Raw genomic sequence first — 57,671 nt, 5'->3', positions numbered from 1 at the left:
TTTCTATAATTATAGAGCAAATTTTGTTTTGCTTATTTTGATAGTTTTTTTCGGCCTTTAATTCTTCATACGAATAGATTTTACCCCGTAATTATTCCAAATGATCCATTTTCTAAAAAATTCATGATTAATTCACGGGTTTGTGTATTGTTCATAATAAAAGTATGATTGGAATTTACTATAACAGGATCATTTTGTCCCTCTAAACGTGCGTATTCAGGGGGTACTTTCGCATCATACCGACCAGCTATAATCCCTATTTTAATGTTTGGCACAGGTACATGATGTACGTATGAAGTTTGATCTGAGCTAAGCTCAGCTAATGGTTTAATTGGAAAAGTAAGCATAGGAAACATTTTTGTCGATATCTTCGCTAATTTTGAACCTTGGTTGGGAGGAGCAAGCATAATAAGAGAACCAATATTTTTTAATTGTTCTTTCGAAAATTTAGAGAGAGCTTCTCGGGTAATAATCCCTCCAAGACTATGAGTAATAAAATTAATTTTTGCCCCGGGATTTTTTGCTAATAAATTTTTAATATACTGATTTAAATACGTCCCATGCTCTTGGATACTGTATTTATGAGAAGGATAACTATAGGTGTAAACCTCATACCCTTTTCTTTTTAAAAAATTTTTTAAGGGCCACATACTTATGGACGTACGCATTAAACCATGAACCAAGACGATTATTTCCTGGGCGTGTTGTGGCGTAACCTGCATTTTATAAGCACGAATACCCGGCTTGGTCTCCGGGGTAATTGCATGAACTGAAGCCACACTTAACATGCCACTAAATACTATGATTAGTTGAATGTATCGTCTTAATTTGTGAATGGTTTTGACCATTAATATCCTTTTATTAAAAATAACCTTCTTAATTTTATCTAATATAGCAGCTTCAAAAAACATTCCAACAAGAGGATATAAATCTTTTTTTGATAAAGTTGATGGATTTATTTCCTATTACAAGATACTCTATTTGTCCTTTTACAATGAATTCCATAACAAAAATTAAACCACTAATCAAGGAGTTTTTATGTTAAAAAAGGTGCTTTTTACTACTTTTTCCATAATGAGTTTTTCTGTCATTCTTCCCACATATGCCAATACAGATATGAGCTGTAAGATTCAAGTGGCTGTTTCGACACCGCCAATAACTTTTGACCAAAATGTTGCATTTAATGTTACGAATCAATTGGGATTGAGTAAATCAATTACATTAAATGGTGGAAGTTCCCCACAATATATTGAAAAATTACCTTGTATTTCAGAGCCATTAACCATAAGTGCTACTGTATATTCAACTCCGGTAAATGGCTGGTTACAAGGACCTGCTATTGGCCAATGCATTTTAAAAGCAGGCCCTGTTGTTTTAAATGGCCCTGAAAATAGTGTTTCTGTAGTATTTCCTTATGACTTTAATTGCAATTATTAGGATCTTCTTGTAATCCGACCCCTGGGGTCATCGTTACATTGATCTTAAACGATCTCAAGGTATGCCATATTTTGAGTTCCAAGATAACAAACACTTAACCATGCGAACAAATTGAAACAATCCTGTTCCATTTTTAATGTGAGTGCATTCTGGATTGTTTCACCATAACTCGCAACTCAGTGGGTTTGCCAAATCCGGCAAATAAGAAATAAACACTAAGCTGCTACATATATTATGCCTACATCGTTTCTAATGTAGGCATAATGTTTTATTTATCCTCATTCCTATTGCAACGCATTCCCCAATGGGCACCAAGACAACTAAACAATGCCCCAAGAAAAAATAACAAGAAGGCTAAAAAAGCACCTGAAGCAAGATCCGCAGGAGTCACATTCACCTCCACAACAGTGACTTTTTCACCATTTTCAGTTGAAGAAGAAATCTTGGTCGAGCCAACTGGAGTAGTTATTTGTGTAATTGGAACAGGAATTGCAATCACAGTACGAGCAATATTTGAATAAGCTACTACGTTTTGACTCAAAATCCCTAGCAATATAGCGCCTAAGATCAAAGATGAAACCCATGTAATAAACCCATACACAATACCTAAATGATGATGTTTAAAACAATGCAAGCGGCCTAGATAGCCTGTTATGTAACCACTTATGGCTGTAGCAACAATAACACAGATGATAACTCCCAGCATTCCACCAAGAGAGAATACAATTGAACCACTATTTACAGTCTTTAAAGAATTTAACCCTATAACTGCACCTAGAAGACCAAACAATAGGCCAAGCCCAAGGGCTACTAAGGCGCCAATAAAAATAGCGGTCCAAGAGATACATTTATTTGGATGTATATGGCAATGTTCATGCTCTAACGGTTTGTTACTTATCATTTAACCCTCCTTATCTCAATGATTGATGTGCTGATATCTCCCAGATAATAGATGAAGCCTGCTCCTGCTAATAAACATAACAGCTTTAGGGAAAATCTTCAGGTATTAAGTTGGGTATTCATTTAGGGATAATCATTTCCATAAAAATTACCCCATGTACCTTTGCTTTTCAAGCAAAAATTCAATAACTTACGCTAACCTGTACTTGATGCAGGGCAAAAGTGATCAATGAGCGTCGATCTCAGCAATTTGCTCTACATTCCGCACAATATTTTTAGCAATGGTATTAAGCGGTAAATCATTATCATCCTTACCAAAGGGATCTTCTAACTCTTCAGATAAAATTTCTAGACCCAGTAAAATGTAAACAATCATAACCATCATTGGTATAATAAAAAAGCCAAAAGTGTCAATCCAACCAAAAGGAAACATAAGTGCATAAAAAAGCAACGCTTGTTTTACAAAAAAAGCAAACGCGGGAGGCACTGGAGTATTAGCAATACGCTCACACCCTCCTAGCATATCCGTGAGATTCGCAAGATGAACATCTAAAGCCAGATATTGTTCCAATTGCAGCTTTTCTTCTTGCCGTAACTCATTAAGAATACGATACATACGTTTTGTGATCAAAAGAACAGGATGTTTGCCTTCAAATTCATGAATACATAATGAAAGTAATTCTGTTTGAACTGCGCTACCTTCTTTACGTAAATGTGATTTAATAACCACCGGTAGCCTCTGAAGTAATAAATAAAAGTCAGGATATTTATTCAACCCCACAAACGCATCGAACTTTAAACCCAAATTACGGCAATTATTGACAATAGAGCCCCATAAAACGCGACCTTCCCACCAACGCGCATAACTGGTATTGACTCTAAAACTAATAATAATAGTTAGAATAAAGCTAAAAATAAGATGAAACTGACCTAAATTATAACGGGTTGCACTTTCAAAAAAATAAGCAATGAATACCGCATAGAGAATAATAACGATTGAGACAGGCAGTAATTTTCGAAATACTTTTTCTTTATAAAACAAAAAAAGATGGGGTACCCAAGTTAAAAGATTATGCGATCTTTGCTTCATTCTAAAAAAACCTTAATTAGAAAATTCTATAGTGTAACTTGTCTATATTATCTAATCAAAGCTTCAAAGATATTGAATTTAATAGCAAAAAATAATTATTAATAAAATGTTAAAAAATTATCTCAGTGAAATTTAAAAGGCTTCCCTTAATTGACAACCGTCTCAGTAGATATTTTCTTTATCATTGAAAATAAGTGAAATTTTCGCAGTTGCTCCCCATTTCCAATCCAGCTAAGATAGAACGTCACTAAAAATCATAAGGAAGTTATCCATGAGTGATTTTTTTCAAACTCCGCCTTGTCTTGGCAATCAATACGATGATGATCGAATACTAAAGGCTTATCTTGAATGGAAACTTCCACCGTCCATGCTTACTGAGATTCAACCAGAGTTGCATCATTTAGGCCAACGCGCCATTGAAGATATCTATCAATTGGGCCAAGAGGCAGAAGCATATCCACCAAAACATATACCCTATGATCCATGGGGTAAGCGCATCGACCATATTGAAGTATCCCGAGCATGGAAAGAGCTCGACAAAATTTCGGCTGAAGAAAAATTGATTGCTATTGGCTATGAGCGTCGGCATGGTGCCTTCTCTCGCATTCATCAATTTGCAAAAATATATTTATTTCACCCCTCTTCAGCTATTTATACATGTCCTCTTGCAATGACCGATGGTGCCGCTAGAGCATTGGAACTTTATGCCGATAAACCATTAAAACATCGCGTACTTCCACATCTGATTAGCTCTGACCCAACTCAATTTTGGACTTCTGGACAATGGATGACCGAACGTACAGGAGGTTCAGATGTCAGTGGTACTTCCACAACTGCTAAACCTGAGGGCACTTACTTTCTTCTTAACGGCGACAAATGGTTTACTTCTGCTACAACATCACAAATCGCTATGACCCTTGCTCGTATCGAGGGCGCTCCTGAGGGAAGCAAAGGACTAAGTCTTTTTTATCTCGAACTTCGCGATCAAATGGGTAAACTCAATGGCATAAGCATTAACCGCTTAAAGGATAAATTAGGCACGCGCGCCCTACCTACCGCGGAGCTCACATTAAAAAATACGCGTGCATTATTGATCGGAGGTGCTGGTGATGGCGTAAAAAAAATATCCTCTTTATTTAATATCACACGCATCTACAATGCCTGTTGCGCTGTAGGTTATATGCGCCGCGCCATCGCACTTGCCCGTGATTATGCCACGAAACGCGTTTCATTTGGACATACCTTATCAAAACATGGTTTACACCTAGAAACCTTAGCAAATATGCAAATAGAGTTTACCGCAGCCTTTCATCTTGTTTTTCACGCCATTGAACTTTTAGGAAAAGATGAATTAGGTGAAGCATCACAGGCAGAACGAGCTGTATTAAGGTTATTAACACCTCTAGTAAAACTCTACTCAGCAAAACAAGCAATTTCACTAGCCAGTGAAGCGTTAGAGTCCTTTGGTGGGGCTGGATATATTGAAGATACAGGTTTGCCGCAATTACTACGAAATGCCCAAGTATTATCCATATGGGAAGGTACAACAAATATCTTAAGCTTAGATGTCTTACGAGCAATTCATAAAGAAAATGCAGCCGTTGCATTTCTCGAGGATATACATAAACGATTGGAGCAAATCAAACTCCAAGATCTCATTCAGTCTAAAGTAAAAGTCCAATATATTGCACAAAAATTACAAAATTATATCCACTCCCCACAGATCAACGATGAGGAGCAACAAACAGGCGCGCGTCAGCTTGCTTATTCTTTAACACAAATTTTTGCTGCAAGCTTATTATTAGAGCATGCTCAATGGGCTTTTTATAAAAACAAAGATTCCATCACGCTCACTACCGCCATCCGGTGGTGTGAAAAAAGCCTTTCTGAACCGTTTGTATTCTCAGAAACCCACAGAAAAAAATCATTAATTCTTGCTATGGACTATAATGATTTTTAAATTGAAAATAAAATAGGTATCAATATGGATTTATTAAAATGAATATCCTGGATTCACGCTTTTACTCTTTATCCTTTATACTTTTTATGTTATTTCAATCCTCCGTATCTGCAGCGGGAAATTCAATTAGTTTGGTGGGTAATCAAGGCTATGATCTGGTAACCTATCAAAAAAAAAAGCGGGCCCGTACGAGGAAATGGAAATCAGGTTGTGTATTATCAAGGTGTTGCTTACATCTTTGCATCCACAGAAAACAAAAAAATTTTTGCAGCAAATCCTGAAAAATATCTACCTGCCTATGGAGGATATTGTGCTTATGGGGTATCTGTCAGCCATAAAGTGATTAGTGATCCTCTTGCATGGAAAATAGTAAATGACAAACTCTATCTTAATTTGGACAAACAAATCCAAGAAATTTGGGCAAAAGATATGCCTGGAAACATCAAAAAAGCAGATGCACAATGGATAAAAATAAGAGATAAGAATCCTTCAATATAAATCTTGGTCATTGGTTCCCCTTGTCACACGTCGCTCCTTATATCAAAAAAGAAGGTTTTTTTTGGCTTAATCCAAGCTAAAAATCAATTTATATAATCATTGGATATACTTAAATCAACAACTGCTGTTGAAGGTTTTTTTCTTTTTGTTTTCGGTGATGTATGGCCTCATGCTCAAGGATAGATGTTGACTAAACAAAATAGGAATCACTTAGTACTCGATTAATGCTCATTATGTATCCTCTCAAATAAATTATACTATAAAGTATACTTATTGGAGTGTTATTATGCCAAATGGCGATGATATAGCTGAAATTCCATTATCACAACAAATTAATAAAGTAAGGAAGTTGCTACTAAAAGCGCTTAAAAATCAATTGGATGATCTTATAGTCACAAAACTTGTTGAACAAAAAACAGGAGTTCCTTTTATTGATTTTGGTAATGATCCTCCGCAAGTAGTCACTATTAAAAAAGTAATCAACTGTCTCTACCATGCTGAAGAAGGGTTTAAGTATTATGAAGGTATTGATAAAAATTCGATATTGGGAAAAGCCTTGGGCGCAAAAAAGTATATCCAGGCATTGATCCAAATTTATAAATCAATCGGGATGCTTGATGATGCATCTCCAGAAATAAGAAGAGTAATTGCAGATAACTATTATCTACTTGAGCCCATATATACACAATCTTACAAAATTATTAAAGAATCAGGTTGGGTGTCAGAGTTTATTGAAATGGATGTCACTGACAAGGCTTCCAAAGTGATTATGCAAGGCATGGATTTATTAGGTCCTGATGTCAATCAATGGAGTAATGAACACCCTCTTATATCTGCTTTTACAAAAATATCGAAATTAGTGGAATCGATTTCTTCACTTCAAGACAGGGAAATGGGGGAACAGGATAGAGAAAAGGCTATTGAGCTTATTCGTTTGATGTTAAATGATTTAGAAAAGAATGAATTTATTAATAAGTTAAATCTTACTGATTTAGAAAATTCAAAAGCAATTCAAGATTTATTTAATTGGTTTAAACACATTGAAGGGGATGGCTTTAACTTTACTCAGAATTCTTTGAAAAACTATATTTCTTGGGCCAATCATTATTTACCCTCATTAATTTTATTTACTGATCAACTAGAACAACAAAACTACCTAAAATCAGGGATCTTATCTGCAGAGTTATGTTCTCAGGTAGAGCGTATAAGCAACCAAGCAAATCAACTATTATCTGAACCGAACAACTTTGGTATTAGCGAGCAGATTATTTCGATTGAATCATTGCGAACTCTTAGGGAACAACAATTTAATAGCATTCAAGTTGAAAATGTGCGCTCTCTAGTCGCGATTGAAAATCAAAAAGCAGCCGCAACTGAGTTTTATCGAATTTTACAAAACTATAAGGGGGGATCTTTTGAAAGCATCCCAGAATCTGATCGTGTGTTATTACGAAAACTGTATCCCCAAATACAAATGGCGTTAGCGCATGTCGACTTGAATCTTGAAAATCAATTAGCAGCAGCTTTAAACAAAGTTGGCCAAGAAAAATACGAGCCCCAGTCAAGAGCATGGTGGCAAAATGCTGTAGGATATCTAGCGAATTATATTGTAAGTGCCGAAATTGATAAGTTATTAGGAGCAGAAAAAGCAATTGCTCAATTCATGTCAGGACAAAAAGCCGCAGAAGAATTTAAGATAATGATTGCAGAACACTCTCGTGACAATCTAATTTCTAAAAAGGTTAGAGAAGAACAACCCTCCCTTGAAAAAAAAACATCTCAGCGTATCTTCCTCATCAAGGATGAGTTAATGAAACACCCCCTTCCACCAGAGATTGTAACCCGAGAAATCATCCCCATATCTCCCAAGAATCTAGTTAATTTGCGTGGAACACTTACCGCAATTCAAGATTTGAAATTGTCAAGAACAGTCAGGGAAACAAGGACTAGTCTAGACACCCTCATCCATCGCCATCTATCAGAGTATCAATCCTTTTTTACGGAATTACCTTATCGAATTAATGAGCAGGATCCTGATTTGGTGAAACAAATTAAGAAAATTGAGATGAGTTTAACTGCGCTGGAGAATGCACTTAGGGATTTTGAAGGATTGGATCTTAGTTATGGTGTCATGATTCGATTGACCTATTTTATTGCAATAGCTTCTGCTGCTTCTCAACTAAAAAATACTATTGAAGAACTCTCACCAAATACCCAAAATGCACTTGCTCCAATATTACAACAGCTATTAGCTTATAGCAGGTCGTTTTCTGCAATGAGTTCTATAGATTCTAATCTCACTTCCCTGGAACAATTAAAAAAAGGAGGCAAACTCCAAACCCTGTCGGAGCAGCAAGTAACGACTGTACAAGAAAATGAAACCTCTCCTAAAGATTCTGAAAAAATGGATACTGGAACAGAAGTGCCACCAAAAAAAGAAAAATCCCAGGATCTCTTGAATTATGCTAATAAAATCGCCGAAGCACGGATGGGTTTATTAGAACGACTCAAAAAAACTTTATCTGCACCTTTAGCATCACAGTTGAATCCTCAGCCAAGTGGTGAACCTTTTATTAACATAGAAAAGGATCCTCCTCAAATTGCTGCAATAAAAAAATTAATTAATAGTATGTATCATGCTGAAAATGCTCTAAAAACTTGGAATGGTATCGATACGAGCACACAACTAGGCAAGATTGCTGCAGCTCATCAAGGAGTAGCTGCTTTATCACACGTATATAAATCAATAGCATTAATCGCTGAAGCTTCATCAGAAGTTCAGAATCTAATCCGTGAGAATGATGATTTAATAAAGCCAGTTTTTTTGGAAGCGAACAAATTGGTTAAGCAATATGGATGGGTCAGCCAATTTAATGCATTTGATGTAACTAAAAAAATTGGTAGCATCATTGGTCAATGGACTAACTCAGTTCAAACTGAAAGAGAACATACATCGGCAATTATTCGATTAATGACTGAATTGCCAACATTAATGAATAACCTTTCGAGTTTAATGGATCCTGATGGAGAAAAGTCAGTCGATCGATTGAGAATTAGTGCGAGAAGTATCGATAATATTAATGCATTATATTCATTGGTAATCGAAGAAAATGTTTCTTTCGGCAATGTATTTAAAGGACTAAATTCAATTGTTGGTTTAATCGATTTAATAGGGAAAATTCAAAAAGAAGGAATTAACTTACAGGAAACTACGATACAGTTTTATCAAGAGTGGATGCAGGATAGATATCCCGATTTAATGATCTTGCTTGATAAAATTGAAACGCGCCACTATTTGACGCCAGGTCTTTTATCAAAACCAATCGCTTTGGAGTTGAATAAAATCAATGACAAAATAAATGAACTCATTGAATCAAAACAAAATAGCAGATTGAAACCAATTCCTCTTTCTTTTGATATGGGAAAAATCAGGAAGAAAGAGCTAGTGATGATGAAAAAAGAACATATTTTAGGGTTGTTCCAAATTGAATCGCAACTACAAGCCGCTACTGTTTTTTTTGGAATGCTAAAAAAGCATGGGGGTAAAGCAATCGCTGAGATTCCTGTTGAAGAGCTGGTGCAATTACGCCTTGCTTTTGTGACTATCCAATCGACTATGGCAAGCACTAACCTGGATTTAACTAATGAATTTACTGTCCTTTTAAATCTGCTTGAAACATCGAATCTTGAGAAAAAGAAATCTAAAATTACGATAGATTCTTTAATGAAGTTAGAATCATTGGTAGATGCCTGTTTAAAAAATTCTAGAAAATCATATGAATTAAAAATTGATGTTATCAATAATGCAATTGATAACGTTAAATCTCAATCCTTTGATCTTCAATTTGATACATCTGAGGATATAAATATTCTTCAATTGCAAAAGCAATTTATAGAAAATGAAAGCAAGAAACCTATTGTAGGGCCTGGCGAAATAAAAGAAGTCTCTGTTTCATCTCTGTATTCAGTGCGTGGTAATATTGCTTATATTCAAGAGTTAGATTTATCCTCCGAAGTTGCTCATTTAAGAGAAGATTTCTCTGCTATTACCAAAGAATATTTCTCTACCCAACTTCAAGAGTTTCTAAAAAAAGCACCCAATGAACAAATACACGTCATCCATAAAAATGATCCTCTTATGGTGCGACAAATTAAAGCAGTCGAAAATGCATTATATTCTCTGGAAATGGCATTTCATCACTTTGAGCAAATGAAAAAAAGTGGGGCTCTTGTATTACAAACAAAGGCTCTTCTTGAGATTGTTGATAATGCACGGCAATTAAAAGTCGCCATGGAGAACCTGGCTCCAGAGCTTATAGAGCGTTATGGCCCATTAGTCTCCGCCGTCGTAGATTTTGGTAAAAAAATTCAATCATTTGATTACAATAAAGAAGATTGGGCTGATCTTAAACTTGTTTTGTGGAACGCACATGACAATTTATTAAAAAGAAATACACCAAGAAAGGAATACATTCAAAAAGCATTTCATGATGCTGGAGTTCGTGAAGATATAGTACATGTGGATCCTAATGAGGCTGCGGGTAAAAAAGCGGCCAAACTTGGTATTAAGTATGCTCATTTGGCCTCACCTGAATTAGAGCGTGCAAGAGCTTATTTAAACTCTAAATATAAAAAAGTATTTGGAGAACAGCCAGAAGTTGTTCGAGCTTATACAAGAGAAGAACTCGCCGATAAAAAGCTAATGCAAAACGAAGTGAATCGGATAAAGGAAATATTAGATAATTATTATGGTCTGAATATCACTACAGGACGAGTCTTGTTTGATTTGTTAAAACAAATTCAACGGGTTGGTGCTCAAACTGCTGAAATCGCGAATATGGTAAATGTCTTGGTTAAAGATGATTTTTCTCAAATAAAAGAAAATAGTTATAAGGAATTAATTGTCAAATTATCCCAAGAAGAAGATTATTTATGTTTAAAACCAGGAGCCCTCATTAATCCGGCTATGGCTGCTTTGAATCAATTTTTCTTATCAGTCGCTTTGGAATTGGATATGCCCTTCAGTAAAAAATTAGCCCTTATTGATGAAGAACGGTATCTAAATATTATTCTTAATGAAACTCAAAATGAAATAGAAGAACTAGAGCATAAACTAAATAAAGACCCATCAAATCCCGAAATATTATTAAATATTAGTGTTAGAAAAGACAAAGTTGCATTTCTAAAGCAACAAGTTGAATTACTTAAAGAGGAACATATTGAGAACACAAAAAGTGCTTTACTGGATGTACAATTTGAAGTTATCTTACGCAATCATCTGTTTAATACAACAATTAAAGAACCTATAATTCAAGAATACGAAAAATTAGTTCGAGATCATTACACTAAAAATAAAGCTCAATTTTTGTCTGTTGATGAATGCTCTGCTGCGGTAGTTAAATCACTCGAACAGTTTCAAGAAAATAATATTGCTAATTATTTACTGGTTTCTGAAGCATATGACCGTCTTCATAAATTTAGTTTAAAACTCCCTGAACAAAATAAAGATTTAAAAGATCATATCGAAAAAATCAACAAAATATTAATTAATAAAGACACTCCAATTGAGAAGCGTGCACTAAAGGTTAAATCTATTCCCCATGATGCGAACTTCATTCAAAAATTAAGGTCAGCTGATAACGGAACTTCGTTTTTGAAAAAATTCAAACAATTTTTAGTAATAATTACATCAAGTGTTGTAAAAGCGATAAAGACAAAAGGGAGTTTAGTCTCTATTTATCGTCAAAAACTCATGGAGCAATCAATAAAAAATATAGAGAAAACAATACGGTTTAAGGAAGCAATGGTTACTCGTACTATTCTAACTGAAAATATACTTTCGGGAGAAATCAAAGAATTTGTACGCGATCATTTCCAATCATTAATTACTAAAGAAAACCAATCATTAATAAAAGCCGCTTTTGAAGATTATTATCATACTAATAGTAAGGAACTTAGTACCAAAACCAAGGATCTTTTATTATCGTTGAATATCCCTAAAGAAAAGATACAAGAATTTGATTCGTATCTTTCTAATAAATATGGTTCCCAATATTCTCAAGACTCTCCATTTTACAAACTGGTGCGCGATAAATTAAGTGTAAGTCCTGATGAAAGCGATTTTTCAAATCGTTGCCATGCCACGAAGCTGGATGAATTTACAGGACTCTATCAATTAATTAATCAAGATATTACAGAGCATTCACCAACCCGATTAGGTTTCTTTAAACAAGAGTTAAAAGTAGAAAATACTCCTATGAACGAAATGTCCTTGCAGCAAGAGTTCGTGACAAAGAATAGCTTAAGAAATAAATAAGAATAATAAAGAGAATTAGGTAATATCCCTAAAATTTCTTGATCTATTTAAGTACACAATTGTTTCGGTTTTCTCCGATTTGCCCCCTCTCCAGCGAAAGGAGTTTGAACCGAGAGAGGGAGTAAATCGAAGCAAATTCAAAAATCCGGGAACAATTTTAGATACAATAGTGTGTCAAAAAGCGTCAGGGACGTTACCTAATCTTCTGAAATATAATTAATATTTAATTTATTTATATGTCATATGAATTTAACAAATTGAGAAATCATGGAACATATAGGATAAAATAATTTCATTTTTAATAAGTTGCCGTAATTTATCATGCATCACTTATCTTTTGTAAGCACCCTAAACCCAATCTGCAATTCAAATAAAGGATTAGTGGATTTTATTAATCAGGTTAATGAAGACATACAAAATATTAATAGGCTCATTCAATCTTATAATGAAACCCAGAATGATCAAGAATCGGTCGATACCCTGAAAAATATTCTGCTCTATAAACAATTCATAGAAAATAAATACAGCGATAAATTTGTGAGTATGTGTCCGGAATTTTCAACTGAAATACATTCAAAATTATTTTCTAATCTAAAGGCCGAGTTTGCAAAATATAATATTTTTAGTTTATGGGAAATATCTGATACATCTGCCACAACAAAAAATGAGTTTGCAGAAATTCTAACTGATATGGAACCAGAAAAAGTTAATCATTTAATTGATATGTTATCAAGAGGAGCGTTTTTTGATATCAATAAATTAACAAAATTATATGCTCCTTTAGAAAATCCTAAATTTGACCATTTTATAAAAAATACGGATATTTCATTTTTGGGAGGAACAAATTCAAAAAACTTCAAGCTGTTTCCAAAAAACGATAATCCTCCCTATGTTCTAAAAATTGAGAATCGGATGGGCAACCCCAAACAACCTGTTATTAATCTGATGAGGAACTCATCTGTGAAAGACACATTTCTACAGGAAGAAGCAATACGAACTGGAACTTTAAGCATATCGAGATATAGAGAAACCAGGACTCTTTCAGTAATTTCATTTTGTCCACAGGGAAATCTCATTACCCATAGCAAAAAACATGGCTCTGATGATATGGCGCGCATCAAGTCAGCGCTACAGATGTATAAACAAATGATAAACGTTTTAATTAATCTTAGCCAAGAAGGCTATGCCTTCCCTGATATGAAGAATACTAATTGGTTAGTTGATGAAAACGGTCTATTAGCAATTTCCGATAATAAGTCCTTAGTTCCATCTATCGACAATACAATTACTAAAAATATGGCAAATTCTCTCTTGAGAACCTCTTATTTAAGTCCTCCAGAAATTTTAACTCTACTCATGCAGCCCCAAAAAAATTTCATTTTACTAGATAAAATGCATGCTTACATGCTTGGAAAAAATTTATATCAATATGTCACCGGATGTGGAGATGAAAAATTATATGAAATCACTAATGAGTCACAATATGATTTTATCTATCCTATTTTTCAGACAAATGAAGGCACAGAATTACAAAAATTAATCGCAAGCTTGGTTCAAGATGAGCCTGAAGCACGACTCTCGCTTGAAGAGGCTGAAATGCAATTGAGTCGTATCGAGTCATTAATACAACAAAAAGAAGAAGTCTTAACACTCATAAATAGGCTTAAAGAAGAAAATATCCATCTTTTAAACCAAATCGAGAAGTGTAGCTTTGGAGATAACGATGAATATATGAACACTTTTGTATATGAGAAAATAAAATTGATAAATACCTATCTTAATGCAGAGGAGCTTGAGAAGTTAAAAATAAACTTAGAAACTATTTTACAGGATCAACAAGCAACAGAATCGGTAAGGTCTACTCTTCATAATTTACGGATAAAAGCGGGATGTATGAGTAAATTTCACAATAAAGCCAACAAAATTGAACTAAAAATGTGCAATACTCCTGTTGAGGAAAGAGGAAGTATCATGAATATAGATTCTCAATTAAAGCATAAGGCACGCATACGCTTTGCCTCGAGCAGCCATTTAACCTTTTTTCGTCCATTAAAAAATTTATCGGTCGTGAAATTGAATAAAAAAAGCCACTCAATTTTATAAAATCCCCTTTCAGGAATAAATTTATGAAGTACTTCAACTATGAAGTACCTCAACCATGAACTCCATTAAAAAATTAAAAAAATCATCGACAAAACAAAATATTTCCTCTAAATTTATCCTCAGTTCAATACAGCCTTATGACCCACCTTTCCAAAGTTAAAAAAGTACCCTATGCAAAATTCTGAATTTATTTTAATTATCATGGCATTTTTACTAGGTATTCGTCATGGTTTTGATTTAGATCATTTAGCAACGATTGACTCAGTCGCGCGAGTAGTCAGCAAGAATCGAAAATTAGCTAAAATTGTGGGTCTTTTATTTTCACTCGGACACGGTTTCATCGTTATTTTAATTAGCTTGGTTATTGGTTATGGATTTCAACCTGTGTCTGTTCCGCAATGGTTGGATGGATTAGGTAATAGTATCTCTATCTTCTTTTTATTCGTATTTGGGATAATAAATCTCTGGAGTATTTTTCAATCTCCCCAAAATCCGATTATGCCATTAAGCGTAAAGAACTATATATCAAAAAAACTCATTCACAAAGATTTTAACCCTGTTTATATCATATTTATTGGTGCCCTTTTTGCCTTATCTTTTGATACTGTGAGTCAGGCCATTTTATTTTCTCTTTCTGCTCAAGCTATGGCCGGATGGTTATTTTCAGGATTGCTCGGTTTCGTTTTTATGTTTGGCATGATGGTATCTGATGGATTAAATGGTTTATTTGTTTCAATGTTAATCCAACGGGCTAATGCAGGATCCCTTTTACTCTCAAGACTAGCGGGGCTCATGATTGCATCATTTAGTTTAATCATTGGCATAATTAATTGTATCAAAATGTATCGTTGATATATCGAGTGAACTATGCATGAATTGTGGCTATGCAAAAATATTCTAGAAATTATTAAACAGAATGCAAATGATACCCAATGCACTCGCGTGAAAAAAATCATTTTGGAAATAGGCGAGCTTGTTGCAATTGAAAAAAATGCTTTAATTTTTAGTTTTAACGTTATTACTAAAGGAACACTTGCTGAAAACGCCGAGATTGATATTATTGATATTTCTGGTAAAGCGTTTTGTGAGTCTTGTCAACAATTAGGACCTTTACAACAGTATTATGATGCATGCCACACTTGCGGCAGTCATGCATTAAAAATTGTCCAGGGCGAAGAATTACGTGTGAAATCGATGGTGGTGGAATAATGTGTGGAATATGCGGCTGTTCTGAAGAGAATCACAAGATAAACAATTTGCATGAGCATGAGCATGAGCATGAGCATGAGCATGAGCATGAGCATGAGCATGAGCATGAGCATGAGCATGAGCATGAGCATCATATGCATGAAGAGCATTTAATTCATATAGAACAAAATATCTTAGCCAAAAATCAACAATTCGCTCTCCATAACAAAAATTATCTGACTCAAAAAAGCATCCTGGCATTAAACATTATGTCTAGCCCAGGCTCCGGAAAAACGACTCTTTTGGCAAAAACGATTCGAGATTTAAAAAGCGAACTGGATATGGCTGTTGTTGTTGGTGATCAACAAACTCAATATGATGCAGAGTTAATTAAAGCCGGTGGCGGTCATGCCATCCAAATAAACACTGGAAAAACTTGTCATTTAGATGCACATATGGTCGGTCACGCCTTAAGCGATCTTTCTTTGAAAGAAAAATCTATTCTATTTATTGAGAATATAGGTAACCTTGTCTGCCCCGCCATGTTTGATCTAGGTGAAACCTTCAAAGTAGTCATTCTTTCCGTGACTGAGGGGGATAATAAACCACTTAAATACCCAGATATGTTTCGTTGTGCTGATTTAATGCTTATCACTAAAATGGACTTACTTCCTTATGTGACTTTTGATCTGGATAAATGCATTCACTATGCTCGTCAAATTAAACCTGATATTGAAACTCTAACACTATCAACAACTAACGGGGATGGCTTAAACAATTGGTATGAATGGCTAAAACATAAGCATCAGTAAAAAATGGAGCGATTACAAATAAGGGTTCAAGGGCAAATCCAGGGAGTTGGTTTTAGACCCCACGTTTATCGCATAGCCCAACAGTTGAAGCTCACCGGCTGGATACAAAATGATGCTTCTGGGGTATTGATTGAAATCCAGGGAGTTTTAGCCCAGGATTTTGTGGCCCACTTACAAAAAAACTTACCTCCAATTGCCAAGATAAATCATCTGCAATTAAAAACAATACCCGTACAAAAGAATGAGGTGGTTTTTGAAATTCTTAACAGTAAGGCAGGTAAAATCAAAACCATTATTTCGCCTGATATGTGTATCTGCTCTGAATGTTTACTAGAACTCTTTGATCCCCACAGTCGCTATTTTCGATACCCTTTTTTGAATTGTACTAATTGTGGTCCAAGATTAACGATTACTCGTAGTCTTCCTTATGATCGTTGTCAAACGGCAATGGCTCCATTTCCCTTATGTCACGAGTGCCAGTTAGAATACAATGATCCTGAAAATCGACGTTATCATGCCCAACCTACCTCCTGCTCCCATTGTGGCCCACAACTTTCATTATCAGTTGAAAAAATTGCTCAAGCTATTATCCAGGGAGAAATAATTGCGTTAAAAGGATTAGGTGGTTATCAACTCATCTGTGATGCGCGTAATCAAACTGCCGTAACAAAATTACGCGCAAGAAAAAATCGTGAAGCAAAACCATTTGCACTAATGGTTGCCAATGTCTTAAGCGCGAAACGTTTTGTCCAAATAGATAATCAAGAACGAGATGCACTAGAAAATAGGACGCGCCCCATTGTATTACTTAAAAAAAGAGAAAGAGCTAGTGACTACAGTGCTGAAATCGCACCAGGATTAAACACATTGGGGATCATGCTTCCATATACTCCTGTACATTATTTGCTTTTTAATGCTTTTGCTGGCCATACAAATGGATCTGAATGGTTGCAAGAGCTTCAAACAAGGGTGCTTGTAGTTACGAGCGCTAACTTAGGCGGTGAACCACTTATTATTGAAGATGAGGACGCAGAACAAAAACTAAAATATATAGCGGATAAAATAGTTTCCTATAATCGCCAAATCATTACTAGGACTGATGACTCAGTGATACGATTAGTTAACAATAAACCTATCTTTATCCGTCGTTCGCGTGGATTTGTTCCTACACCTATTCAACTTCCGCATGAAATTCCCCCAACTTTAGGATTAGGCGGGCATCTGAAAAATACCTTTTGTGTTACTCGTGGTAATGAAGCTTTTGTATCGCAACATATTGGCAGTTTAACTAATAAAGCAACTATCGAATTCTACCATGAATCATTATCTTATTTGCTCCGTTTTCTAGATATAATACCTGAACGAGTTGCCCACGATTTACACCCTGATTTTTACACCACACGTCTAGCACTGCAATATGATGTCCCTGTTATTGCAGTACAACATCACCATGCCCATTTAGCTTCAGTGATTGCAGAGCATGGTATTCAAAAACCTGCCCTAGGCTTGGCTCTGGATGGGTATGGATATGGTTTAAATGGCGAAGCTTGGGGTGGTGAGCTGTTTTTATTAGAAGATGCAAATATTTCTCATATTGGTTCGTTTTCTCCTCTTTTACAACCTGGAGGCGAGCGAGTCGTACATGAACCTTGGAGAATGGCTGCGAGTGTATTAAGTGCGTTAGGCCGCGGAGATGAAATAGCAAAGCGATTTGCAAATTTAACGCAAGCACATACCATTCACTTATTATTAGATAAAAAGATCAATAGCCCTGGCACAAGCAGTTGTGGTCGTTTGTTTGATGCCGCGAGTGCATTATTAGGCATCCAATTCATTTCTCAATATGAGGGTCAAGCAGCAATGCGCTTGGAAAGCTTGGTTACTCAGGTGCAAACATTACCTGATGGATGGCGCATCAAGGAAAAGTGTTTTGATCTGCTTCCGACTCTTGAAGTATTAACCAACGAAACTGATCCCAAAACAGGGGCCAATCTTTTTCATGGGACACTTATAGCAGGCCTTACAGCATGGATCAAAGGAATTTGTCGTGAAAGAAAAATTCATATGGTAGTATTAAGTGGGGGCTGCTTTTTGAATCAAATATTGGCAGATGGATTAACCAGGGCATTAATTGCCTCTGATATTACTCCATTTTTACCAATTACTCTTCCTCCAAACGATGGCGGAATTTCCCTAGGACAAGCGTGGATTGCTGGAATAACAAATTAAAAACAATACAGTAGAGTAAGTGGGAGCCCTGTAACTTTTGGGCCAAAGCCTACTTCTACAAAAAAGGATCGCTATGTGTTTGGCTATACCCGCCCAAATTACACAAATTCTTGATGATTCTCGAGCAATAGTAAGCATCGGAGGCATCAGCAAAGAAATTTCTACAGCATTACTAGAAACGTTTACCCTTGGGGATTATGTTATTATTCATGTGGGTTATGCTTTAACTCGACTTGATGAAGAAGAGGCACATAAAACATTAAATTTATTTGCCCAAATGATGCAGGACATATCAGCATGAAATATATTGAGGATTTTCGCAATGGTGACTTAGCAAAAGTACTTGCTCAACAAATTCACTCACACGTTAATCCGAATCGTCTTTATCAATTTATGGAATTTTGTGGTGGCCATACTCACGCCATTCATCGTTATGGCATTCCTAGTTTACTGCCCAGTAATGTGGAAATGATCCATGGACCTGGATGTCCTGTTTGTGTACTACCTATGGCCATTACTGATAAAGCCATCGCATTAGCAACCATGCCCAATATTATCCTCTGTAGTTATGCAGATATGTTGCGTGTTCCAGGAACTGGACAAAAGAATTTGTTACATGTCAAAGCATCAGGAGCAGATGTCCGCATGATTTATGCAGCGAGTGACGCCCTGAAAATTGCTCAAGAAAACCTACAAAAAGAGGTCGTATTTTTTGCTATTGGTTTTGAAACCACCACTCCCCCCACTGCTTTGGTTATCCAACAAGCAAAAAAATTAAAACTCACCAATTTTAGCGTTTTTTGCAATCATGTTTTAACACCTATACCCATGGATCATTTATTGCACGCTAATGAAGTAATGCTGGATGGATTTGTTGGGCCTGCTCATGTCAGCATCGTCATTGGCAGCAAAGCTTATGAATCAGTATGTAAAAAATACAATAAACCTATTGTAATCTCAGGCTTCGAACCTTTAGATTTATTGCATTCAATTTTGATGCTTATTCAACAAATCAATGAAGAGCGATGTGAGGTAGAAATACAATATAAACGGGCTGTAAATCGTTTAGGCAATTTACTTTCCCAACAAATCATGGAAGAAGTTTTGGAGTTACGTGATCAGTTTGAATGGCGCGGGTTGGGAATTATTCCACAAAGCGCTTTAAAAATAAGATCGGAATATGCTCAATTTGATGCAGAACAACGCTTTGATCTACCTGATTTTAGATCTCAAGAACACAAGCAATGCCTTTGTGGCGAAGTGTTACGGGGAGTGAAAAAACCCATGGATTGTAAATTATTTGCCCGAATATGCGCTCCAGAAAATCCTCTTGGCTCATGTATGGTTTCTTCTGAAGGGGCCTGTGCGGCGGTATATGCTTATGGACGGATAAATGTATGACAGTAGAAGCAATAAGAACTCCAAAAATAAAAGCGCCAAAACTCGATTTCAAAGAAGGTCTAATTAATTTAACTCATGGTAGTGGTGGACGAGCTACGGCTCAATTAATTGATCAATTGTTTTTGGCTGCTTTTGACAATCGCTGGTTAGCACAAAAAAATGATCAGGCTTGTTTTTCAGTATCCTCTGGAAAAATGGTTATGACAACCGATGCACATGTTATTTCACCTTTATTTTTTCCAGGCGGAAATATTGGTTCTCTGGCCGTACATGGGACAATCAATGATATCGCGATGGCAGGAGCGACCCCCCTGTATTTATCCGCCAGTTTTATTCTGGAAGAAGGATTCCCCCTCGCTGATTTGAAAAAAATTGTCGAGTCAATGGCCTACGCAGCAAGAGATGCCAAGATCGCCATAATTACCGGTGATACTAAAGTCGTTGAACGAGGGAAAGGAGATGGTGTATTTATTACAACCACCGGAATTGGTGTAATTCCAGAAGGGATTCATATTTCCAGTGATTGTGCTAAACCAGGTGATTGCGTACTTATTAGTGGCTATATTGGTGATCATGGAGTTGCGATTATGGCTCATCGTAATCATTTGAGCTTTCAAACTCAGATAGAATCAGACTCTGCTTCCTTACACGGATTAGTCTCGTGTATGCTCAATGCTGTGCCTAATATTCATTGTTTACGAGATCCTACACGTGGAGGTTTAGCAACCACATTAAATGAGTTTGCATCACAATCAAATATTGGTTTTATTATTGATGAACATAAAATTCCTATTCGCACTGAAGTGGCCAGTGCTTGTGAATTATTAGGACTCGATGCTCTATATGTAGCTAATGAAGGAAAACTGGTTGCTCTTTGCCCTCCTCAAGATGCAGACACCTTATTAACTACAATGCGCTCTCATCCCTTAGGAATCCATGCAGAAATCATTGGTGAAGTCATTGAAGACCCACGCAATCTTGTGCAACTTAAAACAAAATTAGGAGGAACGAGAATTGTCGATTGGTTGGTGGGAGAACAATTGCCAAGAATTTGTTAAACACATATAGCTTGAATTGAATACAAGAGCCAATCATGATTGATTCAATCACACTTTTAAGGTTAAACCTATCCATGGATGTAGTTTGAATCTAGACGCAGGGGTTTTTATGACAACGAATAAGAGCAGCTTTTTTTTACCTTACACAAAACTACAAAATCTACTACAAACACTTCAAGATGCTGGTTTTTCCTGCATTGGCCCTCAAGTACGTGATGGAGCTATAGTTTATGATGTGTTAAACCATATGCAACAACTACCTTGGGGAGTCCGTGATCATCAAACCCCTGGCGGATATCAATTAGAAAAAATTAGCGAGCACCAAGCCTTCGCTTTCGCTAATGGTCCCCAAGCGATCAAACCCCTTTTATTTAAACCCCAGGAAACTGTCTGGAAGGTAATACGCGATAGTGAAGGAAAGCTAATTTTTCAACCACATCCCAAAGAAGAGCAACCTCTTGCTATTTTTGGAGCCCGCTCTTGTGACTTGGCAGCAATGAGAATCCAAGATAAAGTATTTATTGAAAGCAAACACCCTGATCCTCGTTATCAAAAACGTCGTGAACAATTATTTATAGTTGCAGTCAATTGTTCTTATTCTTCGGAAAATTGTTTTTGTGTTTCAGCTGGAACAGGCCCTAATGTACGCAATTCCTTTGATATTTTAATGACTGAAATTGACAATGGATTTGTAACCCAAATAGGAAGTAAACGAGGACAGGCGATTCTGAACCAGTTGAATTTATCAAAAGCTAAAGAAACCCAATGCAAAAAGGCAAACCAAAATGTAGAAAACGCTGCAGCAATGCAAACGAAAAGAATCCCCCTGGATAATAAGCGAGGATTACGTGATTTATTGTTTGCTAATTTAAATCATCCAAGATGGAACGAAGTAGCAGAGCGATGTTTATCTTGTGGTAATTGTACCTCGGTATGTCCAACATGTTTTTGTCATAGTGAGGTTGAAAAACCCAGTTTAGATGGTACGCATAGTGAACATCAACGGGAATGGGATTCGTGTTTTACTGCGGGCCATAGCTATTTAAGCGGAAAAGTTATTCGTGATGATACCCGTAAACGATACAGGCAATGGCTGACTCATAAGGTCGGCAGCTGGTTCGATCAATTTGATGCAAGTGGTTGTGTAGGATGTGGGCGTTGCGTTACCTGGTGTCCAGTCGGGATTGATATCACGGAAGAGTTAGCAGCAATTTCTGGTGAATCAAACGTGAGGACTATAGAAAGTGAATAGACCTGATTTTGATCCCTATTTACCATTAGAAGCAATCATTGTAGAACGAACTCAAGAATCAGCTACCATTTTTAGCTTACATTTACGTTTTCTTGATCCAGAGCATCATAATCAATTTCTCTTTTACCCTGGACAGTTCAACATGCTTTATCTTTATGGGGTGGGAGAAGTAGCTATTTCCATTGTCTCTGATCCGGAAAAAAAGGAAACATTAACTCATACTATACGTGCAATTGGGAGAGTAACCAAAGCGTTACAAAAACTGCAGCCTGGTGATAGGATTGGTATACGTGGGCCTTTTGGCCGAGGCTGGCCTCTTGAGCAAACACAAGGCAAGGATATTATAGTCCTGACAGGAGGTCTGGGATGCGCCCCTTCAGTGTCTATTGTCCACTATATTTTAGCACGCAGGGAAAATTATGGCCATTTAAGTATTTTACAAGGTGTAAAACACAGCGATGATTTTATTTTCAGAAAACAATACGAAATTTGGCAACAATCACCCAATACTATAATTCATATTGCTGCAGATCAGGCAGGCCCCAAATGGCCATGGGCTACAGGATATATAACAGATATGATTAATAAAATTAACTTAACCCCACATAATACAGCAGTAATGATGTGTGGCCCTGAAATGATGATGAATACCGCAGTCAAGCTACTCACTCAAAAGGGAATTTCTGAACACGATATTTATTTGAGCATGGAAAGAAATATGGAATGCGGTATAGGACAATGTGGTCATTGCCAATATGGAGGTTTTTTTATCTGTAAAGATGGCCCTATATTTGCTTATTCAGAAATTAAAGAATTATTCAATGAAACAGGATTTTAATAAGTATGAAGCCATGTTTGGCAGTACATAAATTTACCTCTTGTGATGGATGTCAATTGGCTCTTTTAAATGCTGGAGAAGCGTTACTAAGCTTATCGGATTTGGTTGATATAGTGCATTTTTCAGAGGCAGGGACAGTTAATCTTGATAAGCCAGTAGATATAGCTTTCGTTGAAGGCAGTATTTCTACTCCAGAAGAAGAGATACGGATAAAAAAAATTCGCGAAAACAGTAAATATGTGATTACTATTGGAGCCTGCGCCACCTCTGGTGGCATCCAAGCATTACGCAATTTCGTTGACGCTAAAAAATGGATAGGCAGTATTTATGCATCCCCAAAACATATAAAAAGCTTAAATACATCAACACCAATTTCTCATCACGTTAAAGTGGATTGGGAATTATGGGGTTGCCCCGTGAATAGCAATCAAGTAATGGAAGCCATCCGCTTTTTATTATCTAATGCTGCTCCGCATATCAAAAAAGATTCTGAGTGCATGGAATGTAAACGAAAAGGAAATGTTTGTGTTTTGGTTACCCAAAAACAAGCATGCATGGGACCGGTCACACAGATGGGATGCGGATCACTTTGTCCATCAGTGGGGCGAGGATGTTATGCCTGTTATGGCCCAAAAGAGAATTTAAACACCCAATCTTTGGGAGATCGGTTGATACAGCTTGGTTATAGTAAAGAAACTGTAGCCCAAAAATTTTTACATATTAACAATCAAGCTCCTGCATTTAACGCAGCGGGAAATTATTTTAAGGGAATTAAAATCAGCCATGAGTAATACGATTTCAATCAATGTCCCTATTTTAGCACGTGTAGAAGGTGAAGGTGCTCTCGAGCTTGAAATTCGCAATCAACAAATTACCGCCTTACAATTAAAAATTTATGAACCCCCTCGATTATTTGAAAAATTTTTAGAAGGTAGAAGTTACACGGATGTTTTAGATTTGGTAGCGCGAATTTGTGGTATATGTCCTGTTGCCTATCAAATGACTTCAACTCAAGCTATTGAACACTGTTTCGCAATAACCGCCTCACCTTGGGTGCGTGAGATGCGTCGGCTATTTTATTGCGGTGAATGGTTAGAAAGCCATAGTATGCACATACATTTTTTAGCTTTACCCGACTTTCTAGGTTTTAAATCAGCGCCTGAAATGGCAAAACATTACCCTGAGGAACTAAGGCGAGGCATGCGATTGCAAGCCTTTGGCAATGATTTAATCAAGTTATTTGGTGGTCGTTCCGTACATCCAGTTGGGGCATGTGTGGGTGGATTTTACAAAGCACCTAATCCATCTGAAATCAAGCTATTATTAGAGCAAGCAAAAGCAAGAGTTGAAGATGGAGAGGCATTAATTCGCTGGCTTGCAACCTTTTCTTTTCCTGATAACACCCATGATTTTACTTGTGTTTCCCTTTATCATCCCACAGAGTATCCTTTCAATGAAGGAAGACTTGTATCTAATCATGGTTTAAATATTAGCATTGATGACTTTGATAGCTATTTTAAAGAAAAGCAAGTCCCCTACTCCACTGCATTACATTGTTTACTTCAAAATAAACCTTATCTCGTAGGTCCCCTCGCACGCGTCAATAATTGTTTCGGACATTTACCCGCCCCAATCCATCTTCTTTTACAGGATTTAAAAATTAATTTCCCTTCATATAATATGTATTACAGTATCATTGCACGAGCTATCGAAATCTATTTTTGCATTTTAGAAGCTATTCGAATTTTAGAGCACTATGAAACACCCAAAGAAGCGCATCCAAAGGTTACTCCATGTACAGGAATAGGTTTTGGATGCACTGAGGCACCTAGAGGAACTTTATGGCAGCACTTTGAATTTGATACACAAGGACACGTTAAAAACGCGCGCATCGTTCCCCCAACAAGTCAAAATCAAGCCCGTATAGAAGAAGATTTACGTATTTCCTTGAATCAATTTGGATTAGATAAGGATGAAGATTTATTACGCTCTTACAGTGAAATGATCATTCGCAATTATGACCCATGTATTTCATGTTCCACTCATTTTCTGACACTTAAAGTGAATCGAAAATGAGTTTTATAAAGGTTCTAGGAATAGGTTCACCTTTTGGTGATGATCAGGCAGGATGGGAAGTGGCAGAAGCATTGAAACGACAACTTGCGGCATGTACTGCTATCTCAGCTCACGTACATATTGAACGTATTGACCATCCAGGAATCCGCCTTGTTGAATTACTAAGAACATCTGATACAGTTTTTTTAATTGACGCAGTAAGATCAAATAGTACATTAGGGACTATACATCAGTTTACTAATGAGGATATTGTTGATTCTGCCCCCAAATTCTCAACTCATAACATAGGTGTTTTACAAGCACTGCAAATAGCGAGTGCTCTTAATGAATTACCTAATCATTTATTATTTTATGGAATAGAAATTAATACAATTACTTTAGACACGATACTTTCAGAAGAAGTAAAAAGTGCGATTGCCAGGTTAACGATTCAATTAAAAAATGAAATAATTGAAAAACTGATACATGGCCATTCCTTGAACGAGAATTAATTCATATAGGTTCATTCGAGAAGTTCAAAATACGACCACAATTCGCTTACTCATAAAATGGCCGTGCCCAATCATCCTCATAATATGTTGTCGTCTCTTTGAAGCGATGTATGAAGGATGCATCAATTGATTTCGTATAAAAATGCTCTTTAAATAGGTTATCAGAAGAAGCCATCGCATTATCTTTTATTAAATCGGATTTAAGTTGATGAGAATTTGCTTGGAAAAAATATTCCATAAACTCAGGGTAAAGTTCAACAAATTCTTGGTGATTTTTGTTAAAGGGATTATTACCCCCGCTGTGATTATCATAAAACTGAAGATATGCTGCCACATATTCTCTAAGTGCTGATTTCTCTTCATAGGGATCCAGCTCCTTGGTGTATTTATTTCTTAACAGTGAAACAAGCTCACAGTAAATCCCCTTGAATGCTTTTATTGCTTCTTGGTTGTTAATAGAAATTGCCAAATAAAACGGGTTCGCTATGTCCTTATTGTTAACCGTTATTTTCTTTATACTGCAATAGGGAACTACCAAAGCCACATGCTCTTTTTCACGTTCCATTCGACCAGGAAGATTCAGATCATTTTTGCGATATGTTTCATGAACATCTACAGTAAAACTTCGGAAAAGCACAGGATCAATGGTAATAAAGCAACCATTTCCCCAATCAAAAGCAACTTCGAAGTCTTCAGACATACTAACCATATGAAAATCATTGGATAAATTAGTTAATTTATGCAGTTTAATCTGCTCGATGGCAATCATTTCAGGATAGGTCTTACCAAAAATACCAATAAGCAAAGTTGGCAGGCTAAAAATTACAGAGGCAAGGTTATCAAAGCCTCGATACAGTTCATAGGTAGTTGCAGATGTTTTTATCACATTAAAAAAACGAATATCCAAGGCTAATTTCTCTTTTTGATTTCGGAAAAATTGGCTGTGTTTATCGTACATTATAACTTCTCCTGCTTGCCTTAAAATAGGTTTACGATGAGGCTCATTAATAACTTGAACAAATTAGCCAATTTTATATCAAAAAATTATTTTTAATAACTGTTTGTTTCAAGTACCTCAGCTCATTTTTTCTGCAAGCAATTTTTTTACAGTCAGCAAATCAATATATGTTTTTTTCTTATCGGATGGATTACGTAAAAGATAAGCAGGATGGTAACTCACGATAAAGGGGATATTATTATAATGATGTATTGTATTACGAAGTTGTTTCAAAGAAAGAGGCTTGTTTAATAAAAATTGACCAGCAAAGCGCCCTAACGCCAAAATAAGATGGGGTTTGACAAGTTCTATCTGGCGAACCAGAAAAGAACTGCATTGAGCGATTTCATCCAGATGGGGATCACGATTATCAGGTGGTCTGCATTTTAAAACATTAGCAATATAGACGTCCTTTTCAACCATCTCAATACTTCGAAGCATTTGATTTAATAAACCTCCTGCTTTCCCTACAAAAGGCAAACCCTGCTGATCTTCATAAAAACCTGGAGCTTCGCCAACAATCATTAACTTGGCTTTTTCATGACCACGATAAAATACTGTTTGAGTACGGGTCTTATGCAGAGGACAGCGTGTGCATGATGACACTTCTTTTGCTAATGAGGAGAGGTCTTTTTGACAAGAATTAGATTGACGCAGTTTCCAAAGATCGATACCCATAATTTGCAGATAATAATGTTTTAATTCATCTGGCATAAATGACCCAATTTCAATAAAAAATTTAAAAAATTTACATTAAGATCTGTTGATAATTGGCTCCCACGCACAAAGGATGGGACGCAACGAGCAGAACAAATTGTCAACAAATCCTGGAGTTCTTACTTTCAGTGCATTTTCGTGTTTAATTTTCGATAAATCAATAATTACTCTTCGCCGTTCCTTAAGTTATAAAATTTATTAATGACTCTCTGTTAATGATTTTAAATTATTTTGATAATATAATCCTTATTGTCATTGGTAATGAAGAAAATAATTTATGACACTTGCACAGCAAATAAACCCATATGCTGCAGATACTGCATTTAGTGATGGCCGATTAAGGGAAGCTCAATTAAAAATGCTCACGATGCTTGAGGTCATTGATTCTATTTGTCTTAAGCATAATTTGGACTATTGGCTTGATGCAGGAACCCTTCTAGGGGCTGTACGACATCAAGGTTTTATCCCATGGGATGATGATGTCGATATTGCCATGCCTCGAGCAAGTTACGAAAAATTTTTACGTATTGCTCCTACAGAAATTCCAGATTTTATGTGGCTCCAAACAATACACAGCGACCCTGGTTATTTTAATATGGCCACCCCATTAAAAATCAGGGATCGGTGCAGTCGTTTTATTGAAAAACATGAAAAAGGGAATGAACCTTACGTACAAGGAATCTTTATTGATGTTTTTGTCTATGACAACATGCCTGTAGATCCCAAACAGCGAAAGCGTTATAAATTTTATGCAAAAAAAATCTCACGTTTATTAAGCACAAAATACAGTAAGGTAAAAATAGGACATTATCCAACCCTTTATAGATCTATAGCTTCTCTATTACCTAAATCTTTGCTTGAATTTTTCCTCGATAGAATTATCTATAAAGCCAACAGCAGTAAAAGTCCTTATATAGGGCGTGGTTATAATTGTGTTGGTAGTAATTTGATAAAACATGATGAAATATATCCCCTACAACGTATTTCCTTTGAAACTAAAGAATTTAATATTCCTAAAAATGCCGAAACATTTCTCATTCAACAATATGGTGATTATTGGACATTGCCACCAGAAGACCAAAGAATGATGAGGCACTGTAAAGAACTTATACCTCATATAGAGAATGCGATTTTATAGATTCTTTATGTCACCGAAGATACGTTTTGAATCATTATCAATGCTAAAGGCATATGGTTTGACAGTTAATATTGCCTTAATTTTAATCCAAAGAACATTTGCTATACTTCCTGTATATATTTTTGCATGTATCCCTACAGGAGACTCTAATGCGTTCTCGCGAAGAAATTGAAAGATTTAAATCTACTGGCTGGCAAAGTATTCTTGAGAATAGCCGGCAGAGTTATACGTTAACTGACAAAGAAACGTTTAATGAGGCAATGGATAAACTCGATGAAGCAGCTGAGGCAATAAGCCAAGGGCTGATATACGATTCTGAGACGATGCATGATTTAATTTCAGAAATTGCATTAAATATTGATATCGATTTGTCAATGCAATCAGAAGCAGTCTCTGATTTTTCTGCGCAACTATTGATATATATCTATGAAATCAATAATACAGTAGATAGAGAAGAAAAGATAAAGAAAGCCTTGGAATTGGCTAAATATATTGAGCACGAAGTCATTCATGGCCATGATCTAGATGTTAATGATAAACAAACTGAATTAGCTGTATTACTGACAAACTTTGCCTTGCTGGCAACAAAACTTAGTGCTGATGAAACCTTACCTCTGATAGAGAAAACTCGAGAGCTTGGATCATATAAGCGCATAGGCCTTGATAATATGCGGGCATTAAGTCGTACTGTAATTACAGGAACCATAGATGTATCCGCAGCTGAAAGTGTTATGCCCCACTCCCTCCAACTAAAATTAGAAGCAAATGGTTTAGATCCCAATGTAGTACCTCCACTGTGTAAGGATGTTTATGAAAATTTGAGATTAACTACTAATGAAATCGAAATTTTAAAACAAAACGAAAAAATGGCCCGTCTGGATGTCCGTAATCTGATTACTAAAACAAAAGCAGAAATTGTCCAGATGATTGAAACTAATTATAACCAAGCCATGAATCTTGCATTTAAGGTGGCAGATGAAAAGCTACTCAAATCACCTGAAGATGTGAAGCAATTTTTAGGTGAAATCGCCACTATTATGGGAAATGGAATTGTGGACGGTGATTGGAAACGAACCCATGATAGCGAAAAATTTAAGGTTTATACTCGCGTTAAAGATTTAGAATCTCAATTAACTGATTTCTCGAGACAATTTTTCACAAAAATACAAGATGTAAAAAGAATTAAAGATCCTGTAAAAAGAGAAAAAGCTGCAATTGAATTAGCAGCCTGGTGTGAATACCGTGTAAATTTAACGGATCATTTTCTTGCTGACGGCTGTGGAAAAACCTCTGCCTTAATGGCTAATTTTGTGTTTATGGCAGCAAATATTCCACCTAAATCAATGCCGGTTATGGATAGAAGAAATTACTTTAATTTTGATGTAGTTCCAACAACAAATATTGTTATAAATAAAAAAGAACATTCAACTCTTGAATTCAAAGAACTAACAACAAGAAAAAATAAAGAATGGGAGCGTTGGTTGCGTCATTATAAATCCTCATTCTTTCCACAAGATTATCGCGAAATTAACTGTGATAATGCCTGGAGTGTTCCTTCGGTAACATTAGGTCAACATTTGGAAACATTGGGAACAAAAACTAAAGACGAAAATAAATATGTCATTCCAGAAGATGCTAATTTCACTAACTTACATCATTGTTTACGAGGTGGATATGAAGTAGCTGAATTGGCAAGTGCTCTTGGAGCCCCTGATGTTCAAAAGTTAATCACCTATCCTTTGACACGTCTGAATTTATTTCACACCATCGTTTATGCTGAAACAGAACTAAAAACAGACACTGATGAGGATATTGTCGAAAAAGTGCATGATATATATCGAACACTAAAAAACTCAACAGTCTATGGTGTTAAATTTAATAAATGGCTAAATGAGAAGCAAGAAGAGTTCACTCATGAATCTAGAGTCTTGGCTGAAAGTGCATCAAGAGGATCGGGACAATATAGGGAGCAGTATGCAGAAGTTCTTGGCACAATCAAACAAAGATATAAGAGTGGTGAATATATTCTTGGTAATCATGCACGTTATATAACAAAAAAAATTCCAGAAAGTGAATTAGGAGATGATCTTGTAACTCGTTATGGCGAAGAAAACCTAATTCCTAACGCGAAGAATCCCCAAGAAATAATACTAAGAGATCCTGAACGAGCAATGGAAGAAATTGCAAAAAGAATAATTTCAGATCGCGCTTATCAAGAGATGTGTAGTGAGTTTTTTGAACAAGAGGTTGAACCACTCATTTCTGATGCAGTTGATGAATGTGATTTCGAACGCTTAGACATACCTGATCCCGAAGAACGCGTTACATTTATGATGGCCGGTGCTCCTGCTTGTGGTAAAGGTTCAGCTGTAGCAACAGTTGCTACAATGGCCGAAGAACACTTGGAGATCGAATGGGATAATACCGTAAAAGTAAATACAGATACCCATAGGCTCATGATAAGCCATCAACATATTACTGGTGAGCGCAGTGAATTTTCTGGCACATTAAATAATCATGAGGCGGGATTACTAACCGATTTAGCCTACAGCCGATTGCAGAAGAAAGTGGATAAGGGTGTTGGACCACATATTCTTATCGACGGTGTTAACATGTCTAAGGAACGCATGGAACTTGGCGTAGCTAACTCGGGTAAACTATTACTCACAGTTGTAACAGTTCCCCCTGAAATCTCAGTCGAGCGCGCATTTAGTCGCGGGCAAGGAGATGGACGATTTGTTCCAACATCTTATAATCTATCAAAGCATAGACAGGTTAGCAAAAATTTCTTTAAAGACTTACAAGAAGCTATGGGTAAAAAGGCAGAAATTATTCTTTTTGATACAAACGTACCCAGAGGAGTCACCCCTAAACGAATAATGACTGCAGATTTAGGAGCCAGATCAATTACTATTTATGATAAAAAACTATTTAGCGAGTTTTTAGGTAAAGCTAATTTAGATGTTACTGCAACTTGTTCAAAAGATCTGTATATGCTACCCCAAGATAAAGTGGATGAGTCGTACCATGAAAAATTAGAGGAAATGGGATTTCTCAAAATCCAATATGAAGAAGATAAGCCATCGATTAAAAAGGGAACTCAATTTACAATATTTCAAGACAGTGGTAAACAAAAAGACAAGCATCCTGGACACCATCTCGAAGATAATGAAGAACACAGACGGCGTCCTAAGGGTGGTCATAAATAACATGCAAATGAATTAGCAGGAGATAATAATGAAACGTTTATTCACTAACTTACAACCAAAGTCAAAAGATCAATTAAGTAACGCTAAAAAGGAGCAATTTGAAAAAATTGAAAATGCATATGATCGGCATGATAATGGCAATATTGCTGAAGAAAATAAAATAACCCATAAAGATTTGTCGAAACATCTGAAAAGAGACGAACAGCAAGAGGAAAATCATAATCCTAATAGACCTAGGAATTAGTTTGAATAGACAATTTTGTACACTCTCTGTTTGCTTTATAAAATATAATAGTGGATGAATAAAGAGAGAATTAATGTTTATTTAAAATGCGAATAATCCAATATACACTGGTTATAAAAAGATCATGTATAATGTTTTATTTACAAATACATGATTGAATTCTAAGGTAATTATGCTAAGTACACAATTAATAAGTAAATTTTCAATATTTTCTGACCAGCCTATTTCGGAATCCGGTAATTCATGGATTGATGAAGTTATTTTCATGTGGGCATTACGAGCATTACAACCAGAAATCAAGCAATCTGAAGCAAATTTATGTTTTACCCAAATGAAGTCATGTTATGATGATGAGGCTCGTTTTTATCATCGAGGTTTGGGTCATCCACGGCAGTTAATCCCTAAATCAGCCGAACAAGCTTATTGCAAACTTATTAATCGTGTTGAGCCTTTTTTAAAAAATCAAGGGGAATTTGAACGCTTAACAAATCAGTTTGATTCTCTCATTCCTGATAATGAGAAATTGGCTGTGGCACAAGGGATTATGGGGGCATTTTATCACGATGTTATTCATCGCAAAGGCCGTTATCATGAGGCGTTATTACCCTATGCTACTCAAGAAGCAGGTTCTTATCGGATTGACCCTATCGCAGTCCCGCTAAGTGCGACACTTATCAGTAAGACAAGCACTAAAGTTGTAGAGGAAGTAAGTTGTCTGGTTGCCGAGATTGAATTATTGAAGTTGAGGGTCGATAAAAAGTTGATACTACCAATACTCATGGCAACATATTGTACAATACCTTTCAGTAATTACAGCGATAAAGAAGAATTTAATAAAATATTGACGCGAATTATTTGTGCACATTCTTTAATAATTACCGATCAAGAAAAGGAGATTATTTATGATGTAGCCGTTGGTGTGGCTAATCGTGACAAATGGGCATATGGATCGGATACACTCAATGACTTTAACATTAAAACATGGGGGATGATGTTCGAACGAAACCCTTCCATTTTGACTAATCAATATAATCTAAAAGACTTAGCGAATACATTTCATGAGTTTTACAGTTTTCATAAGAACCTACTTCAGCAAATTCTTGATGGTAAAAAACAAATTTTTTATGGATCTGATTTTGAATCTGACAGTATCAGCATTTTAAATCGAAATGCATTAAAAACTTTAGAATTAGATATTGAGTTAAATGGATTATTGCTTGCAACCACTATTGTGACTATGCATCTATTAAAAGACAAAAATATAGCTCCATGCGATATGCTTGATGATACAAGTTCGGTATCCTGTTTAAAGAATTATATTGCTCAGCATACAGGCAATAATTCCCAATTTATTGATAGTGTTCCGAATGAAATTATTACCGTTCTGCAACAACAAAACAAAGAAGTCTCTGTAAATGGCCATCGTTTTATTCGAGGATCTAATTTAACAGCGCTAACATTAGATTTGGTAAAGTGTTTTGGTGTAAAAGCATTACTCGAAATAGCAGATAATTACCCCAAAACCAATCAAATTTCAATCGACTTGAACAACGAACACTCTAGCGATTCTCTTTCTATTAAAAGGTTGATTTCATAAATATGATGAGGAAACAGGGTGTCCTATATGAGAGGCATTTTATTCGCACAATATGCGCCAACCAAATGCAGCCTTTTGCTACAATATGGCATGGACACTTATGTTTTTTATTAGTTGGTTAAATACAACTAGGAGGCGGAAAATACATCAAATACCGCCTTCACTAAATAGGTAAATGTAATTACCTAAAAGTATGCTGTCTTTCTTCGATTTCTTGACGTTTTTGGTGATTTTCTTGTTCTAAGTGCTGCTCCATTGATGCGGTTAGTTTTTTATGGTCTGTTTTATTTCTCACATAGTCCACTCCACTTTCACGCTTATCAAACTCCTCAGCGCGTCTCAAACCTTCTGGAGATAACTTTTTTGGTAATTCTTTATTAAAAAAGCCTGTTCTTTTCATAATAAATTTACTCCTTACTTTAAAAAAAAAGCACATCTCCCCTATAGTAAAACAAATATATTACAAATTAAATAGTAATTTTACGTGCTGTCTGAGTTATCCTCAATAATGAATTTTATTTTAGTATAGTATCAAAGATACCAAAAGCGATTAGGTGATTTGAATCAATTACAGAAATTTGGTACATCACTTTAAATACAAGATAAAAGCAAACCAGAAGATTCTTCATAAGTACCTCGGTTTGCTTTAATATTTTCAAATCGCGTTTTTTACGATGCTTGGGCTGTAACGGTTTTCTTACATTCCTGGTACTGCCTGTTTAACTCATCTACTGCTCCTTCAGTAAGGTCTTGCGCTGGATCAATAGCCTGTTCCTTCCAGACCGGGATCCGAACTGCTTTGAAAAAACGTTCTTGATCTGCTTGCTCATAGAGTTTGCGAACGTCGGCAGTATGCAGTTTAGAAACTCCGGTTATTTTTTCATCATCAGCATCTAACTCAATAATCGCCTTTTGAGCTGCGGCTTTAGAATCCGTTTTTGAACCACGGATACCAACATCAATGTTATTGTGAGCATCTTCTAGATTATCAAAAAATATAACTTCATGGCCTAATGAATAACCACAAACTTGCTCATACATAATTTGATGAAAAGGATTAATTACAAAAGAAGATAAATCTTTAAGGGTATCACCAACTTCGGTATAGGCAGGACTTAAGATTGCGAATAACTTTTTCATTTTATTCCTTAAAATTTTAAATTAAACGACTGGTTTTAACACGAATTTTTAATAGAGTTTGTTGACAAAAGCGACTTGTCGATAATAGAAGCCAGTTACCAATGGACCCTAAATTTTTCAGTTGCAAACACTACCAAATTTACTTATGTTTGTATAGAAATTTAATAGGGTCACACAATTTAACCCTAATCAGAAAAGATTAAAAAGAAATTGAACCCGGATACGGCCCTTATGTAAATTTAAAGCTTTTAAGCTTTAGGGACGTAGTAGATGCCGTTTCACAGCTTACGCCCCCAAATATTCTTTTACCCCAGCTCTGGCTCATATGCAGATACGTTCCTGGGTTTTAATTCATTTTGCTCATCTGCAATGGCTTTATCATTTACAATCTTTGTGACGCAGGCATCAGACCAAACATTTAAGGAAGTCTCTAGCATATCAATTAAACCGTAGAAAGGTAAAATAACCCCCATAAGTACAATTGGAACATTCATACTCGATAACAAGCTAACGCTTAGGAAAAAGCATCCCATAGGAACACCGGCGTTACCAATCGCAGCAACAGTAGCAATGATAACCCATAAAGCCATTGTACTATAAGAAATTGGCATACCATGGTTTTGCATTAAATAAATCACTGTTGCAAAAATAAAAGCCGCGCAACCATTCATATTGATACTGGTGCATAGTGGTAATACGAAACGGCTAATTGATGGCTTAACCTGTAGATTCTTTTCTATGGTACTCATAGTCACAGGTAATGTGCCCACTGAAGACTTAGAGAAAAAAGCGACCGATAATGCGGGTAGCATAGAACGCATTGCGGTAAAAGGCTGGATTTTGTGCTTCTTCAACCATAAAGGCAATATAATGAAACCTTGAATTAAATTCGCTAAAACAACTATCAATAAGTATTCACCTATCCCTTTAATGTCCATACCAGAACGTAATTGAACAACTGTGGAAGTAATAAAACCAAACAGTCCCAAAGGGATAACGGTAATAATCCAGCGGGTCATCACCAAAAACATTCCATGCGCGCCACGAAAGAAACGAGCCATTATGTCGCGTGACTCTTCATCGGGTATTTGACGTACTGCAATACCAATAATAATACTTAAAAATAATACCCCCATGACTTGCTGTTCTAAAAATGGAGCTAATAAGTTCGTTGGAATAATATTTGCCAAGTACCCAACATATCCCAAGCTGCTTGCCGATTTCACCTCTTGAGGGTTCAAATTGACCTGAACGGAGCTAGGATGGATGACGATATAGAGCAAACAGCTGATCATCGCAGCCACTATTGTGGTCGAAAAAGTATATGTAATTGTTCGCTTCCAAATTTTTTTCATATGCCCATCTGTCTTATAATTTGCTAAGGTAACAATTATCGATAAAGAAATAATTGGTAAGCTGATGCATTTGAAGAGTTTAATGAATAAATCGGAAACCAATAATCCAGTCTCTTTTAAGATACTAATATCTGACATCCCACTGGCAATCCCCAAAGCAATCATCAAAGCATAAATTAAAGGCATACTAAAAATAAATTTTTTCGGTTGCTGATGTGCTGCACACATATTGAAAATCCTTAAAAAACGAAATATAAAGGAAAAGAAAAAAAGAAAATGAGATCAGCAACAACAACAAATAAGCTTAAAATAAGAGAGGGTCGAATGATGAGTCATATGATAAGACGGAATTAACATAGAAACCCTTATGAAGGTTTAAAATATAAACAATAAGATTTATATTCTAACATGTCTTGATTTTTCGTCAAGTCTAGTCAACTAATTCGATACAATTAATTTGTTGTTTTAAACGGATAATCCGTCGATAAGCATCTTCAATGCGCTGATACTCTATTTTTTGCTCTAGGACTAAACGTTCTATTATTTCAATTATTTCAGGCGCAGTTATCTGGGCTAATTGATTTGCAAAAATAATCATATCAGCCCCAGCATTGATTGTCAGGCATAAAGCGTCCTCAAGAGAATAATGATCAGTGATTGCTTGCATTTGTAAATCATCAGCAATGACTACGCCATTATAACCCATAGACTGACGTAATAGTCCTGTCAAAATCTCATAAGATAGCGTAGCAGGCAATCCCTGACTATCCAAATGCTTATTGACTACATGTGCTGTCATAATCATTGTCGGTTGGTGTGTATCGCGTACCAATGAGTAATAAGGTTCTAACTCTTCTTTTTGGAATGTGTTCGTCACGTCAACAAATCCCTTATGCGTATCGCCAAGCGCACTTCCATGACCAGGGAAATGCTTATAACAACATGCGATACCGCGATGAGAAAAAACATTAACGAACTGTTTTGCAAAGCGAATTACCTGTTCAGGAATAGCTGAAAAACTACGATGCAAGGCACCAATGATGCCTTGTTCCTCTTGTAAGTTTAAATCAACAACTGGAGCAAAATTAAGATTAAAACCCAAAGATTTTAAAGTTAATGCCATTTGAATCAATTCCGCGTGCAGTGCTTCGGGAGACATATGAGCCATATCATAAGCACTTATAGTTGGCAGAGCTTCTTCAATTCTAGACAACCGATCAACAGCGCCCCCTTCATAATCTATGGCAATTAATAGAGGTAATCCATTATTTTTGTTACTCATTCCAGAAGAATAGTAATTAAGTGAATGGGTTAGTTGCTGTATCTGAGTTAAATTTTTTAAATTCTTTCCATACAATTTTGTAGATTCATCTTGATCAAATAATAAAACACCACCCAATCCATCAGAGGAGAGCCATTCAGCCATGGGACTTTGATCATGAAGAGTACATCCATCAAATCCCATAATTAACATTTGTCCGATTTTATTTCTTAAAGTAATCATAAATTTCTCCCTCGACATATAAAGGAAAATGAATCCTAAAAAGTCAGTCCATATTTAGATTAATGTCATTCATATCTTTTTGGGGGGTATCGTTGGAATGATATCAAAATCACACTTACATGTTCCAGTAGCTTCAGGAGGAAGCGGAATCTGTGAGAAATCTGAAGGATAACATACAGAAACATTCCATGCCGAATCGCCAGAATTAGTGTCGTTGGGTAAAGACCAATAATTTTTAGCATAATAAATTTGACCTTTCTCCCTTTCCCAAATTATAGGTGAGAACTGGGCCCGATATATTAATTTTTCTTTTGGTGCACAAGGAAAAATCTGGCGTACCCAAGATTTTCCTGGTGGTATTACTGCGGTAGTTAAAACTTTTGCTGTCGCTGCATCCATGACATCTACTGTTACAGTATAATTATTCCAACAATTATCTTTAGCTAGAGTAAAGTAACATGTAATAGCCCATAGTGAATTGACTGAAATTAGGCTTAAGACGACAAGAAAAATTCGTACTGGCATGTTAAAATCCTTGATATGGGTAACAATTAATCATTTTTCTCAAAATTTAAATTTCATACTTAGAAATTGTAATCATCTTTGCACCCTTTACCTATTAGTATATACAATATCATCTAAAAGTTATGTGTTTGATTAAAACAAGGGTTGATTTTATCATCTGACCTGTATAAGCTTGCCCCATTGGGAGAGATGGCCGAGCGGTCGAAGGCGCACGCCTGGAAAGTGTGTATACGGCAACGTATCGAGGGTTCGAATCCCTCTCTCTCCGCCAAATTAAAAAGTAATAAATCAGACTCATGCTAGATAAAGCATTAATGGCTGGAGAAAAAGTACAAATTAAAAAAAACCTCTCTACTTGATGTTGTCTCATGTGAGTAGTTTTTAGAGATATTTTCTCGTAAAATGTACTAAATATGGTCGTTTCCTGAGGAAGCTGAACTCTTACTGAATAAAGTAGTTGATATTATGGCGAGAACCTATTGCCTTTATGTCTAACATTCCCAGGTACTTTGCAGTGATGAAACAAACACATCTCAATGGGTAACCTGCAAAGTATGATTATGAACAATTCATTTAGGGATATGGCAAATGAAATTAATTATAATAGGAATTTTATTATCATTTAATGTAATCGCTGGCAATTATTTCCCTAAACCAACATCCCAAGATCAGCCATGGTCTGTTTCTGCAAGTGCTGGCGCTGGCAGTTACCAAGTGAATTCTAGCGATAAAAGTACCGCAATAGGTAGGCTAGCGCTCGCGAATGAATTGATGCTCGCGGGCAATATTGCTTTAGGCCTGGAATTAGGGCTACAGACTGGCACTCGAATAAAATTGGACATGCAAAGAGAAACATTTCAGGCGTTACGAAAATGGATCCCAATGCAAACCACTCTTTCCCCTACCCTGGATTTATTAATTACAACCAAAAGCGATCCTCTGGGTAATAGTGATTTTTTTGCCCAATTAAAAGGGGGGCTTGCATACCGACACTGGAGGGATGCTCGTGTTCCATTAAATGACATTTCACAACTAGCAGGTGAAATACAAGCCGGTTTTGGTTATCCAATTACCGCTCTGGCTAGTTTAAGCTTATTATATCAGGGGATATTTAGCGGTAATGGCCCTAATCTTCATTTAGATACGCGCGCTCAAAAAGAACAATTATCAAATATACCTACATTACATGCCATATTAGTTGGACTGTCCGTTAATCTATAATAGAAATTCAGCACCGCATCTTAGTAATAATAAATCACGCACAGTGTACGGACTCCTCTCATCATAGACTATAATTTAATCAAAATGGACTGATTTTCTCTATGAGATTAGGGGATACTATCATGAAAGAAACTCATTATGCGTATAAAATAACTCACGGTACATCAGGTTTAAATTGTCCTCATTCTGCGTTAGAAAAAGATAAAATGGTAGATTTGTTAAAAGAAATAGAAAGCCAACACCATGACGGTCTATTTTGGGTATTTAAACAATTTGGAGATCACCCCCAAGAGGCCTTATGCCTCATTGATTGCACAAAAAAAAGAATTTATTTTCATTATTCAGGTGAAGTCGAAGATCTGCACGATGCTATTATCAATTTAACACCTTAATTTAATGCCATCAGATATAATGATCTAATTAAATTCATTTTGGCTTTCTTTCTATCTATAAAGCTCTAGACAATTGGCTTTATTTTAGTCATTATTTCAACCCAAGTTGATTTCCTAAAATTAAAGTGAATATTATGTCTTTAAAAATTAAAACAATAATTTTGAGTTCTATTTTTTTTAGCTTCTTGTCTTGTGTTTACGCGAAACCTGTATCAAAAAATAGTGACCATGAAAGTGATGCAGCCATTCAAGATTCTGTTTTATTCTACATTAACAAATACAGACAACAACATGGATTATCTAAACTTACTATGGATAATCGTATTGTGATTCAAGCCAAACAACATTCCCTGGATATGGCCAACCATCGCATGCCTTTTGGCCATAAAGACTTTGGAAAACGAATCGCTACGCTACGCACCCAAATTAAAAACACAGGGGGAGGTGCCGAAAATGTTGCTTATAATTACAAAAATGCTCAAGAAGTGGTAAGGCAGTGGTTACGAAGTCCAGGCCATAAAAGAAATATTGTTGGCCAATATAATTTGACAGGCATTGGTGTCGCTCGTGATAAGCTGGGTAAGCTTTATTACACACAAATTTTTATCCAAACTGGCAAGAATAGTAAAAGTTATGCAACATTTAAAAGCCCTACTCTTAGCGTGCCTTTTTTCGGCATATTGAGAAAGAGTTAAAAGTTTTTGTTTGGGATTGGCTATAGCCAAAATACTATCCCTTTATATATTTCTGGCCATATTTGTTGAAATATATTCAGTGTCTGTACAAAGCACTCTCTTTATTCTAGAGTGCTTTATGGACTCTAAAAATCCAGCTATTTCTAATAACACCTGAAAAATTATCCTTTTCAGAAACTTGAGAAGTCGATTTTTATATCTGAAGATTTCGATAATTCAGTCTTTCTGCCAAAATACGCACGATGACTCTGTTAAATTGCTCCGCAACTTCCGGTTCTGTCGCGCACAGTTTTGCAAAGTTCTCTGCTGATAATTCTTGTACTATACTATTTTCATTTGCTATTATTGTTGCAAAACGATTGCCCATTAAATAAAACCCCATTTCACCAATGATATTTCCCGTTTGAATGGTTGAAATATATAATTGCTTTTTATTTTGGGTTTCCATATATACTGAAAGCTCACCTGATTCCAAATAATATAAGCTTGATGCCGGATCCCCTTGTTTAAAAAGAAATTCCTGCTCATTAATTGCTATTTTGTTAAAATATTTTTTAATACAGCGTGCGGTAATTTCATTCTGAAAAAGGTTGGTAAGTTGGGCTTCAAGTGGCAACGCCTCATTTTTTACATAATTATTTTTCTGTAGAATTTGTTTTTCACACCATTCAATTGCTTGTTCATGTTGAGGAACCACGATAATGGATGGATCATTAGGATCGACAAAACCGATATCCATCAATTTCCTCAGAACTGAAGCTTCTACTTCTGTGATCACAACAGTTATATTATGTTCTTTAATAAAAGCCTTTATTCTGGAGAAACAATAAAGAGCTGATGAATCTATACCAATAACAAGTTCATAATCATAAATAATGTAACGTAATTGATTCGGTTGGTTATTAATAGTGATTTTTATATCATCAATTAGTTTATTTGTGATGCCAAAAAATAAATAATTTTGCAATTTTAAAAAAAGTATTGCGCCCTTTTCTTTTTTTAAAATATTTTCCGCTAAACTATCTCGTCGAGTTCCGCTACGTACATTTATACTTTCAATACGATATTTTATCGGACTAATTTGGCTGTAATTAATAATAATTAAAACAAAAGAAACCAATATTCCTACAACAACCCCTACCAACAACCCAAAGCTTAAAACCATTATTAGAATTATAGATACAGTTAGATAATCAGAACTGTAAAATTCATGTTTAATATCGTAACTCCATGTTTTTAATATTCTAATACCAATAAACAATAACATACCAAATACAACTGTTTTAGGTATATATGCAATCAAATTAATGCCGGCTAACAAAATAGTTAAAGTGAACATAGCAGATAAAATACCAGGTGCACGAGTTGTTGATTTTAATTGATTATTGATCATAGTCATCATAAAACCAGTATATCCAACTAAGCCTCCTGCAAATCCTATTAAAACATTATTAATGCCTGTGATACGCAACTCATTGTTTAAATCGATTTCTTTTTTTAAGTTGAAATCCAGAGCACCTAATATTAATAATAAGGAAAGAGTGCTAATTGGTATAATGGTTAGCAAATTACCCGACTGGGCAAATATGGAACTCCATTCCACTTTACTAAAAGAAAATTGAGAAATAGTACTTATTAGAGTATTTGCTGGAGGGAAGGGTTGAAATAACAATCCATGCTCTCTGAGTGTGGAAATTGAAATATGAAATATAAAAACAATTATATAAAAGATTACAATACTGAATAATAAAAATCCCGGGAATATAAGCCTATGTGCAAAACGATGCATTACATAGAAAAATAATAAGGTATATCCAATAGTCATACTCCATATAATGAAAAAATCAGATTTAAAAAAGTTGGTACTATGATAAACAAAGGGATTAGGTACTATAGACATTATATTCTTGGTAGTACCTATTATTAGCAGGCATCCAACGCTGACAAGGAAACCTACAACAACAGGGAAAGGTATAAACCGTATAAAATTACCAAGTTTAAATTTTCCAATCATATAAAAACAAATACCTGTCACACTGGTAGAAAAAGCAATTACTACCATTGTAGTTGAGAGAAGATTGTCAGGATTTTGTATTCCGGCGACAATTGATGAAATGGTTAATGCAATAATGGGTAATGGCTCATCTTGAGGATGTCCAATAGAAATAGGCAATGAACTGAACAATGCTGTCACAAGGGTGATAATCACCGTGGTAATTAAAATCAAATAAGTTGCTGCCGGAAAATAGCTGGATAACTTACCGTGAAAAATAAATTGGGTAAAACTTACCGTAATCATGACAATTAAAAAGCTGATGATTATTCCGGATAGCAAGGAAGATATAAAATCAATTTTTTTATACATAGATCCATCTCTTACTGCAAGCATCACTGATCCTTAATTTCCATAAATTATATACTCTCTTTTTTAACACAATCTTTGCAAAAAACAATTTGAATCAAGTAGCATTAATGTGAAGATTAGCCTATTATATAATCATAGACAGTACACATTGTTCAGCTAACATTCATTACTTGGAAGCCAGATTGAGAGTGCGGTGTGCATGCCTAGTTTGTACTAGGAAGCCTAAAACGCTCCAGAGGAGTCCATAATAGTAACCAGGACTGTAAACAATCTTACTGTCTATCGCAAATTCGATAAAAAGGCGTGTTTACAAAAACACGCCTTTTTTATTTTTAATCCTCTCCCCCGCTAGACCTTTATATTTACAGATTCCATGATTTTTATTTCTTTAGTTAGGTTACGTACAGAGACCATTAGTCAAACACTAGCAGAACAGAATTAATCGTCAACACTGCCTCAAAATATCAACTAAGATTATAATTAAAAGAGATATATCAGAAAAAAACACTTATATGGATATTTTATTAATAGTTCTTATTACCTTATTTTTTTGCATGTGCTTTTTGCTCATTAATTTTTATGATTATTTGTCAAGGAGTGAATCATGAGTTTCTATTTCGGCTGCGGACTCATCGCTTTTGGCTTGTTAATTTATTTATTATTCGTATTATTTAAACCTGAATTATTTTAGTTTTAAAAACAGGAATGGATCTCCATGACTAAATTCGGATTACTCCAAATCTCATTCTATTTGCTCTTCTTACTATTGCTTGTCAAACCCCTTGGTTGGTATATGGCCCGAGTATACCAAGGCAAATCGTGTTTGTTAGATTCCTTAGTTAAACCCCTTGAATCGTTTATTTATAAGCTATGTGGTATTAATCCTGAAGAAGAAATGGGATGGAAAACTTACCTCTCAACGATGCTTTTAGTTAATTTCTTAGGATTACTGGCAGTTTTTCTTTTGCAAAGAGTTCAATACTATCTTCCCCTAAACCCACAGAATTTTACTGCCCCTTCATCTGATCTTGCTTTTAATACGGCAATTAGCTTTGCAACAAACACCAATTGGCAAGCCTATAGCGGTGAAACCACCTTTAGTTATTTGACACAAATGTTTGCACTTACAGTACAAAATTTTATTTCAGCTGCAACGGGAATGTCTTTATTAATCGCATTGATCCGAGGTTTAACAAAACGTGAAGGCTCAGGTTTAGGTAATTTTTGGGTTGATACTATACGAGGAATACTCTATATCTTACTGCCTTTATCATTCATTTTTTCACTTATTTTATGCTCACAAGGAGTAATTCAAAATTTTAAGCCCTATCAAAAAATTAGTCTGCTACATCCGTTTACTTATCAACAATCAGTTACAAATATAAAAGGTCAACCCCTATTAGACAATCAAGCTAATCCCAAAGTAAGCCCTGAAAAAATAACAGAACAAATTATTCCTATGGGACCTGCTGCCTCACAAATAGCTATTAAACAATTAGGTACTAATGGCGGTGGTTTTTTTAATGTCAACTCTGCCCATCCCTTCGAAAATCCTACTCCATTAACTAATTTTCTTGAAATGATAGCCCTATTACTTATACCAGCAGCTTTTTGTTTTACTTTTGGGATGATGGTTCGAGATAAACGACAAGGATGGTCAGTATTAATCGCAATGATAATCCTATTTATACCGCCTTTAATTCTTGAAACCATAGTTGAACAAAAAGGTAATCCAGCATTCCAAGCCATGGGAATTGACATGCAACCTATATCTGGACTTTACCCTGCAGGTAATATGGAAGGCAAAGAAACACGTTTTGGCATAGTCAACTCAGCAATTTGGGCCACGGCAACTACTGCTGCGTCAAATGGTTCTGTTAACTCCATGCTGGATTCGTTTACACCCTTAGGAGGGCTTGTTCCCCTTTGGATGATGCATTTAGGTGAAGTCTGTTTTGGTGGGGTAGGCTCAGGGTTATATGGAATGCTCATGATGATTATTATCACTGTATTTGTTGCGGGTCTTATGGTAGGCCGATCCCCTGAATACCTTGGTAAAAAAATTGAACCTTATGAAATGAAAATGGCCTCAATTGCCGTTTTGATTATGCCTTTAATCGTCCTTATCTCAACTGCTTATGCTTCAGTTACATCTTCAGGCATTAGCTCAATAGCCAATCCAGGATCTCATGGTTTCACAGAAATTCTTTATGCATTTACTTCTATGGGAAATAATAACGGCAGCTCCTTTGCAGGTTTAAATGTGAATACCCCTTTTTACAACATTCTGGGGGGCTTACTTATGTTAATTAGCAGATATTGGATTGCGATTCCTGCTCTTGCAATTGCAGGTTCACTTGTTAAGAAAAAACACATTCCCAGTAGTCCAGGCACTTTAGCAACTCATACGCCACTTTTTATTATTTTGTTAGTTTGCATCACCATTATCATCGGCGCCCTTTCTTTTGTACCTGCTCTTGCATTAGGCCCTGTTGTAGAACAGTTGATCCTTTGGGGAAAATATGGCTACTAAATTACATTCAATATGGGATTTTAACATCATTAAAGTTGCCTTGGTCGATGCATTTCTCAAACTCAAACCAAGCACACAAATTAAAAATCCGGTGATGTTTACTGTATATGTAGGATCAATTATTACCACTATACTTTTTTTACAATCACTTTTAGGGAAAGGAGAGGCACCTAGCCTTTTTATTTTAGCAGTTACCTTATGTCTCTGGTTTACACTCCTGTTTGCTAACTTTGCTGAGGCAATGGCAGAGGGTCGAGGTAAAGCCCAAGCGCAAGAATTACGTCGAGCACGACATGATATTCAAGCAAAAAAATTAACAAAAGCCTCTAAAAATGCAAAATATACCCTGGTCACTTCAGGCCAATTACGCACGGATGATCTGGTATTAGTCGAAGCAGGCGATTTCATCCCCAGTGATGGTGAAGTTATTGAAGGTATTGCCTCTGTTAATGAAAGTGCCATCACAGGCGAAAGCGCACCAGTCATCAGGGAAGGTGGAGGCGATCGTAGCGCGGTAACTGGAGGTACCCAAGTCATCTCTGATTGGTTAATCATACGCATCACTTCTAATCCCGGGGAAACATTTTTAGATCGAATGATTGCCTTGGTGGAGGGTTCAAAACGTCAAAAAACACCTAATGAGCTCGCGCTGACTATTTTACTCGCTGCATTAACCATTGTATTCCTGGTAGTGTGTAGCACCCTGCTGTCTTTCTCTATTTTTAGTGTATTTATAACCAAATCAGGCCAGGTCATTTCCATAACAGTGCTTATTGCTCTTTTTGTATGTTTAGCTCCAACTACAATCGGGGGGTTACTTTCCGCGATTGGTATTTCAGGCATGGATAGAATGATACAGGCTAATGTTATTGCTTTATCTGGACGTGCAGTTGAAGCTGCAGGAGATATTGATGTTTTATTACTGGATAAAACAGGTACCATTACTTTAGGAAATCGCCAAGCTACGGAATTTATCCCTGCTGAAGGTGTCAGCATCAATGAATTGGCTGATGCAGCTCAATTAGCATCACTCGCAGATGAAACCCCAGAAGGACGTAGTATTGTTATTTTAGCCAAAAGAAAATATAAGTTACGTGGCAGGGAGCTTGGGAAACTCAATGCAACCTTTATTCCTTTTACAGCCCAAACGCGCATGAGTGGCGCAAATGTTGGAAACAGACAAATTCGTAAAGGCTCGTTTGAAGCAATCAAAGAGTATATCAATCAGTTAGGTAGTATTATTCCCGAAAATGTACAAAAAAATGTCGAAATTATTTCGCGACAAGGAAATACAGCATTGGTTGTTGTCGAAAATCAAAAAGTACTCGGTATTATTCGCCTTAAGGATATTATTAAAGGGGGTATTCGAGAACGGTTTGCCCAATTAAGACAAATGGGCATTAAAACAATTATGGTTACTGGAGATAATCCGCTTACCGCTGCTTCAATTGCAGGTGAAGCAGGAGTAGATGATTTTCTGGCCAATGCCAAGCCCGAAGACAAACTTAAATTAATTCGTGAGTTACAAGCCGAGGGACATCTGGTAGCAATGACTGGCGATGGAACTAATGATGCCCCAGCTCTAGCTCAAGCAGATGTTGCGGTCGCAATGAATTCAGGAACACAGGCTGCAAAAGAAGCGGGTAACTTAGTCGATTTAGATTCAAACCCAACCAAATTAATTGAAGTGGTGGAAATTGGAAAACAATTACTAATGACTCGTGGTTCACTCACTACTTTTAGCATAGCCAATGATATTGCTAAATATTTTGCGATTTTGCCTGCGGCGTTTTCAAGCACCTATCCAGAACTTAATATTTTAAATATCATGCATCTGACAACTCCTCAAAGTGCTATTCTTTCTGCAGTCATTTTTAATGCGACTATTATTATTTTTCTCATTCCTTTAGCATTACATGGGGTGAAATACAAGCGCCTTCCTGCCGCTCAGCTTTTACGAAACAATGTGATCATTTATGGCTTTGGTGGATTAATTATTCCATTTATCGGCATCAAAATAATAGATCTGCTCTTAACTTTAGTGGGCTTAACAGGATAAAAATAATGATGGAACTCTTCAAACAAATAAAAATATCTTTATTTTTTTTACTCGTTATTTCGCTACTTACAGGTCTTCTATACCCTGTTGTAACTACTCTTATTGCTCAAGTATTGTTTCCATTCCAGGCAAACGGCAGCATAATCAAATATCAGGATAAACCCATTGGTTCTGCATTAATTGGGCAATATTTTGATGCACCTAATTACTTTTGGGGACGCCCCTCTGCAACCACTCCATTTCCTTATAACTCAGCAAGTTCTTCAGGATCGAACATGGGGCCGTTAAACCCTGAGTTTTTGGATATAGTCAAAAGAAGAGTGGCAACTCTTCATCAATTTGAAAATAAATTGATTTTAATTCCTGTTGACCTGGTAACTGCCTCTGCAAGCGGCCTTGATCCGGAAATTAGCCCCCAAGCAGCTTTTTATCAGATTCCTCGAATTGCTAAAGCACGTAATATTTCCGAACAAGAAATAATAACATTGGTAAATCAACTTATAAAAAAAAGAACTCTATATTTTTTGGGAGAGCCGCGTATTAACGTACTGGAGCTTAACTTGGCCCTAGATCATGTAAGGACTACTCATGAATGATTCACGTCCCAATCCTAATGCGTTATTGCAACAAGTGCTCGAAGAAGAAAAACAACAACAGCGAGGTAAACTCAAAATCTTTCTTGGAGCTGCTCCTGGCGTGGGAAAAACTCACTCCATGCTTCATGAAGCATTAGAAGAGCAAGCAAAAGGATTAGATATTATTGTAGGTATTGTTGAATCACATGGCCGATCAGAAATTGTGGAGATACTCAAAAACTTCGTGATTCTACCGAAAGTAACTATTGATTATCATGGCAAAAAACTACAAGAATTTGATTTGGATGCTGCTCTAAAAAGAAACCCTGGGTTAATAATTATGGATGAAATGGCGCACACAAATGTTACCGGTGTACGGCATAAGAAACGATGGCAAGACATTAAAGAACTGCTGGATCGTGGAATTGATGTATATACTACTTTAAATGTGCAACACATAGAAAGCTTAAATAATGATGTTTCCCAAATTATACATGCACCTGTCCAAGAAACTGTTCCTGATTTCATGATTGAAAGTGCGAATACCATTGAACTAGTCGACCTGGCACCAGAAGATTTGTTAAAACGTTTGGCAGAGGGAAAGGTTTATGTCCCCAAACAGGCGCAATTGGCTGCAGAATTTTATTTTCGTAAAGGTAACTTAATGGCATTACGTGAACTCGCATTACGCACATTAGCAAAGCGGGTTAATACTCAAGTACTTCTATATAGACAAGGGCAAGGGATAAAGAGCATCTGGCACATCATGGAAAAAATTCTCGTTTGTGTGGGGCCAGGACCAGAATCCCATAAATTAATCCGCTCTGCAAAAAAAATAGCAACGAGTTTTCAAGCAGACTGGATGGCTGTTTATGTCGATTCTCCTCGAACGCAACTATCAAGAACACAACGTAACCAAGCGATAAAAAACCTGTTTTTTGCCGAGCAACTAGGTGCTGAAACCCATATATTAATGGGATACGATCTTGTTAAAGAAATTCTTAATTTCGCCCGTGAGCAAAATGTTACTTTAATTATGATAAATAAAAGAATTCAAACGCGGTGGAGAAATTTTTTCGCTCGTAGCTTAGCCGATGAGGTTTTGCGTTATAGCAGTGACATTGATGTATATACCATAACTGAAATGGCCAAGAAGCCGCAAAAGAAAGCGCTCAATAAACCCCTTACCTCCTGGTTTCCCTATTTCTTATCGATCAGTATTGTTTCTGTGACAACACTATTCAATTTTTTGCTTTATTCATTAGTACCAGATGCAAACTTAATCATGGTTTATTTAATAGGCATGATTGCTATTGCCTCACTGGGACGTACCGGCCCCACAATTTCAGGGATTTTTCTCAGTCTTTTAGCGTACGATTTTTTCTTTGTTCCTCCTTACTACAGTTTTTTACCTAATGATGCAGATTATATTTTCAATCTCGTGATGATGCTCGTTATAGCAGTTATTATTTGCCAGCTTACATTGGTTACTCGGCGTCAATCAGAGATAGCACGCCTTGCCGAATATCAAACGTCTACTTTATATACTTTAAGCCGAAGGTTATCGAGAACACGGGGAATAGTCCGACTTCTTAGAACTGGAATTAATTATATTTCCGAAATTTTTCATTGTGAAATTATTGCATTACTGCCTAAAGATACACGCTTAGTGATTCGCGCGCGCTCCAAATCCCATCAAGAATTGGATGATAAAGAATACAGTATCGCTCAATGGGTATATGAGTTAGGTCAAAAAGCAGGACTAGGAACTGACACGCTATCTTTTTCTACTGCCATATTTATCCCTTTGCTCGGCTCCCGAGGTACTATAGGTGTATTAAGGATTCAACCTTTCAACAGTGACGAGTGGGCTACACCGGAAAAAATACAGCTTTTAGAATCGTGTGCCAATCAAATGGCCCTAGCTATTGAAGTGGATAGCTTACAGGAAGAGTCGCATAAAAATAAAGCATAAATTAGAAAACATGGAACTTTGAATCCATAGTTACTAATCTTAACTTAACACCATTACTGTACACCTTAGTCTGGAAAATATTTCTAAATTGCAATACGATAATGGTTATCTAGGTAAAAAGGATTTACTCATGATCATTGCAACCTTACATGCAGCAGGAAATGAAACTCGAGTAGCGATTACGCCTAACTCAGCGAAACAACTCATAAAATCTGGATTTGAAGTCAGCTTAGAAAAAAATGCTGGCCTGGCGGCAGGTTTTGGAGATCACGATTATGAACAAGTTGGAGTAACTATCAGCGACAGTAAGAAAAATATTCTTACAAATGCGAACATTCTTCTGTGCATTAATGAACCCAACTCCGAAGAGCTGGAAGGTTTATCACAGGGTGCTATTGTCATTGGTCATATTGATAATGATCCACACAGTCACTTAATCTCTTGGTGTAAAGAAAAGCAAATTACATTGTTGTCAATGAATCTTATTCCTCGTATCAGCCGGGCTCAAAGCATGGACAGTCTCTCATCTCAAGCCAATTTAGCAGGATATAGAGCTGTTCTGGAAGCAAGTACTCAATTTAATCGAGCTATCCCAATGATGATGACCGCAGCGGGAATGATTCAACCTGCTAAAGTACTTGTTCTTGGTGCAGGTGTAGCAGGCTTACAAGCCATAGCCACAGCCAAACGCTTAGGGGCTGTAGTTTATGCATTTGATGTACGGCGTGCTGCAAAGGAACAAGTTGAAAGTTTGGGGGCTGAATTTATAGAAGTCAACCAAGAGCACGACAGTGAAACAAAAGGTGGTTATGCCTCTGAAGTAAGCGAAGAATATAAAAAGTTACAAGCAGAGCTTATTGACCAATACGCTAAATTATCTGATATTGTGATTTCAACAGCATTAATTCCTGGTCGTAAAGCACCCGTTTTATTGTATAAACACACTATAGAACAAATGAAACCCGGATCAGTTGTCGTTGATCTCGCAACTTCTCGGGGTGGAAATTGTGAAGTAAGTGTTATTGATAAAACCATCAAACATGGGGAAGTAACCATCATCGGTTTCAGTAACCTGGCAGGACTGGTCCCAGCAACGGCAAGCGAACTCTATGCAAATAATTTAGTTCATCTTATTCATCTCCTGGCCGCAACGCCTCCTGAAATCACATTAAACCCCAACGATGAAATTATCCAACAAGCAGTGCTTTGCCATCAAAATCAATACCTACCGTTTCAGGTCAGAAAGGAGACTCAAAATGCATGAAATGAATAGTTTAGGAAACCCCTATATTGCGATACTCACTATTTTTGTATTAGCCTGTTTTGTCGGATATTACGTGGTTTGGAAAGTTACCCCAGCACTCCATACCCCTTTAATGTCTGTAACCAATGCAATATCCAGTATTATTGTTTTAGGTGCCCTCATTGCTGCAGGAAGTCAATTCATGGGAAAAATAACCTGGATAGGTGGCTTAGCTATATTTATTACCTCAATTAACATTTTTGGTGGTTTTGTGGTAACACAGCGCATGCTACGGATGTATAAAAAATAGAATAAAAATTTTATCTTACTTACAACAGAGCAGTAAATTAAGGATGATTTCTCATGACGACCCTGGTTCCCTTATTTTATCTTTTAGCAGCAATATGTTTTATCTTGGCACTTAAAGGCCTGGCCAGCCCCGCTTCTGCAAGAAGAGGAAATCTATTGGGAATTACGGGTATGATTCTCGCAGTAGGCTCGACATTAATGATGCCTTCAACATATCATCAATTCCTACTGATAAGTTTAATGATTGCAGGTGGAATAATCGGCACCTATATTGCCCTTAAAATTAACATGACTGCTATTCCACAATTAGTCGCCGCTTTCCACTCATTGGTTGGAATGGCAGCAGTACTTGTTGCATTCTGTGCCTTCTTATCCCCTGATTCCTTTCATATAGGCGCCCCTGGCGCAATCGCCAAAGCCAGCCTAGTGGAAATGAGCCTTGGTTTAATTATAGGGGCTATCACCTTTTCTGGATCTGTAATTGCTTTTATGAAACTACAAGGAGTTATGTCTGGGATCCCTATCAAGCTACCAAACCATAATACCATCAACCTTTTGAGCGCGTTGGGGACACTTGTTCTGTTTGTTTTATTTTTGATAAATCAAACGTTCACTCTTTTTTGCATTATGGCTGCATTGGCTTTTTTACTTGGTGTATTACTGATTATCCCTATCGGTGGCGCTGATATGCCAGTTGTAATCTCCATGCTTAACTCATACTCTGGATGGGCGGCTGCAGGAATTGGATTTACCTTAAGTAATCATTTACTTGTGATTACTGGGGCACTAGTAGGTGCCAGTGGAGCAATTCTCAGTTACATCATGTGCGTAGGAATGAATCGTTCTATTTTCAACGTAATTTTTGGTGGTATTCAAACATCTGAAAAACAATTGCAAGCCAATGCCACAACTGAATCCCGATCAGTACGACAAGGAAATGGTGAAGATGCCGCATTTCTTTTAAGTAATGCCAAAGATGTCATCATTATCCCTGGTTATGGTATGGCAGTGGCACATGCACAACATGCTGTCAAAGAATTAGTAGATGCGTTAGAACAACGCAATATTAGAGTTCGCTTTGCAATTCATCCTGTTGCTGGTCGTATGCCCGGACATATGAACGTATTGCTTGCGGAAGCCAATATTCCTTATGATCGAGTTTTTGAACAAAGTGAAATTAATCGTGATTTTGCAAGTTGTGATGTCGCCTATATTATTGGAGCAAATGACATAACCAATCCTGCGGCAAAAACAGATCCAAGCTCGCCCATTTATGGCATGCCTGTTTTAGAAGTTGAAAAAGCAAAAACTGTTTTATTCGTCAAACGAAGTATGGCACCTGGCTATGCCGGTGTAGAAAATGACTTGTTCTATCATGACAATACATACATGCTTTTTGGCGATGCTAAAGCAATGACCGAATCTATTGCTAAAGCGTTAGAAACATTATAAATAAGATTGTTCATGGTATAACTCATTTAATGTCAAGGTATACGATCGCTCCCGGAACGGAAAATGATTTAAACTTATGCAGCCGATAATTAATCAAAATAGATTAATCGCGTCAGTCCATATAATGTTATTACGTCCCGAGGATCATCCGAGAGATCCAGAAGCCACCCCGAATTGCTCGAATCTGTAGACAATCGGCTATACGTCGCGGTAAAAAGCGGCATGCTCATCAAGAGATTGCAGGTGCATAAAAAAAATATCCCTCATAATTTTTAGAATCATTTTGCAGGATAAAAAGTGGAATAATAACCGATATTTTTCATATATTTTTTTAATGAATATTAATTTGCCATGAAAGCAAAATAAAGGTATCTTAGACTATTAATTTTCATTATGGAGTGAATTAATGTTAAAAAAATTTGGATTTGGCGTATTATGTATTATGACCTCTTTAACTACTAATACTTATGCAATGGAAAGTCATGCACTCCAACAAGGAGTCACTATTGAATATGAATTACCTAGCAATGATCCCCAAGAGTTCGCTAATCCTATGTACTGGGCAATAGTAGCAAAGTGTAAAATTATTACAGAAGATGAAAATAATGATCTTTTAGTAGAAGCATTAGCTAAACAAGGAAAAGTCAATGAGACTCCTTTATCTAAAGGGCAGGTTTTACAAATTACTGTATACCCACACCAGATTCTGAAACTTAGTGCCGATTCAGGAGCAAAAGTGAAAATCACTAATTTAGGCCAGCATACAATAAAAGCTAGTTGTACGACCTAATTTACGAATTCAAAGAAAACCCATCGTTCGGGTAACACCCCTGATGGTCAGCAAATTATTTTCCAGACCCTCCGCTTTGCGGAGGGCGACGTTCGATAAACTGATAGCTATACTCAGTATATAAATACATTCCATGCCTTAATGGTGCAATAGGGTTAATCTTTTCAAGCCATGTAGCACACGCTCTTTTAGCAGATACTTATAATATGAAGCATGGATCAAGAGTATTATAATTATCTAAAAGATCACGTATTTTTATTAATCGATCAATCTGCTCTCGGTTCTTTTCTATATTTTGGTCATTTTTATCTAAAATTTTTGCATTCAGTGCAGACCATACAAAATTTATTGGTATTTTATTAGAGGCATCTTTAGCCATGGGATCAGCTCCGTGTTCTAAAAGCCAATTAACAACCAATGGTAAACCACGACGAGCCGCTGTATGGAGTGGGTAATATTGTTTACTGTCATTTGAAGGTTTATTAAGGTCTATTTCTGTTTGATAAAGCTCTTCTATTATTTCAAGCATGTCGTGCTGCGTGTCTACACGACACTTAAGAACTGCCCAATGTAACGGTGTGACAAATCTATTTGTATGTATATTTAAGTCTATTTTTTAATAGACACCTCTTGAAGAATCTCCTGCACTTTTGTTTTATCAATTTTGCTAATTGCATCAAGAAGATGAGATATGATCTCTTCATTATTTTTAAAAAACATCAAAAATCCACTTTAATTTTAGATTAATAGTATCCATGATGAAGGTTATCACGAAGGAGTTAATGCTCTCGAGTTGCATGAAACTTAATTTTCGGGTATCGCTCTTCAGCCATAGTTAAATTAACACGAGTAGGAGCGAGATACATTAATGCATCGCTTCCATCTAATGCTAAATAATCATGTGCCTTAGTGCGAAATTCACTCATTGCTTTATCATCATCTGAGTAAACCCAACGCGCACAAGCTACATTAACTGATTCATAAATACAATCTACTTTATATTCATGTTTCAAACGATGAGCAACAACATCGAATTGCAATACTCCTACCGCACCTAAGATTAGTTGGTTGCTGTTTAATGGTCGAAATACCTGGGTTGCCCCTTCCTCGGACAGCTCAATTAAGCCTTTTAGTAAAGCCTTGCTCTTTAAAGGATCCTTTAAACGAACCAAACGGTAAAGCTCTGGAGCAAAATTAGGAATACCAGTAAATTTTAATTGCTCACCTTGAGTAAAGGTATCACCAATCCGAATCGTACCATGATTGTGTAACCCGATAATATCTCCCGGCAAGGCCACTTCCGTATGTGATCGATCTCCTGCCATAAAAGTCAATGCATTGGAAATTTGTATTTCTTTACCAATACGCAAGTGACTTAATTTCATCCCTTTTTTATAAGCTCCGGAGCATATACGTAAAAATGCAATTCGATCCCTGTGCTTTGGATCCATATTTGCTTGTATTTTAAATACAAACCCAGAAAAAGGCTCTTCATTTGGAGATACTACTCGCTCCTGGGCATTTCTTGGTTGAGGACTTGGGGCATAGCGCACATAATCATCCAGTAACTCTTTGATTCCAAAATTATTAATTGCCGAACCAAAATAAACAGGGGTCATTTTTCCTGCCAAATAATCCTGCAAATTAAATTCATGCGAGGCTCCCTTCACAAGCTCAATTTCCTCACGTAATTCTTGCGCACTCTCCCCTAATATCTCATCTAATTGAGGGTTGTCTATTCCTTTAATCTGCATTGCATCTTGTTTTTGTGCATTTTTCCCCGCTTGATAAAGGTAAACGACATCTTCATAACGATGATAAATACCTTTAAAACGCTTTCCCATACCAACAGGCCAGGTCACAGGGGCACATTGAATCCCCAAAACAGATTCAACCTCATCGAGCAAATCAATAGGATCACGGCCTTCACGGTCCAGCTTATTAATAAAAGTCATAATTGGAGTATCACGTAAACGACATACTTCCATTAACTTTACTGTTCTATCTTCTACCCCCTTGGCCACATCAATCACCATGAGCGCCGAATCTACCGCAGTTAAAGTTCGATAAGTATCCTCAGAAAAGTCCTCGTGGCCTGGGGTATCGAGTAAATTCATGACGTGATGATTATGTATAAACTGCATTACAGACGTAGTAATAGAAATACCTCGTTCCTTTTCCATTTCCATCCAGTCTGAAGTGGCATGTCTATCTGCCTTGCGCCCTTTAACAGTACCCGCTAATTGAATTGCACCCCCAAATAGAAGCAGCTTCTCAGTTACAGTAGTTTTACCTGCATCAGGGTGGGAAATAATTGCAAAGGTTCGTCTTGTATTAAAATCCTGATAAAAATCGGACATGAAATTCTCTAAAATAAATATATTGTTTCGTATGTGGATTTTAAGCCATTCTTGAACAAATTCAAGACGAAACAATTGATGATCACCCAAATAATCGATATAACGAGAATGTAAACATGGTTATTGCCTCCAAAAATCTGTACAATTGTATCTATTTACTCTAAAAAGTTATGTCCGCTATGAAACGCTGTCCTTGGGTTGGAATCAACAAACCTTATTATGAGCATTATCATGATACAGAATGGGGTATCTCAGTTCATGAGGATCAAAAACATTTCGAAATGCTTATTCTCGAAGGTGCACAGGCAGGTTTAAGTTGGGAAACAATCCTCAAACGCCGCGAAACATACCGTAGTGCATTTAAACAATTTGATCCTCACGCTGTGGCCCATATGACGGATGAGGAGTTAAAAAGTTTACTCACTGATCCTGGTATAATCCGCAATCGACTTAAAGTTTTTTCAGCTCGCAAAAATGCCAGGGTATTTCTCGAAATCGTACAAAAATTTACTTCTTTTGATAATTATGTTTGGCAGTTTGTAAATGGAAGTCCAAAGATTAATTATCCCCATAGTATGCAAGAGGTTCCCGCAACAACACCCGAATCAGATGCTTTATCCAAAGATTTGCAAAAAAGAGGGATGAGCTTTGTAGGCTCTACAATTATGTATGCGTATATGCAAGCGATTGGCATGGTAAACGATCATTTAGTTGATTGCTTTTGTAAAAATCATAATGTCTGAATTGCAATAAAGAATACCGCATAGGAACTACCAGCCTTATTTTTGCCGCTGCAATAAACATCATAGTACGATTCATATGACACAATACATGCAATGTCACTGACTCACATTGCCACGTGATACCCTGCAATATTATTTGCCAATGAAAAAATCCGTAAAGGACGCAATAATGCAACTAAGAAAAATAACCTAAGCAACAACTCAATGGATTCTTTGACTCATTTAAGTTTCTTCTTGATTATTGATACCCCCACTAAACATCGGGAAGAGCAAGCTAATTGCCTTTTAGTAGTGAAGCATGAAAAGTTAAATGTTCTTCAATAAAACTCGCAATAAAATAGTAACTGTGATCATAACCTTCCTGCATCCGTAAATTAAGATCAACTGAAGCATTCAAGCAGGCCTGCTGAAATAGCTCAGGTTTTAATTGTTCTTGCAAGTAAGGGTCTTGAGTTCCCTGATCTATTAATATCTTTTTATGTGGCCATCCCCTTTCTACAATGAGATGACACGCATCATACCCCCTCCATTGTTCCTCATCTTCACCCAAATAACCAGTAAAGGCTTTTTGTCCCCATGCACATTGAGTAGGGGCACAAATAGGAGAAAATGCAGAAACCGAACGGTATTTTTTTGGGTTTTTAAAAGCCAAAGTTAAGGCTCCATGCCCTCCCATTGAATGTCCAAAAATACCACATGCTTGTTCGTCAAGAGGGAAATATCGCTGGAGTAAATTAGGTAACTCCTCACACACATAAGTGGACATTTGATAGTATTTTTCCCATGGATCTTGCGTTGCATCCACATAAAAACCAGCCCCGATTCCAAAATCATAACTATCTTGATCTCCTGGCAAGTGAACTCCTCGAGGACTGGTATCAGGA

48 protein-coding genes and 1 tRNA gene (1 of these 49 running past the window's edge) are annotated in these 57,671 nt (G+C 36.4%); 35 read left to right on the top strand and 14 right to left on the bottom strand.

All coding sequences use genetic code 11. From position 1 onward, the window contains the following. Positions 1-80 precede the first annotated feature (80 nt). The gene (locus tag EKG34_RS03050; RefSeq protein ID WP_003635894.1) at positions 81-848 is read right to left on the bottom strand and encodes a lipase family alpha/beta hydrolase; all 768 of its coding nucleotides are present in this window, start codon (positions 846-848) and stop codon (positions 81-83) included. A 190-nt stretch (positions 849-1,038) separates the two neighbouring features. On the opposite strand from EKG34_RS03050, the gene EKG34_RS03045 reads away from it, so the two are divergent. After that, positions 1,039-1,437 (top strand): hypothetical protein, encoded by a 399-nt coding sequence (locus EKG34_RS03045; RefSeq protein ID WP_003635890.1) that lies wholly within the window; start codon positions 1,039-1,041, stop codon positions 1,435-1,437. 268 nt (positions 1,438-1,705) lie between these two features. Here EKG34_RS03045 and EKG34_RS03040 read toward each other — a convergent pair whose 3' ends face one another. Both EKG34_RS03040 and EKG34_RS03035 read right to left on the bottom strand, forming a co-directional pair. Next, positions 1,706-2,338, bottom strand: a complete 633-nt coding sequence (locus tag EKG34_RS03040; protein WP_003635888.1) for a hypothetical protein — start codon at positions 2,336-2,338, stop codon at positions 1,706-1,708. A gap of 225 nt (positions 2,339-2,563) precedes the next feature. Continuing rightward, entirely contained in the window at positions 2,564-3,427 is an 864-nt protein-coding gene (locus EKG34_RS03035; protein WP_003635887.1) for a bestrophin family protein, read from the bottom strand. 271 nt (positions 3,428-3,698) lie between these two features. Between EKG34_RS03035 and EKG34_RS03030 the strand changes: the two genes are divergently transcribed. From EKG34_RS03030 to EKG34_RS02955, 16 genes are all read left to right on the top strand, one after another. Continuing rightward, complete coding sequence (locus tag EKG34_RS03030) at positions 3,699-5,387, top strand: acyl-CoA dehydrogenase family protein (protein WP_003635884.1); 1,689 nt, start codon at positions 3,699-3,701, stop codon at positions 5,385-5,387. Positions 5,388-5,597: 210 nt separating this feature from the next. Then, entirely contained in the window at positions 5,598-5,885 is a 288-nt protein-coding gene (locus EKG34_RS03025; protein WP_223800045.1) for a YHS domain-containing (seleno)protein, read from the top strand. Between the two features lie 286 nt (positions 5,886-6,171). Beyond that, positions 6,172-12,201 (top strand): hypothetical protein, encoded by a 6,030-nt coding sequence (locus EKG34_RS03020; protein WP_003635878.1) that lies wholly within the window; start codon positions 6,172-6,174, stop codon positions 12,199-12,201. A gap of 381 nt (positions 12,202-12,582) precedes the next feature. Beyond that, entirely contained in the window at positions 12,583-14,304 is a 1,722-nt protein-coding gene (locus tag EKG34_RS03015; RefSeq protein WP_003635876.1) for a protein kinase family protein, read from the top strand. 171 nt (positions 14,305-14,475) lie between these two features. Next, complete coding sequence (locus EKG34_RS03010) at positions 14,476-15,156, top strand: HoxN/HupN/NixA family nickel/cobalt transporter (RefSeq protein WP_003635875.1); 681 nt, start codon at positions 14,476-14,478, stop codon at positions 15,154-15,156. A 15-nt stretch (positions 15,157-15,171) separates the two neighbouring features. Continuing rightward, a complete protein-coding gene (hypA, locus tag EKG34_RS03005; protein WP_003635873.1) occupies positions 15,172-15,513 on the top strand; it encodes a hydrogenase maturation nickel metallochaperone HypA in 342 nt (113 codons plus the stop codon). Further along, positions 15,513-16,304, top strand: a complete 792-nt coding sequence (gene hypB / locus EKG34_RS03000; protein WP_080619958.1) for a hydrogenase nickel incorporation protein HypB — start codon at positions 15,513-15,515, stop codon at positions 16,302-16,304. Before hypA ends, hypB begins: the two co-directional genes overlap by 1 nt. Positions 16,305-16,307: 3 nt before the next feature. Continuing rightward, positions 16,308-18,533, top strand: coding sequence for a carbamoyltransferase HypF (gene hypF / locus EKG34_RS02995; RefSeq protein ID WP_003635870.1), 2,226 nt, complete (start codon positions 16,308-16,310; stop codon positions 18,531-18,533). Positions 18,534-18,606: 73 nt separating this feature from the next. Beyond that, complete coding sequence (locus EKG34_RS02990) at positions 18,607-18,834, top strand: HypC/HybG/HupF family hydrogenase formation chaperone (protein WP_003635868.1); 228 nt, start codon at positions 18,607-18,609, stop codon at positions 18,832-18,834. Continuing rightward, the gene (hypD, locus tag EKG34_RS02985) at positions 18,831-19,934 is read left to right on the top strand and encodes a hydrogenase formation protein HypD (protein ID WP_003635866.1); all 1,104 of its coding nucleotides are present in this window, start codon (positions 18,831-18,833) and stop codon (positions 19,932-19,934) included. The genes EKG34_RS02990 and hypD overlap by 4 nt, the downstream gene beginning before the upstream one ends. Further along, the gene (gene hypE / locus EKG34_RS02980) at positions 19,931-20,992 is read left to right on the top strand and encodes a hydrogenase expression/formation protein HypE (RefSeq protein ID WP_003635864.1); all 1,062 of its coding nucleotides are present in this window, start codon (positions 19,931-19,933) and stop codon (positions 20,990-20,992) included. Before hypD ends, hypE begins: the two co-directional genes overlap by 4 nt. Before the next feature lie 109 nt (positions 20,993-21,101). Further along, positions 21,102-22,244, top strand: a complete 1,143-nt coding sequence (locus EKG34_RS02975) for a 4Fe-4S dicluster domain-containing protein (protein WP_003635862.1) — start codon at positions 21,102-21,104, stop codon at positions 22,242-22,244. Further along, a complete protein-coding gene (locus EKG34_RS02970) occupies positions 22,237-23,082 on the top strand; it encodes an FAD/NAD(P)-binding protein (protein WP_003635861.1) in 846 nt (281 codons plus the stop codon). The genes EKG34_RS02975 and EKG34_RS02970 overlap by 8 nt, the downstream gene beginning before the upstream one ends. A gap of 5 nt (positions 23,083-23,087) precedes the next feature. Continuing rightward, positions 23,088-23,873, top strand: coding sequence for an NADH-quinone oxidoreductase subunit B family protein (locus EKG34_RS02965; RefSeq protein ID WP_003635859.1), 786 nt, complete (start codon positions 23,088-23,090; stop codon positions 23,871-23,873). Beyond that, on the top strand, positions 23,866-25,158 hold the full coding sequence (locus EKG34_RS02960; protein ID WP_003635857.1) for a Ni/Fe hydrogenase subunit alpha: 1,293 nt from the start codon (positions 23,866-23,868) through the stop codon (positions 25,156-25,158). The genes EKG34_RS02965 and EKG34_RS02960 overlap by 8 nt, the downstream gene beginning before the upstream one ends. Then, the gene (locus tag EKG34_RS02955) at positions 25,155-25,649 is read left to right on the top strand and encodes a hydrogenase maturation protease (RefSeq protein ID WP_003635855.1); all 495 of its coding nucleotides are present in this window, start codon (positions 25,155-25,157) and stop codon (positions 25,647-25,649) included. The genes EKG34_RS02960 and EKG34_RS02955 overlap by 4 nt, the downstream gene beginning before the upstream one ends. Positions 25,650-25,695: 46 nt before the next feature. Here the strand turns inward: EKG34_RS02955 and lart1 are convergent, their stop codons facing one another. After that, a complete protein-coding gene (gene lart1, locus EKG34_RS02950; protein ID WP_003635853.1) occupies positions 25,696-26,607 on the bottom strand; it encodes an NAD(+)--arginine ADP-ribosyltransferase Lart1 in 912 nt (303 codons plus the stop codon). Positions 26,608-26,724: 117 nt separating this feature from the next. Then, the gene (locus EKG34_RS02945) at positions 26,725-27,360 is read right to left on the bottom strand and encodes a uracil-DNA glycosylase (protein ID WP_003635851.1); all 636 of its coding nucleotides are present in this window, start codon (positions 27,358-27,360) and stop codon (positions 26,725-26,727) included. A 280-nt stretch (positions 27,361-27,640) separates the two neighbouring features. Here EKG34_RS02945 and EKG34_RS02940 point away from each other — a divergent pair, with 280 nt between their 5' ends. The 4 genes from EKG34_RS02940 to EKG34_RS02925 all read left to right on the top strand — a co-directional run bounded on the left by EKG34_RS02940 (position 27,641) and on the right by EKG34_RS02925 (position 33,551). Beyond that, entirely contained in the window at positions 27,641-28,501 is an 861-nt protein-coding gene (locus EKG34_RS02940; protein WP_003635848.1) for a LicD family protein, read from the top strand. Positions 28,502-28,650: 149 nt separating this feature from the next. Beyond that, positions 28,651-31,710: a zeta toxin family protein gene (locus tag EKG34_RS02935; RefSeq protein WP_003635846.1), complete on the top strand. Its 3,060-nt coding sequence runs from the start codon at positions 28,651-28,653 to the stop codon at positions 31,708-31,710. Positions 31,711-31,738: 28 nt separating this feature from the next. Continuing rightward, positions 31,739-31,954: a hypothetical protein gene (locus EKG34_RS02930; protein WP_003635845.1), complete on the top strand. Its 216-nt coding sequence runs from the start codon at positions 31,739-31,741 to the stop codon at positions 31,952-31,954. A gap of 172 nt (positions 31,955-32,126) precedes the next feature. Next, positions 32,127-33,551, top strand: a complete 1,425-nt coding sequence (locus tag EKG34_RS02925; protein WP_003635843.1) for a hypothetical protein — start codon at positions 32,127-32,129, stop codon at positions 33,549-33,551. A 181-nt stretch (positions 33,552-33,732) separates the two neighbouring features. On the opposite strand, the gene EKG34_RS02920 is transcribed toward EKG34_RS02925, so the two are convergent. The 5 genes from EKG34_RS02920 to EKG34_RS02900 all read right to left on the bottom strand — a co-directional run bounded on the left by EKG34_RS02920 (position 33,733) and on the right by EKG34_RS02900 (position 38,075). Next, positions 33,733-33,951 carry a hypothetical protein gene (locus EKG34_RS02920; protein WP_003635841.1) on the bottom strand — a complete coding sequence of 73 codons (219 nt, stop codon included), beginning with the start codon at positions 33,949-33,951 and terminating at the stop codon, positions 33,733-33,735. Between the two features lie 269 nt (positions 33,952-34,220). Beyond that, on the bottom strand, positions 34,221-34,691 hold the full coding sequence (locus tag EKG34_RS02915; protein WP_003635838.1) for a hypothetical protein: 471 nt from the start codon (positions 34,689-34,691) through the stop codon (positions 34,221-34,223). A gap of 305 nt (positions 34,692-34,996) precedes the next feature. After that, complete coding sequence (locus EKG34_RS02910) at positions 34,997-36,274, bottom strand: dicarboxylate/amino acid:cation symporter (protein ID WP_003635834.1); 1,278 nt, start codon at positions 36,272-36,274, stop codon at positions 34,997-34,999. Between the two features lie 202 nt (positions 36,275-36,476). After that, on the bottom strand, positions 36,477-37,550 hold the full coding sequence (locus EKG34_RS02905; protein WP_003635832.1) for a glycoside hydrolase family 3 protein: 1,074 nt from the start codon (positions 37,548-37,550) through the stop codon (positions 36,477-36,479). Positions 37,551-37,619: 69 nt separating this feature from the next. Then, the gene (locus tag EKG34_RS02900; RefSeq protein WP_012979313.1) at positions 37,620-38,075 is read right to left on the bottom strand and encodes a hypothetical protein; all 456 of its coding nucleotides are present in this window, start codon (positions 38,073-38,075) and stop codon (positions 37,620-37,622) included. A gap of 183 nt (positions 38,076-38,258) precedes the next feature. On the opposite strand from EKG34_RS02900, the gene EKG34_RS02895 reads away from it, so the two are divergent. The 4 genes from EKG34_RS02895 to EKG34_RS02880 all read left to right on the top strand — a co-directional run bounded on the left by EKG34_RS02895 (position 38,259) and on the right by EKG34_RS02880 (position 40,383). Next, positions 38,259-38,346, top strand: a tRNA-Ser gene (locus EKG34_RS02895). Positions 38,347-38,663: 317 nt separating this feature from the next. Further along, entirely contained in the window at positions 38,664-39,296 is a 633-nt protein-coding gene (locus EKG34_RS02890) for a hypothetical protein (protein ID WP_003635829.1), read from the top strand. A 122-nt stretch (positions 39,297-39,418) separates the two neighbouring features. Then, a complete protein-coding gene (locus tag EKG34_RS02885) occupies positions 39,419-39,688 on the top strand; it encodes a hypothetical protein (RefSeq protein ID WP_003635827.1) in 270 nt (89 codons plus the stop codon). A 134-nt stretch (positions 39,689-39,822) separates the two neighbouring features. Next, complete coding sequence (locus EKG34_RS02880; RefSeq protein WP_003635826.1) at positions 39,823-40,383, top strand: CAP domain-containing protein; 561 nt, start codon at positions 39,823-39,825, stop codon at positions 40,381-40,383. A gap of 193 nt (positions 40,384-40,576) precedes the next feature. On the opposite strand, the gene EKG34_RS02875 is transcribed toward EKG34_RS02880, so the two are convergent. Continuing rightward, positions 40,577-42,748, bottom strand: coding sequence for a SulP family inorganic anion transporter (locus tag EKG34_RS02875; RefSeq protein ID WP_223800046.1), 2,172 nt, complete (start codon positions 42,746-42,748; stop codon positions 40,577-40,579). 604 nt (positions 42,749-43,352) lie between these two features. Here EKG34_RS02875 and kdpF point away from each other — a divergent pair. The 9 genes from kdpF to EKG34_RS02830 all read left to right on the top strand — a co-directional run bounded on the left by kdpF (position 43,353) and on the right by EKG34_RS02830 (position 53,684). Beyond that, a complete protein-coding gene (kdpF, locus tag EKG34_RS18945) occupies positions 43,353-43,439 on the top strand; it encodes a K(+)-transporting ATPase subunit F (RefSeq protein WP_080619957.1) in 87 nt (28 codons plus the stop codon). 24 nt (positions 43,440-43,463) lie between these two features. Continuing rightward, the gene (gene kdpA, locus EKG34_RS02865; protein ID WP_012979315.1) at positions 43,464-45,281 is read left to right on the top strand and encodes a potassium-transporting ATPase subunit KdpA; all 1,818 of its coding nucleotides are present in this window, start codon (positions 43,464-43,466) and stop codon (positions 45,279-45,281) included. Beyond that, positions 45,271-47,340: a potassium-transporting ATPase subunit KdpB gene (gene kdpB / locus EKG34_RS02860; RefSeq protein WP_003635821.1), complete on the top strand. Its 2,070-nt coding sequence runs from the start codon at positions 45,271-45,273 to the stop codon at positions 47,338-47,340. The genes kdpA and kdpB overlap by 11 nt, the downstream gene beginning before the upstream one ends. A 5-nt stretch (positions 47,341-47,345) precedes the next feature. Continuing rightward, positions 47,346-47,936: a potassium-transporting ATPase subunit KdpC gene (kdpC, locus tag EKG34_RS02855; RefSeq protein ID WP_003635819.1), complete on the top strand. Its 591-nt coding sequence runs from the start codon at positions 47,346-47,348 to the stop codon at positions 47,934-47,936. Further along, complete coding sequence (locus EKG34_RS02850) at positions 47,929-49,890, top strand: DUF4118 domain-containing protein (protein ID WP_003635818.1); 1,962 nt, start codon at positions 47,929-47,931, stop codon at positions 49,888-49,890. The genes kdpC and EKG34_RS02850 overlap by 8 nt, the downstream gene beginning before the upstream one ends. A 130-nt stretch (positions 49,891-50,020) precedes the next feature. Continuing rightward, positions 50,021-51,154 (top strand): Re/Si-specific NAD(P)(+) transhydrogenase subunit alpha, encoded by a 1,134-nt coding sequence (locus EKG34_RS02845; RefSeq protein ID WP_003635816.1) that lies wholly within the window; start codon positions 50,021-50,023, stop codon positions 51,152-51,154. Further along, positions 51,147-51,443, top strand: coding sequence for a proton-translocating transhydrogenase family protein (locus EKG34_RS02840; protein WP_003635814.1), 297 nt, complete (start codon positions 51,147-51,149; stop codon positions 51,441-51,443). Before EKG34_RS02845 ends, EKG34_RS02840 begins: the two co-directional genes overlap by 8 nt. Before the next feature lie 53 nt (positions 51,444-51,496). After that, positions 51,497-52,894 (top strand): NAD(P)(+) transhydrogenase (Re/Si-specific) subunit beta, encoded by a 1,398-nt coding sequence (locus EKG34_RS02835; protein ID WP_003635813.1) that lies wholly within the window; start codon positions 51,497-51,499, stop codon positions 52,892-52,894. A gap of 406 nt (positions 52,895-53,300) precedes the next feature. Next, positions 53,301-53,684, top strand: coding sequence for a hypothetical protein (locus EKG34_RS02830; protein WP_003635810.1), 384 nt, complete (start codon positions 53,301-53,303; stop codon positions 53,682-53,684). Between the two features lie 199 nt (positions 53,685-53,883). Here the strand turns inward: EKG34_RS02830 and EKG34_RS02825 are convergent, their stop codons facing one another. Further along, positions 53,884-54,285, bottom strand: coding sequence for an ankyrin repeat domain-containing protein (locus EKG34_RS02825; protein WP_125461290.1), 402 nt, complete (start codon positions 54,283-54,285; stop codon positions 53,884-53,886). A gap of 178 nt (positions 54,286-54,463) precedes the next feature. Continuing rightward, a complete protein-coding gene (locus tag EKG34_RS02820; protein ID WP_012979316.1) occupies positions 54,464-56,044 on the bottom strand; it encodes a peptide chain release factor 3 in 1,581 nt (526 codons plus the stop codon). Positions 56,045-56,223: 179 nt separating this feature from the next. Between EKG34_RS02820 and EKG34_RS02815 the strand changes: the two genes are divergently transcribed. Then, entirely contained in the window at positions 56,224-56,787 is a 564-nt protein-coding gene (locus EKG34_RS02815; RefSeq protein WP_003635799.1) for a DNA-3-methyladenine glycosylase I, read from the top strand. A 274-nt stretch (positions 56,788-57,061) separates the two neighbouring features. On the opposite strand, the gene fghA is transcribed toward EKG34_RS02815, so the two are convergent. Further along, a protein-coding gene (gene fghA, locus EKG34_RS02810) for an S-formylglutathione hydrolase (protein WP_003635794.1) crosses the window boundary here: on the bottom strand, positions 57,062-57,671 show its 3' portion. It continues 239 nt past the right edge of the window; 610 of the gene's 849 nt are visible here — the last part of the coding sequence; its start codon lies beyond the right edge, outside the window; the stop codon is at positions 57,062-57,064.

The organism is Legionella longbeachae (assembly GCF_004283175.1).
In the GTDB taxonomy this organism is placed as follows: domain Bacteria; phylum Pseudomonadota; class Gammaproteobacteria; order Legionellales; family Legionellaceae; genus Legionella; species Legionella longbeachae.
The sequence above is the reverse complement of the archived record's forward strand: the minus strand, read 5'-3'. Positions and strand labels throughout refer to the sequence as shown.

Coding starts and splice junctions, on each gene's coding strand:
- EKG34_RS02900 (WP_012979313.1), bottom strand. CDS start 38,075: ATGCCAGTACGAATTTTTCTTGTCGTCTTAAGCCTAATTTCAGTCAAT.
- kdpC (WP_003635819.1), top strand. CDS start 47,346: ATGATGGAACTCTTCAAACAAATAAAAATATCTTTATTTTTTTTACTC.
- EKG34_RS02885 (WP_003635827.1), top strand. CDS start 39,419: ATGAAAGAAACTCATTATGCGTATAAAATAACTCACGGTACATCAGGT.
- EKG34_RS02965 (WP_003635859.1), top strand. CDS start 23,088: ATGAAGCCATGTTTGGCAGTACATAAATTTACCTCTTGTGATGGATGT.
- EKG34_RS02850 (WP_003635818.1), top strand. CDS start 47,929: ATGAATGATTCACGTCCCAATCCTAATGCGTTATTGCAACAAGTGCTC.
- EKG34_RS02955 (WP_003635855.1), top strand. CDS start 25,155: ATGAGTTTTATAAAGGTTCTAGGAATAGGTTCACCTTTTGGTGATGAT.
- EKG34_RS02845 (WP_003635816.1), top strand. CDS start 50,021: ATGATCATTGCAACCTTACATGCAGCAGGAAATGAAACTCGAGTAGCG.
- EKG34_RS02960 (WP_003635857.1), top strand. CDS start 23,866: ATGAGTAATACGATTTCAATCAATGTCCCTATTTTAGCACGTGTAGAA.
- EKG34_RS02940 (WP_003635848.1), top strand. CDS start 27,641: ATGACACTTGCACAGCAAATAAACCCATATGCTGCAGATACTGCATTT.
- EKG34_RS02925 (WP_003635843.1), top strand. CDS start 32,127: ATGCTAAGTACACAATTAATAAGTAAATTTTCAATATTTTCTGACCAG.
- EKG34_RS03030 (WP_003635884.1), top strand. CDS start 3,699: ATGAGTGATTTTTTTCAAACTCCGCCTTGTCTTGGCAATCAATACGAT.
- EKG34_RS03045 (WP_003635890.1), top strand. CDS start 1,039: ATGTTAAAAAAGGTGCTTTTTACTACTTTTTCCATAATGAGTTTTTCT.
- EKG34_RS02880 (WP_003635826.1), top strand. CDS start 39,823: ATGTCTTTAAAAATTAAAACAATAATTTTGAGTTCTATTTTTTTTAGC.
- hypE (WP_003635864.1), top strand. CDS start 19,931: ATGACAGTAGAAGCAATAAGAACTCCAAAAATAAAAGCGCCAAAACTC.
- EKG34_RS03010 (WP_003635875.1), top strand. CDS start 14,476: ATGCAAAATTCTGAATTTATTTTAATTATCATGGCATTTTTACTAGGT.
- EKG34_RS02820 (WP_012979316.1), bottom strand. CDS start 56,044: ATGTCCGATTTTTATCAGGATTTTAATACAAGACGAACCTTTGCAATT.
- EKG34_RS02990 (WP_003635868.1), top strand. CDS start 18,607: ATGTGTTTGGCTATACCCGCCCAAATTACACAAATTCTTGATGATTCT.
- EKG34_RS02915 (WP_003635838.1), bottom strand. CDS start 34,691: ATGAAAAAGTTATTCGCAATCTTAAGTCCTGCCTATACCGAAGTTGGT.
- EKG34_RS02835 (WP_003635813.1), top strand. CDS start 51,497: ATGACGACCCTGGTTCCCTTATTTTATCTTTTAGCAGCAATATGTTTT.
- EKG34_RS02975 (WP_003635862.1), top strand. CDS start 21,102: ATGACAACGAATAAGAGCAGCTTTTTTTTACCTTACACAAAACTACAA.
- EKG34_RS03035 (WP_003635887.1), bottom strand. CDS start 3,427: ATGAAGCAAAGATCGCATAATCTTTTAACTTGGGTACCCCATCTTTTT.
- kdpF (WP_080619957.1), top strand. CDS start 43,353: ATGAGTTTCTATTTCGGCTGCGGACTCATCGCTTTTGGCTTGTTAATT.
- EKG34_RS03020 (WP_003635878.1), top strand. CDS start 6,172: ATGCCAAATGGCGATGATATAGCTGAAATTCCATTATCACAACAAATT.
- hypA (WP_003635873.1), top strand. CDS start 15,172: ATGCATGAATTGTGGCTATGCAAAAATATTCTAGAAATTATTAAACAG.
- EKG34_RS02910 (WP_003635834.1), bottom strand. CDS start 36,274: ATGTGTGCAGCACATCAGCAACCGAAAAAATTTATTTTTAGTATGCCT.
- kdpB (WP_003635821.1), top strand. CDS start 45,271: ATGGCTACTAAATTACATTCAATATGGGATTTTAACATCATTAAAGTT.
- EKG34_RS02890 (WP_003635829.1), top strand. CDS start 38,664: ATGAAATTAATTATAATAGGAATTTTATTATCATTTAATGTAATCGCT.
- EKG34_RS02905 (WP_003635832.1), bottom strand. CDS start 37,550: ATGATTACTTTAAGAAATAAAATCGGACAAATGTTAATTATGGGATTT.
- EKG34_RS02815 (WP_003635799.1), top strand. CDS start 56,224: ATGAAACGCTGTCCTTGGGTTGGAATCAACAAACCTTATTATGAGCAT.
- hypF (WP_003635870.1), top strand. CDS start 16,308: ATGGAGCGATTACAAATAAGGGTTCAAGGGCAAATCCAGGGAGTTGGT.
- kdpA (WP_012979315.1), top strand. CDS start 43,464: ATGACTAAATTCGGATTACTCCAAATCTCATTCTATTTGCTCTTCTTA.
- hypD (WP_003635866.1), top strand. CDS start 18,831: ATGAAATATATTGAGGATTTTCGCAATGGTGACTTAGCAAAAGTACTT.
- EKG34_RS03050 (WP_003635894.1), bottom strand. CDS start 848: ATGGTCAAAACCATTCACAAATTAAGACGATACATTCAACTAATCATA.
- EKG34_RS02920 (WP_003635841.1), bottom strand. CDS start 33,951: ATGAAAAGAACAGGCTTTTTTAATAAAGAATTACCAAAAAAGTTATCT.
- hypB (WP_080619958.1), top strand. CDS start 15,513: ATGTGTGGAATATGCGGCTGTTCTGAAGAGAATCACAAGATAAACAAT.
- lart1 (WP_003635853.1), bottom strand. CDS start 26,607: ATGTACGATAAACACAGCCAATTTTTCCGAAATCAAAAAGAGAAATTA.
- EKG34_RS02935 (WP_003635846.1), top strand. CDS start 28,651: ATGCGTTCTCGCGAAGAAATTGAAAGATTTAAATCTACTGGCTGGCAA.
- EKG34_RS03040 (WP_003635888.1), bottom strand. CDS start 2,338: ATGATAAGTAACAAACCGTTAGAGCATGAACATTGCCATATACATCCA.
- EKG34_RS02945 (WP_003635851.1), bottom strand. CDS start 27,360: ATGCCAGATGAATTAAAACATTATTATCTGCAAATTATGGGTATCGAT.
- EKG34_RS02875 (WP_223800046.1), bottom strand. CDS start 42,748: ATGTATAAAAAAATTGATTTTATATCTTCCTTGCTATCCGGAATAATC.
- EKG34_RS02830 (WP_003635810.1), top strand. CDS start 53,301: ATGTTAAAAAAATTTGGATTTGGCGTATTATGTATTATGACCTCTTTA.
- EKG34_RS02930 (WP_003635845.1), top strand. CDS start 31,739: ATGAAACGTTTATTCACTAACTTACAACCAAAGTCAAAAGATCAATTA.
- EKG34_RS02840 (WP_003635814.1), top strand. CDS start 51,147: ATGCATGAAATGAATAGTTTAGGAAACCCCTATATTGCGATACTCACT.